A 56468-nucleotide genomic window follows, 5' to 3' on the forward strand; every position below is an offset into this window, starting at 1 on the left:
CGCGCGCGAGGGACTGACTGGTGTGTTCGCCCCTCCTGGCGCCTATGTCCCCGGCATCGATCTGACACTTCAGGTCGGCAAAATTCGCGGTGTGGAATCGCGCGGCATGATGCTGTCGGAGCGTGAGCTTGAGCTTTCCGATGAGCATGATGGCATTATCGATCTGAGCGCCGATGTCGCTGTCGGAACGCCCTATGCAACGTTTGCTGAGCTCGACGATCCGGTGATCGAAATCGGCCTGACGCCAAATCGCCCCGATTGCACCGGCGTTTATGGGATCGCCCGCGACCTGGCCGCCGCCGGTGTCGGCAAGCTGAAGGATGGCATGGTGCCCGTCATCGCCGGCGACGGTCCTTGCCCGGTGTCTGTGACACTGGATTTCAAGGGCGAGAGCCTCTGCCCCACCTTCGCTTTGCGTCTGGTGCGCGGGATCAAGAACGGCCCCTCGCCGCTTTGGATGCAGAAGCGTCTGAAAGCCATTGGCCTGCGTCCCATCAACACACTGGTGGACATCACCAATTACATCACCTTCGATCGCGGCCGCCCGCTGCACGTTTTCGATGCCGCGAAGGTGAAGGGTAACCTCACCGTGCGCGAAGCCAAGGATGGCGAAAGCTTCCTGGCGCTCGACGGCAAGGACTACACGCTCGATAGCAGCATGTGCGTGATCGCTGACGAGAATGGCGTGGAGTCGCTGTCCGGGATCATGGGCGGCGAGGATTCGGGTTGCGATGAAAACACCACCGACGTCCTTATCGAGTCGGCGCTTTGGGTGCCCGACAACATCGCCTCGACGGGTCGCAAGCTCGGAATCCTCACCGATGCGCGGTATCGCTTTGAGCGCGGCGTCGATCCAGCCTTCAACGAGCAGGGCTTGGATCTGGCCACGCAAATGGTTGTCGATCTGTGTGGTGGCACACCGACCGAAAAGACCGTCGCCGGCGCGATCCCCGAGGTCGACAAGATCATCGATTTTCCCGTTGCTGAGGTGAAACGCCTCTCCGGTCTGGATGTGCCAAGCCACGAGGTGAAGGCCATCATGAAGCTACTTGGCTTCTGGGCCGCCGGCACCGGCGATGAGCTGAAAGTGGCCGTGCCGAGCTGGCGCCCTGACATCGAAGGCAAGGCCGATCTGGTGGAAGAAGTCATGCGCATCGAAGGCGTTGATCGTGTGCCGGTGACACCCTCGATCGGTCGCCAGACGGTGATCCAGCCTGTGCTCACCGACATTCAGAAAAAGACCCGCCGCGCGAAGCGTCTGCTGGCCGCGCGTGGGCTGATGGAGGCGGTGACCTGGTCGTTCGTGCGCCAGGACGATGCGGAGCATTTCGGCGGCGGCCAGCCCGCTGTTCAGCTGGCCAATCCGATCTCCACCGACATGAGCACCATGCGTCCGAGCCTCTTGCCCGGCCTATTGCGCAATGTTCAGGCCAATGTCGACCGTGGCACGCGCGATGTCGCGCTGTTCGAGGTCGGCCAGGTTTTTGCCGGCGACGCGCCGGAAGACCAGACCATCGCAGCCTGCGGCGTGCGGCGCGGCACGGCGGTGATGGCCGGTCAGGGTCGGCATTGGGTGGGCGATTTTCCCGCTGTCTCGGCGTTCAACGCCAAAGCCGACGCCTTGTCGCTACTCGACGATTTGGGTTTGGATGCATCCACGCTGCAGATCGATGCCGGCGCCCCGGATTGGTACCATCCAGGCCAATCGGGCACGATCCGGCGCGGCAAGCAAGTGTTCGGCCATTTCGGCACCTTGCATCCACGTCTCTTGAAAGCGATGGACATCGAAGGCCCCGCGGTCGGATTTGAGATCACGCTGGATGCGATCCCAGCGCCAAAGCGCAAGACAACCCGCACCAAGCCGCCGCTGACATTGCATGATCTCATGCCCGTGCGACGTGATTTCGCCTTCGTGGTGGATGTCGAGACCACAGCCGACAAGGTGCTGCGCGCGGCCAAGGGTGCCGACAAAGGCCTGATCAGCGACGTTTCGCTGTTTGATGTTTATGCCGGCGATCGGATCGAGGCTGGCAAGAAGTCGCTGGCCATTGAGGTCACGCTGCAGCCGCGCGAGCGCACCATGACCGACGAAGAAATTGATGCGGTCTCAGCCAAGATCGTCGGCGCCGTTGAGAAGGCCGCGGGTGCGGTCTTGCGGGCCTGATCGAACAGTTTTTTGCGGCATGCGTGGCGATGGTCTTGCATGCCGCAAACAGCCGCGCTAACCACGCGCATTCTGGGCGTAGCGCGCCCGGGCAAAGGTTTTTGCTCCCCTAGTTGGAAGCAAACGGACAGATGGCCGAGTGGTCGAAGGCGCACGCCTGGAAAGTGTGTAGGCGGGTAACCGTCTCGAGGGTTCGAATCCCTCTCTGTCCGCCATTTTTTGTTAGCTCGTCAAATAGCTTTTTTGCTTTTTCGAGCTACCTGCCTTTGCATATGGGACTCCGCGTTCTCACCCGAACCTAGCTCGAGATCCTCAAATAGAAGGCGTAGAGCTGCGGTAGAACGGAAGCTGGGTCTTCCAGACCAAGCTCACGCGCGGCGCGGTAGGGCCAGTTGGGGTCGCGCAGGAATTCGCGCGCCATGGCGACAAGGTCGGCCCGCCCTTCGGCCACGATCGCATTGGCGTGCGTCGGCTCCGTGATCGCCCCGACAGCCATGGTCGGCAGCCCGGTCTCGTGCCGGATCCGGTCAGCATAGGGCACCTGGAAGCCAGGTTTAGGCTTTTGCGCCGCTAGCCGCTGGCCGCTGGGAAGGCCGCCGCCCGAACAGTCCATCAGATCGACGCCCACCGTTTTCAGTTCCGCCGCCAACACGACCGTGTCATCCAGCGTGAGCGCGCCGCCTTCGCCATCAACACAAGACGCGCGGTAGAGAACAGGTGTTCCGTCCGGCACCGCGGCGCGCACAGCGCGTGCCACCTCGATGGGCAGCCGCATGCGGCCCGCAAGGTCGCCGCCATAAGCATCGTTTCTGCGGTTGGACCAGGGTGACATGAAGCTGTGCAAAAGGTAGCCGTGCGCACCGTGGATCTCGATACCGTCGAACCCGGCCGCAAGGGCGCGCCGCGCTGCTGCGGCAAACGCCTCAACAAGGGCTGGGATTTCATCAACCTCAAGCGCCCGAGGAACGTGCCAGCCTTCGCGCGCTGGGATAGCTGAGGGGGCGACGGTCTGCCAGGGTGTTTCGTCCGAGCCTTCATCCAGAGGACCGGCGCCATCCCAGGGGCGCTTGGTCGATGCTTTGGCACCAGCATGCCCAAGTTGAAGAAAGACCGGGATGCTCTGGCGGCGGTAGAGCGCGGTCACGCGCGCCCAAGCTGCCACCTGATCATCGCGATAGATACCTGTGCAGCCCGGGCTGATCCGTCCCTCGGGCGTGACGCCGGTCGACTCGGCGATTGCTCCGCCAAGACCAGAAGCCGCGTAGCGACCATGATGAGCAACGTGCCAGTCGTTCGGTGCGCCCTCATCGGCCTGATACTGGCACATCGGCGCCAGCACGATGCGGTTCGCGAAGGTCACACCGCGAAGGCTGAACGGGGTGAAAAGTGGCGGCAGGACGCTCATGCGAACACCCCACAGCAGTGGTGATGGCCAATCTCGGTCGCCAAGGCCAGCCTGTTTCGCCGGGGCATCACCGCACTGGGACTGGACGCCGGGCTCAGAATTGCGTCAAAATGACGCATATCACATCGCCACAGATCGACACCCGGGTCATCGCTCAAGGTGTTCGTATTTCGAACAAAAGTTGGTATAACGAACAAACTGCGTCCTTTCCTGAACTGGCCGTCAACTGATGCCTGCCCTCAGGGATCGCGAGAAACCCATAGACAAGACCTGCTTGGCGTGACTAAAATTTTTTTAACTTGGGTAAAATTTTTTCACAACAACCCAAGTTCGTGCCCCGGTGGTGACGCTGTGTCGACCTGTGGCAACAAGGAGGATAGTCATGAAACATTGGAGGTCGCGGCTCGCTGCCGCCGTCCTGATCGCCGCTTCGCCCACTATGGCGCTGGCGGAAGACGTGCTGACCATTGGTGTGCGGTCCGAAGCCGCCAGCATGGACCCGCACTGGACCCAACTCTCGGGCGACACCCAGGTTCAGGAACACATTTTTGAGCGACTGGTCGGCCTGTCCTCGACCTCGCAGCCAATCCCCGGTCTGGCGGTTTCCTGGGAGCCGATCGATGAGACCACCTGGGAGTTCAGGCTGCGCGAAGGTGTCAAATGGCACGACGGCGAGGACTTCACCGCCGAGGATGTGGTGTTCTCCTTTGATCGTCTGCGTGCTGGGGTGTCTGGCGCTCCGGCCTCTCCCGCCTTCCAGCTTGAGAAGGGCGGAAAACAGTGGGAAATGATCGACGATTACACGATCCGCTTCACGACTGACGGCCCCTATCCGACGATGGCCGAAGATCTGGCAATGCTGCCAATCATCGCCGAGCACGCCGCGTCCGGGGCTGAACCCTCGGTTGATTTCAATAGCGGCGAAGCTGCCATTGGCACCGGACCTTACATGTTTAGCGAATACTCGCCCGGCAGCCAGATCGTCGTGACCAGGTTCGACGACTATTGGGGCGGGGAACCACACTGGGATCGCGTCGTCTTCCGCCCGGTGGGGCAGGATTCGGCCCGTCTGGCAGCGCTGCTGAACGGCGATGTCGACATGATCAACTATCCGCCGACTGTCGATTTACCGCAACTGGAAGCCGACCCGGACTTCACTGTTTCGAGCATCGCGTCTGACCGGCTTATCTACATCTTGCCCGGCAACAAGCATGTTGAGCCCTTCATCACCGATGCCAATGGCGAGGTGATGGTGCCCAACCCGCTGCGCGATTGGCGGGTACGCCGCGCGCTCAGCCTTGCGATCAACCGCGAAGCGATCCGTGATCGGATCATGGGCGGTGCCTCGCTGCCGACCAGGAACATCGTGCCACCGGGCTTCTTCGGCTATGTCGACGAACTGGAAGCAGACCCCTACGACCCTGAACAGGCGCAGGCCCTGCTGGCGGAAGCTGGCTATGGCGACGGTTTCAACGTCACGCTGCACGGCCCCAACGATCGCTACATCAACGATGCGCGCATCCTGGAAGCTGTGGCGCAGATGTGGTCGCGGGTGGGGATCACCACCGAAGTCGATGCGATGCCGCGGAACGTCTTCTTTTCCCGCCTGATCCGCGGCGATGAGCTGTCAATGCCGGGCTTCGACGTGCCTGAATTCTCGCTGGCTTTGACCGGTTGGGGCACCGTGGCGGGCGAGGCTACCTACACGGTCAGCGGCACGCTGGAGACCTACAACGCCGCAACCGGCGGAGGAAATGGCAATTTCGGACGCTACTCGAACGCCGAGGTCGATGCGCGGTCGGTGTTGGCCAAGCGTACCATCGACAATGACGAACGTCGTGCAATCCTGGAAGAGGCGATCACTGTGGGCATGGACGACTACGCCTACATTCCGATCCACTTCCAGGTGAACCAGTGGGCGATGCGATCGGACTTGGTGCATGATCCACGGACCAACGAGCGCACCCGCGCCATGGATGTGAGACGGGCCGAGTAGGGCCTGACATCTCGACAAAAACCCCCGTCCGGCTAGTGCCGGGCGGGGCACACCACGTGCACGCGCAAACACAACAAACGATGCAGACCCAAAGGCTTGTGACGTCGTTTGGTTCTGCAGATGGCATTTGTCTCAGATTCTTAGCCTGTTCCAAGACAAACGGATCCTCGCGACATGACTGACTTCATCGTCCGGCGCCTTTTGCAAGCTCTGCTGGTTCTGGCCGTGATGACGGTGTTGGTGTTCTTCGGCGTGAACGTGATCGGCAACCCGGTCTACATCTTTGCCTCATCGGAATGTGATCAGGCCTGTCTGGATGCGATCATCGAGGATCTCGGCCTCGATCTTCCGATTTGGGAACAATACCTGGTGTTCATCGGCAACTTGCTGGAGGGCGATCTGGGCAACTCCTTCACCTTTGGCGTACCGGCCATGTCACTGATCCTGGAGCGTTTGCCAGCCACTCTGGAGCTCGCCTTCTGCGCGCTTGTGATCGCCCTTCTTATCGGATTGCCGCTTGGCGTGATTGCGGGTTTGCGACCAAACGCCCTGTCATCGAAGATCATCATGGGGTTTTCGATGCTGGCCTTTTCGGTGCCAGTCTTTTGGATCGGGCTCATTATGATCATCGTCTTTTCCGTGACGCTGGGCTGGATGCCGGCGGTTGGGCGCGGCGACACGGTCAATGTATTGGGCGTTGATCTCAGCCTTTTCACGATTGACGGACTGCACCATCTGGTGATGCCGGCCGTTACCTTGTCGCTGATCATGATGGCCATGGTCATACGCCTGACACGCGCTGGCATGCGCGAGGTTCTGTTTGCCGACTACATCAAGTTCGCCCGCGCCAACGGAATTCGCGAAAGCCGCATCCTCAATTTGCACGTGATGCGCAACATCCTGATCCCCATCGTGACCGTCTTGGGAATGGAGTTTGGCGGCGTAATCGCCTTTGCGGTGGTCGTTGAATCGATCTTCTCCTGGCCGGGTGTGGGCAAGATGCTGATTGACGCGATCGCCGTGCTCGATCGGCCGCTGATCGTGGCCTACCTCCTCTTCGTCGTGGTCATGTTCGTGATGCTGAATCTGATCATCGACATTCTCTATTCCTTGCTGGACCCGCGCGTTCGGTTGGGAGGGAATGCGACATGAGCGGGGCGGCACTAACGGGTCCGACCCCGGGCATTTGGCGAGTCTTCTTGCGCTCGCCGACGGCCGTAGCGGCGCTGATCGTCTTTTCTGGGTTCTGCGCAATCGCGCTTCTTGCGCCTTGGATCACCTGGCAGAACCCCTATGACCTGGCGCAGGTCGACATCATGGATTCGCTCCTGCCTCCGGGGTCGGAAAGCTGGACCGGCGCGCCCTACTACCTTGGGACCGACGGGCAGGGCCGCGACATGCTCTCGGCAATGATTTACGGCATCCGCATCTCTTTGCTGGTGGGTGTCACGTCCGGCCTCATCGCGCTGTTTATCGGAACGATTGTCGGACTGGTGGCAGCCTATCGCGGCGGTTGGGTCGATACCGTGCTGATGCGGATCGTTGATCTGCAACTGAGCTTTCCAACCATACTCGTGGCTTTGATCCTGGTGGTGATCCTGGGGCGCGGCGTCGACAAGATCATCATCGCGCTGGTGGTGGTGCAATGGGCCTATTTCGCTCGCACTGTGCGCGGCGTGGCGTTGGTGGAAAGCGCGCGTGAATATGTCGATGCCGCCCGAGGACTGAAACTTGGGCACCTGCGCATCCTTTTCCTGCACATCCTGCCCAATTGCCTGCCGACGATGCTGGTGGTTGCGACGATGCAGATGGCTGCGGCGATCTCGCTGGAGGCGACGCTGAGCTTTCTCGGTCTCGGCCTGCCGCCGACGCGGCCATCACTGGGACTGCTGATCGCCAATGGTTTCGACTACCTGCAATCAGGGCGCTACTGGATCAGCGTGCTGCCCGGTCTTGTGCTTCTGTCCATCATTGTCAGCGCCAATGTCCTGGGTGACAGGCTGCGCGATACGCTGAACCCGCATCTGTCATGACCGCGTCCCCCGTGCCCTCCCCCTCGGTTCTCGATATTGAGAACCTGAACACTTCCTTCATGCTCCCGACCGGTGAGTTGAAGGTTTTGCGCGATCTGAGTTTTTCCGTTGCGCGTGGCGAAATCCTTGGCCTGGTCGGCGAGTCTGGATCAGGCAAGTCGATCACCGGCTTTTCAATCAACGGTTTGCTCAGCCCGCCGGGACGCGTCGTGTCGGGTTCGATCCGCCTGAATGGGACAGAGATCACCGGCTTGCCGCAGGCCGAAATGCGCAAGCTGCGCGGGGCGAAGATCGCCATGGTGTTCCAGGATCCCATGATGACGCTGAACCCAGTGTTGAAGATCCGCGTGCAGATGAGCGACGCGCTTCGTGCCCATGCGCGGCTGGGGCGCGGCGAGATTCGCGCCAGAAGCCTTGCGGCATTGGAAGAGGTCGGCATCCCCTCCCCTGAAGAGCGGCTCGATGCCTATCCGCATCAGCTCTCCGGCGGCATGCGTCAGCGTGTGGCTATCGCAATCGCGATGCTCCACGAACCTGACCTGATCATCATGGATGAGCCGACCACGGCGCTCGACGTCACCATTCAGGGGCAAATCCTGGCGTTGGTGCAGCGCCTCTGCCGGGATCGAGGCACGGCACTGATCTGGATCACCCACGACTTGGCCGTGGTGGCGGGGATCGCCGACCGCCTCATGGTGATGTACGCCGGGCGCATCGTCGAAGAAGGCCCCGTCGATGCTGTCCTGGATACGCCAGCGCATCCCTATACGCGTGGGCTCATCGACAGCGTGCCGACAAGGGGCATGCGCGGCAAGCGTCTGGCACAAATCCCCGGGCGCATGCCAGCGCTTACTGACTTACCGGAAGGTTGCGCCTTTCAACCCCGCTGCCCGCGCGCGTCTGACGCCTGCATTACACCGCCTGCCATTCAGGCCTTGTCGCCAGATCGCAACGTGCGCTGCGTCCACCCCTTATCCGAAGCGTCCACGGCGAGGGCTTCGGCATGAGCGCTCCCATCTTGAAAGTCAGCAATGTCTCTCGGCGCTTCGGTGGGAAAGGCGACATCGTGGCGCGGCTGCTGGCGCGCCTTGGTTTGATCCGGCCGAAGCCGGTCGTAACAGCCGTCGATGATGTGTCCTTCACGCTTGAACGCGGTCGCGTGCTTGGCGTGGTTGGTGAATCCGGTTGCGGAAAATCGACGCTCGGGCGCATGATCGCTGGCCTGTTGCCGCCGTCCGAAGGCGAGATCACACTGGATCTTGGGGATGGCGAGCATCGCGCAATGCCGATGCAGATGATCTTTCAAGATCCGTTTTCGTCCCTCAATCCCCGTAAGCGCGTGCGCGAATTGGTCGGCGAGGCCCCGCGTGTGCATCGAATCGTCGCGCCGGGCGAGCTGCAAAGCTACGTCGAGCAGCTGATGGAGCGCTGCGGCATTGATCCGTCGGTCCGCGATCGTTATGCGCACCAGTTCTCCGGCGGTCAGCGCCAGCGCATCGGCATCGCGCGCGCCTTGGCGGTCGAGCCTGAAATCCTGGTCGCCGACGAAGCGGTCAGCGCGCTCGACGTGTCGGTTCAGGCGCAGATCATCAATCTGTTCCTGGACCTGCGCGACGAATTTGGGCTGACCTACGTTTTCATCTCACACGATCTGGGCGTGATCGAGCATATCGCCGATACGATCCTCGTGATGTATCTCGGCCGCGTGGTGGAGCATGGGCCTGCCGAAGAGGTGTTTGCCCGGCCACTGCATCCCTATACGCGCGCTTTAATGGACGGCGTCCCACGCCTTGACCGGCGCCGGGTCACCTATGAGCCCATCAAGGGCGACATCCCCTCGCCCATCAAACCGCCGTCGGGTTGCCACTTCCATCCCCGCTGCCCCTTTGCTCAGCCGCAATGCCGGGAAGAGCGCCCCGAAACCCGTCAGGTGGAGGGCCGCCAGGTCGCGTGCCACTTGGCTGAAGACATCAATGACAAAAAGGAGCCATCTGCATGGCAAGCTACGCCGAGCGCCTGACCCGATTCCAAAACGGCCTGACCGATCAGGCCGATCTTGTGTTCTTCCCGATCGGAACCGATCTGGATTATCTGACAGGCCTCCACCGGGATATCCCCAACTACGGTCGCAATCTGCATCCTGGCATGTGGCTTGAAGGCGCCTGGATTGCTCCAGGCAAGGATCCTATCCTGACGCTGCCACGGATGACGGTTGAGTTCGGCGCACCCGACGGGCTCGATGCGCTGGACGTCCGTGTTCTGGGCGACTGGGATGATCCGGCGCAATTGGTGGCCGGAATACTCAGCGAGTTGGGCGTAGGCGAGACGCCACGCATCGCCGTCAGCGATGATGCCGAGGCCGAAACCCTGATCGAGCTGCAACACCTGCGCCCAGGCGTGCGCTTCCTGTCCGGAACCGACCTTCTCCGGCCGCAGCGGGTGATCAAGGATGCCGACGAGATCGAGAAGTTGCGGCGCGCCGGCGCCATCACCGAGGCGGCGTTTGCCGCCACAGTGAAGCAGATGAAGATCGGCATGACCGAATTGGACGTGCTGTCGGAAATCGATCACCAGATGAAGGCTCATGGCTCATTGGGTCCGTCCTTCACCACGTCGATGTATAACACCGGCCCCAACATCTCGCTGGAGTTCGGCAACAAACTCAAATCCTGGCCGCGCAAGCTGGAAGCGCCAACGAGCGTGCTGTTTGACTTCGGCGCTGTGCTCGATGGCATGTGCTACGACTTTGGCCGGACCGCCTGCATGGGCGAACCATCAGCAGAACAGATCAAGGTGCACAGGCTGATCATGGAGAGCCAGGCGGCCGGTATCGCAGCCCTCAAAGCCGGTGCGATCACCTGTGAGGAAGTGGACAAGGCGGCGCGCGATGTGTTGGAGGATGCAGGCTATGGCGAGGCGTTCCGCCACCGCCTCGGCCACGCGATCGGCTGGGATGTCCATGAACCGCCTTTCCTCACCAATGGCGACACAACGCTGGTCGAGGAAGGAATGATCTTCACCATTGAGCCGTCGATCTTCCGCGATGGCGGCATGAGTGCTCGCGTCGAGGATTGTGTCGTAGCACGTCCCGATGGCGGGGAGGCACTGACTCGCGGCTTTCAAGAGTTGATCGTGATCGCCTAATGACGCGGACCAGTGATCGGCGGTGAGAGCTTCTGGGCCAGGGGTGAGCTATGGCAACGCCTGGCCCGGCCGTACGATCCGTCCGCAATTGGAGTGACGATGCAAGACACAAGTTCCCTGCAGGACACGACGTCTGAGCCGTTCCGGATCGGTCCGCCTATGCGAGCTTCGCGTCAAAAGGCAGGCATGACATTGCAGGATGTCGCGCGTTTGGCCGGCGTTTCCATCGGCTATCTAAGCCTGATCGAACGAGACCAGGCCACGCCCACCCTAACGACCTTGGATCGCATCGCACAGGCTTTGGGGGTCGGGCTGGACAGGTTCGTGGTTCGCCCGGAACCGGTGGAATGCGTGACCCGCGCCGCTGAAAGGCAGCGGTTTCACGTCGGTTCCGATTTGCTCGGCTACGAACGGGTGAGCGCACAGTTCCCTGGGTCAGAACTGTCTTGCTATGTGTTGACGTTCGCACCGGGCTATCACGCCGAAGCGGTCGAGCACGCGGGCGAAGAGCATGTCTATGTTCTTTCAGGCGCTTTGGAGCTTCGACTGGATCGCAAGCTGCTGCACCTGACGGCGGGCGACAGCGTGCATTACCCGTCGACCCGGCCTCACGCCTGGGCCAACCCGCACCAGACAACCGCGCAGGTTCTTTGGACGGGCACCCACGACATTTTCGCAACGCGAAACGCCAAAAAAGCCGATCGATGAGCTGTCGATCGACGACAGGAGCCCCAACACCGTGATTACCTTCTTCTACAGCATGGCGCCGAACCCAATGAAGGTCGCGCTGTTTCTTGAAGAGGCTGGGCTCGACTACGAGGCCGTCCCCATCGACACCAAAAAAGCCGAACAGCACACCGATGCGTTCAAGGCCATGAACCCGAATGCGAAGCTGCCGGTAATCAAGGATGGCGAGACAACTGTCTTCGATAGCAACGCGATCCTGCTCTATCTGGCCGACAAGACCGGCAAGTTCTTGCCCCCGGCCGATCAGCGCGGGGCTTTGCTGTCTTGGCTGATGTTTGTGGCGTCGGGGTTGGGACCGTTCTCCGGCCAGGCGGTGCATTTTCGCAATTTTGCGCCGGAGGCAAATCCCTATGGCATCAAGCGATACGACTATGAGGCGCGGCGGCACTGGCAAATCGTGGACGATCAGTTGGCGCGCGGGCCTTACATGCTGGGGGATGTTTACACGATTGTGGATATGGCGGTCTGGGGCTGGGGTGACCGGCTGACCTACATGCTGGGCGATGATGACATCATGCAAAGCTACCCCAACCTCGACCGTCTGATGAAAGAGATCGACGCACGACCGGCCGGTCAACGGGCACGCGGGCTGAAAGACTTCCATACCTTCCAGCAGACCATGGATGACGTCGCGCGCCGCTCACTTTACCCGCAGCTCTACGCGCCGGGTCCGGTCTGAACCGAAGCCGGCAACGTCAGCTCATCGTTGTCGACCATGCTGTCTGACCTGCCCCTTCGAGCGATCAAGCGCGTTGTGATCGTCTATGCCGGCTGGAGCTCCTGTTGCTTGGCAGCTGCGATCGCCTTGCGTTCCGATCGCGAGAAGAAGAGATCGTAGAACACCGGGGCGGCGAACAGCGTCAGCACCGAGGCAAAGGCAAGACCGGCCATAATCGCCACCGCCATCGACACAAAAAAGGCGTCAGTGAGCAGTGGCGCCATGCCGAGGATGGTGGTGCCAGCGGCCAGGATGACGGGACGCAGCCTCGACTTGCAGGCTTCGACGATGGCATCACGCAAAGCCTTGCCTTCGGCCCGCACCAAATCGATCTCTTCCACCAGCACGATGCCGTTCTTGATCAACATGCCCGATAGGCTGAGCAGGCCAAGCAAGGCGGTAAACGTGAATGGCAGGCCGGTCGCCAACAGGCCGATCGTGACGCCATTGACCGACATTGGCACCAACAGCCAGATGATCAGCGGCTGGCGCAGCGCGTTGAAGAGCAGCACCGAGATCAACACCATGATCAGGATCGTGACCGGCAGCTGGCTGCCGAGGCTTTCATTGGCGTTGGCGGAATTTTCAAACTCGCCACCCCACTCCATCCGGTAGCCGATGGGCAGCGGCATTGCTTCGATGGTCGCACGGATTTCCGCATGAACCTGCGCGGCGGTCATATCGGTGGGAATGTTCGCGCCGACCGTGATGGTGGGCACGCGATTGCGGCGATGCATCAACGTGTTCTGCACCTCGAATTCATAGCCCTCGACCACCTGCTCGATGGGCAAAAGCGTGCCCGACCCAGAGGTCACCACCTGATCGAGCGGACTCAACCCATCTTCGTCAGCGACCCGCACAATGATCGGCAGAAGGCGATCATCCTCGCGATAGGCTCCGGCCGCGATGCCATCGGTTGCAAAGGAGAAAAGCTGCGCCACCGCCTCGCGGGTGATGCCGGCTGTTTGCGCGCGGTCAACGGCATAGCTGGGTCTGAGGACCAATTCTTGTTCACGCCAATCCGTGCGCGGCGCCAAAATGTTGGGCGAGGCTTCTTCCAGCCGAGCAATCGCCTGATCGGCCAGATCGCGCAGGACAGTCGGATCGCTGCCGGAGAACCGCACCTGGATGGGATCACCACCGCCAGGGCCAAAGACCAGGCGTTCAGTGCGAAACTCACCGGCGGGCAGAACAGAGGCGGCATAGGCATCCAGATCGCTTTGCAGCGCCGGGATCTGATCGAGGCTTTCCGTGCGGATGATCAGATGGCCGTAGCTTGGATTGGGACTTTCAGCCGAGTAGGTCAGCATGAAACGCGAGGCACCCTGGCCAACGAAGGTTGCGACCGAAACCACGTCAGGGCGCTCGGCCAACCATTCTTCCAGGAGCACCAAATCACCCGAAGTTTCGCCGATTGGCGTGCCCTGCTGGAGCTTGTAATGGGCAAAGAAGATCGGCGTGTTGGAGTTGGGGAAGAACTGCTGCTTGACCTGCCCGAAACCCCAAAAGCAAGCCGCTGTAATCAAGACAAGTGTGACGACGACCAACCAGCGCCACTGCAAGGCCTGCCGCAGCGCACTGCCATACAGGCGGAACAGCAAACCGGAATACGCATCGTCATCGCCGGCCGCGCCGACCTTGAAAAAGTGGTGGCCAAGCAGCGGCGTCACTGTGATGGCCAGCACCCACGATAGCAGCAACGAAATGCCGATGACCGCGAACAGCGAGAACATGAACTCGCCGGTGGAATCGGGGCTGAGGCCAATCCCGGCAAACGCCATGATGCCGATCACCGTGGCGCCGAGCAGCGGTATCTGCGTCTTGCTCGCCGCTTCTTCGGCCGCATCCCGCGAGTTTTTGCCGCGCCGCATCGCGATCTGCATGCCTTCGGCAACCACGATACCATTGTCCACCAGCATGCCCATGGCGATGATCAACGCGCCGAGCGAAATGCGCTCCATCTCGATAGAGAACAGGGACATGAACAGGAGCGTGCCGACCACGGTCAGGAGCAGCGTGATACCGACGACGCCGGCTGCGCGCAGGCCCATGAAGAGGGCAAGCACGACGACAACAATGCTGACCGACATTGCCAGATTGACGAGGAAGTCGTTGGACGCCTCATCCACCACGACATGCTGCTGGTAAATCGGTTGAAGCTCAACGCCATAGGGGATCTCAACTTGCAAATCGGCAAGTCGGGCATCGACGCGTTGGCCGACTTCGACGATGTTTTCCGTTGCCAGCCCGGCAATGCCGAGGGTGAACGCCTCGACGCCGTCGAAGCGGATCATAATCGAGGGATTATCCTGGCGACCGCGCGAAACCTCGGCAATGTCGATCAGATTGACCACATCGCCACCAACGCCGACGGTTAGCCCAGCGATGTCGCTGACGCTATCCGAACCCTCCGGTGTTTGGATGCGGGTGCGTAATTCATCGCCTTCCAGCGAACCCGCCGGATCGATCGAATTGGCGGTCGCGATGGCGTTGATGATTGCATCAGGCGCAATGCTCTGATTGGCGATGAGCGTCAGATCCGGCTGAACGAAGATGGCCTCGTCGGGCAGGCCCTGGACGTCCACATCGGCAACGCCGTCCACGGCCAAGATCTCACGGCGCAGGAACTGCGCAAGCTCGTGTTTCTCGGCGTCGGTGAAGCCTTCGGAGGTCACCGCATAGAAGATACCAAAAACGTCGCCGAATCCGTCATTGACGAAAGGTTGGCTGACGCCGTCGGGCAACGATCGCGCCGCATCGGAGACGTTATTGCGCAAATCGGTCCAGATGGCCGGCAGGTCCGTTCCATCGAACGTGTCGCGGATTTCCACCTCGATGCGCGACAGGTCAGGCTGCGAGATCGAGGTGATCCGGTCCACCTCACCCATCCCCTGGATAGCCGCCTCCAATGGTTCAGTGACCTCGCGCATGACCTGTTCGGCGGACGCACCGGGATATTGCGTGAGGACGACAGCCGTCTTGATGGTGAAGGCCGGGTCTTCAAGGCGACCAAGGGTGTAAAAGCCCCAAATGCCGCCGAACAGATTGATGAGGATGATGATCCAGGTGAGGACTGGCTTATCGATGGAGGCGCGCGCGATGTTCATCTGTCCGGCCTTCAGTTCGCAAAGCCGTTGAAACGGCGCACCGTCTGGCCGTCCTCAACGTCGGTGACGCCGGTGAGCACGACCTGGTCGCCGGCCTCCAGACCGGACAGCACCTGGAATCGGCCCTCGCGAGTCGGCTCGATGTCGATAGGCCGCATTTCAAGCGTTCCCTCATCGTCCGCGGCGGCGTGAAAGACCATCGCGAAGGCCTCACCATCATTGCTGAGACGGATCGCTGACGTCGGCAGGATCAGGGCATCGACGCCACTATCCAAGCGCGCGGTGACTTCCACCGAGGAGCCGGGAAGAATGGCAAGGTTTTCCGGACGCGGCAGGCCGAGGGTGAGGCGAAAGGTTTGACCGACGGACGAGGCCTGCGCATCAAACTCTCTGATCTGGAGGGGAAAGACCTCCTCGCTCGCCGGGAACTTTGCCGTCAGGGTGACGTCGGGGTCGGTGCCGGCTTGCTGAAACAGGATTTCCGGTACGTCGATTTCGATACGTAGCTCCGACATATCGTGGAATCGGACGACTGGCGTGCCGACGCCGACACTGGTGAAGTTGGCCACATTGCGCACGGCGACCAGGCCATCGAATGGGGCCAGGATTGTGGCCTGCTCTAGCGCATATTCAGCATCGCGTAGCGCGATCCGGGCAAGCTCGGCCTGCGTGCGGGCGTCGTCGATCGTTGATTGGGAAACGGCAAGATCGGACAATTGATCGAACCGCGCCAGGGTGCGTTCGGCCTGTTCCAATTGGACGCGCGACTGGTCGCGACGCAATAAGAAGGGTTCCAGGTCGAGTTCGGCAATCAAGTCGCCCTGTTCGATTTCGACGCCCTCAATGGCTGGGAACTCGGCAATCTGACCGCCCACTTGAAAGGCCAGATCCACCGTCTGCCGGGCGACGACATGGCCAAAAAAGTGCCGCTCGACGCCGTCAGAATTGGCTTCGATTTCAACCAGTTTGACCGGCCGGATGACCTCTTCTGGCGTGGTTTCTTGGGCAGCAGCGCTGCTGACAAGGCCACTTGCAAGAACCACCATGGCAGTGAGGGCGGTTGATCGGTTCATCGTTTCTCTCCGGCGCGGATCTTGCCCGGCATGGGCGGGGTAGAGGTTCGGCGGCACAACCAAGCCTTAGGCATGATGGGCCTGACAAAGTTTGCGGTGAAGCCCTGTGGCCTGGCCCAGCGACAGGTTGTGTGAGCCATATTGAACAACCAAAAGCAGCCCGCCGACGATGGCAAGGTTTTTTAGCAGCACCACCATCTGGCCCGGGTCCGATACGTCGCCATCAAGACTGTTGCGCACGCTGACCACCGGCGATGGGTCGAGAAACTGCCCCACCCGCTTCAAAAAACGCGACTTGCCACTGTCATCGGTCGCTTCGGTGACAACACCTACCTTGCGCGCCATTGCTTTTTGCCTTTATCTAATCAATGATTAGTTTTGATCTAATCACCGATTAAATCTGAGTCAAGCCGGTTTCTTGAAGGACGCCCCATGGCAGACGACCCCTATCATCACGGTGATCTGCGAACGGCGATCTTGGACGCTGCAGAAGAGCTTTTGGCCGATCGTCCCATCGAGATGGTTTCGATGCGGGAGTTGGCACGACAAGCTGGCGTATCGCCTGGCGCCCCCTACCATCATTTCAAAGATCGAAACGGTCTGGTCATCGCGCTATGTCAACGCGGGTTCTCGCGCCTCGGCGAGTTGCTCACGGCCAAACAGGAGGAGAACGGCCTTGATGGTCAGATTGAGGGTTACCTACAATTCTCGCAGGCCAGTCCAGCGCTCTACCAATTGATGTTTTCTCCGGAGGTGACGGCGGGAGAGAACCAAGAGCAGCTCCGCCCGTTTACCCAACCCGTCGCCGATATTTTGGCGCGTGAGATCACCGGCGGCAGTGAAGAGGAAGCAACGCGTGAGCAAGGGCACATGCTCATTGCGATCTGGTGCTTCATGCATGGCCTTTGCACGCTTGGCAGGACTGATCCCTTGAAACATCGACTGAAAGACATGCCGCTGTTCGACTTTGCCAAGCAATCCATCGACAAATTGAAGGATGGTCATTGAGGATATCAGCCAGGCCCAGTCCAGTGCCGATCGCAGCTATCGTTCGGCGCGTTCAACTTCCAGGAATTCAATCAAAGACCGACTGGCGCCCAGAATGTGGTCGCGGGTGCGTGCCGCCGCTTCGGCGCTGTCTCGGTTGATCGCGGCGTCCAATATACCGGCATGTTCGCGGCGCGCGCGTTCGATACCCGATGTCAGAACCAGTTGCGCGCGCAGATAGCGGCTAACGCTGTCCAAAGCGTTGGCGATGATCTGCAGATGGTACGGCTTCTTGCAGTCCTTGTAGAGCGTGTAGTGGAACTGACGATTGAGCGCGCCCCAGCGGCTGCTATCGGTCTCGCGCGCGAACTCCTCAGCGAAGTTCTTTGCCTCGTCCAACGTTTGGTCGGTGATCTGATCGACCGCCTGGCGGATCACTTCGCCCTCCAACAGCGCGCGGAACTCAAACAGCTCTGAAATCTCATCGAGCGACAGGGAGCTGACCACCGCGCCCTTGTAGCGTTGATTGGTGATGAGACCCTGTTCTTCCAACCGCGCCAAAGCTTCGCGCACCGGGATACGGCTGACATTGAACATGGTGGCGATCTGATCCTGGCGCAGTAGGTCGCCATCCTTCAGCGTTCCTTCGACAATGGCCTCGCGCAAGGCATCAAAGATCACATCGGCAGAAGAGGATGCAGCGCCAAGATCGACGGTTTTCAGGTTCAACGACATGGTTCTTGTTGTCTCGATTGGTGTCCAAGGCCGGGTGCTTGACCGCTAAGGCAAGCTGGCTTTCACGCCGGTGTGTAGCGTGCCGAATTTCTTCATTATAGCATATTGTAGATTGTATCCAATATGCTATCGTCAAGCAGCGCCGACCGCACAAAGCGGCAGCGCCAAAGACAAAGGAGTTGAGGGAATGAGAAATTTGGTATTGGCCGCCGCAGGGGTTGCTGTCGCACTCGCCGCCGCGCCGGCATCTGCAGATACGCTTGACGATGTCATCGATCGCGGCGTGCTGCGCTGCGGTGTTGTGCTGGACTTTCCGCCGATCGGCTTTCGCGATTCAAACAACGAACCTGCTGGATTCGACGTCGACTACTGCGCAGATCTCGCCGCTGCGCTTGATGTCGAGCACGAAATTATGCCGCTGACCTGGGCGGAGCGTCTGCCGGTCATCGTCACAGGACGCGCCGATGTTGTTTTTGGCGCAACGTCCGACACGCTCGAGCGTGCGCGCACGGTCGGTTTCACGATCCCGTATGCAATTTATTATGCCCAGGGCGTTGTCGGGGTCGACAGTGGTATCGAGACCTTTGAAGACATTCGCGGCAAGCGCGTTGCAGCAGCCGTTGGCACGGTGCCTGAACAAGAGTGGCTGGAGATTGCTGCGGAGTGGGGCGAAGAAGACCTTTACCAGGGCTATCAGTCGGAGAACGAAGTGTTCCTGGCTGTCGCGCAAGGGCGCGCTGATATCGGTATCACGACCAACACAGCCGTTCTGCCGATTACGCAGCAGTACGACACCGTGATCCCCGGCCCGCGCATGCCTTGGACGACCGACTACACATCTGTTGTGGCCGAACGCACGGACGTTAGCTGGCTGAACTATCTCAACCTGTTTGTGACCCACCAGGTCCGGTCGGGTCGCTACCAGGAACTCTGGGGCCAGTATGTCGGTGGCGAAGCACCGGAGCTGCGCATTCCGGGCGTCATGTACTAAGCTTCTCGCACTCTTGATGAGGCCTCTCCCACGCCGCTCGCGCGGGAGAGGCCGAGATTGTCTGGCTCGTGTTTGATTACAATTTCCATTGGCGTCCGGTTTTCCGCGACCTGCCTGACCTGATTGCGGCAAGCCTGGTCACGCTTCAGGTGGCCGCGCTCGCTATGATCCTGGGCGTGATTATCGGACTGGGGCTCGCTCTCATCCGAATGCATGGACGTGGCCCATTGCGCTGGTTTGCCACCACTTGGGTGGAATTGGCGCGCAATACGCCGGCACTGATCCAGCTGTTCTTTTTCGGCTTCGGCCTTGGCGCCTTCGGTATCTTCCTGTCGCCTTTCATGATCGTGCTGATGGGCCTGACCTTTAACTGCGCAGGCTACCTTGCAGAGAATTTCCGCGGTGGCTTTCAGGCTATTCCCGATACACAGCTGCGCGCGGCAAGATCTTTGGGCATGACCGCCTGGCAGGCCTACACAAGGATCATCATCCCGCAGGTGCTGCGTATCGTGTACCACCCGATCACCAACCAGATGGTGTGGGCTGTTCTGATGTCGTCGCTCGGCATGCTGGTCGGTTTTCGCGAGCTATCGGGCGAGACCCAGTTCTTCGCATCGCGAACCTTCCGCATCTTTGAGTATTTTGCGATCACAGCCGTGCTTTATTACGTGATCGTCAAAATCATCCTATTGGCATCGCGCCTGCTCGCGACCCGGCTTTTCCGGTACTGAGACAGAGGGCGCGGATATGGAACCAACCGTTCAGTTCTTTAGTGGGTTTGCCCTCAGTGACATGTGGTTCATGGCGCAGGCCGCATGGCGCACGCTGGTGATCTCGGTTGTCTCAATCTCGCTGGGTACACTTCTTGGCGCATTGTTCGGCTGGGTGCTTTATGAGGGCAAGTTCTGGGCCACGGCGGGCTTGGCTGCCTTCCTTGACATCTTCCGGTCCGTACCCCTGCTCATCCAGCTTGTGCTGTTCTTCAACCTGGCGCCGATCGTCGGGCTCGACCTGGATGCTTTTGCATCCGGTGTCGTCGTTCTGACGATTTATACAGCTGCGCTGGTTGCCAATGTGGCGCGCGGTGGTCTGGAGGTCGTTGGTACGCCGATGCGACGGGCCGCACGCAGCCTTGGCATGAGCTATTGGCAGGCTCTGCGGTATGTCGTTTTTCCCATCGGGGGACGCGCCGTTTTTCCTTCATGGATCGGCGTCGCTCTGGGCGTGATGAAAGATAGCGCTCTGGTATCGGTTCTGGGTTACGTCGAGCTTCTTAGGGCCAGCCAGATCCTGATCACGCGCACGCAAGAACCCTTCCTGATTCTCGCCATTGCCGGCGCTTTCTATTTTGCCTTGTCCTTCCCCGTCGCCCGGTACGCAGAAAAGCTTGAGCAAAAGTGGGCCCTACGATGATTGAAGTTCGCAACCTGCATAAAAAGTTCGGACCCCTTCATGTGCTCAAGGGTATCGACCTTACAGTGGAAAACGGTGAAGTGGTTTCGGTTATCGGGGCGTCAGGGTCGGGCAAATCCACCCTTCTTTATTGCATCAACCGGCTTGAACCGATCAACGATGGCTCGGTTTTCGTCGACGGCGTTGATGTGCATGCCAAAGGTACCGACATCAACAAGCTGCGCCAGAAGCTCGGTATGGTGTTTCAGCAATGGAACAGCTTTCCGCACCTCACGGCCCTTGAGAATGTTGCGCTTGCTCCGAAGATCGTTCGCGGTCTGCCCAAGAAGGAGGCCAACGAGCTGGCTGCGGAGCAGCTCCATCATGTTGGTCTCGGCGACAAGCTGAAGGCATTCCCCAACGCCCTTTCCGGCGGGCAGCAGCAACGGTTGGCCATTGCACGCGCCCTGGCGATGGAGCCGCGCTACATGCTGTTTGACGAAGCGACATCGGCGCTTGATCCCGAGCTGGTCGGTGAAGTGCTCGATACGATGCGCCTTCTTGCCGAAGAGGGCATGACGATGATTTGCGTGACCCATGAAATGGGGTTTGCCCGCGATGTGTCGGATCGTGTTGCTTACTTTCACGATGGCCTGATGGAAGAGATCGGCCCCCCTTCCCAGATCTTCGGCGACGCCGTTTCTGAAAACACACGCAAGTTCCTGGCAAAGGTTCGCTGAGGCGGTTTTCGATCCGCCTCTGGCTCGTGGTCCAACAAGAAAAACTGGCAGAAAGCCCGCCGCTTTCCGCCGACCAAGAAGGAGACTCCCATGCATCCCTCGCTGTTTTACGGCTGTGTTCCAGCGCTGATGACGCCGTGTCATGCCGATCGAACGCCAAACTATGATGCGCTGGTCCGCAAGGGCAAAGACCTTATCACCAAGGGCATGTCGGGTGTGGTCTATTGCGGATCCATGGGCGACTGGCCCTTGCTCAGCGATGCGCAGCGCAAGGAAGGCGTGGCGCGCCTCGTCGATGCCGGTGTGCCAACGATGGTTGGTACCGGAGCGATCAACACCGCTGCGGCTGTCGGAATCGCCGCGCATGCCGCCGAAGTGGGTGCAACCGGCCTGATGGTGATCCCGCGGGTTCTCTCGCGCGGCACATCGGCGGCGGCACAGCGGGCGCATTTTTCCGCGATTCTGGACGCTGCAAATGGGCTTCCCTGTGTGATCTACAACAGCCCCTATTATGGCTTTGCGACCCGGGCGGACCTGTTCTTCGACCTGCGTCGGGATTTCCCGAATCTGATCGGGTTCAAGGAGTTCGGCGGCGCCGATGACCTACGTTATGCGGGCGAGAACATCACATCACAGGCCGATGATATTCTGCTCATGGTCGGCGTCGATACCGAGGTCTACAATGGCTACATCAACTGCGGGGCGCAGGGTACCGTCACAGGAATCGGCAATGCATTGCCCGATGAAGTGCTTCACCTGATTGCCTTGTGCAAGAAAGCCGCTGCCGGCGATGCCGTTGCGCGGGTCAAGGCACGAGAGCTGAGCGATGCCCTGCACGTCCTCTCCACCTTTGATGAGGGGCCGGACCTCGTCCTGTTCTACAAGCATCTGATGGTGCTGAACGGCGAGCAGGAGTATGCGCTCCATTTGAACGAAGCAGACCGGCTTTCCGACAGTCAACGCAACTATGTCGAGGCGCAGTACAGGCTTTTCCGTGCCTGGTATGCGCAGTGGAACGATGAAGTCCCAGCGCTTGCCAAGTCCGCCTGAGGCTGCGGTTCAGGGCTTGGGCAAGTGGGCGACCAGGTGACCCAGGCGACCTTCGATCAGTGCGTCATAGGCGCAGGGATTATCGGGCTGGCGATTGCCTTAAAGCTGACGCAGGCCGGTCAATCGGTGCTGATCCTCGACAAGGTCGGCATGGGCGAAGGCGCCAGCCGCGGCAATGCCGGGGCGTTTGCTTTTGCCGATGTCGAACCCATGGCCTCGCCTGCGATGTTGCTCAAATCGCCACGCTGGTTGTTGGACCCGATGGGTCCGCTTTCTGTGCCGCTTTCCTATGCGCCGAAAATGGCGCCATGGATGGCGCAGTTTGCCCGCGCCTGTCTGCCAACCGCTCATGCCGCCAGCACGATGGCACAGGCCGCTTTGATGGACCTTGCTAAGCGCGAAACCGAACCAATGTTTGAGGACGCAGGACTTTCCAATCATCTGCGCCGTGAGGGTGCGCTCTACCTCTATGCGGGACAGCGGGCTTTTGAAGCCTCAACAGATGTCTGGCGTGTTCGGGCCAAGCATGGCGTCGCGTTTGAGCCGGTGAGCGGTGCGCGTCTCGCCGAGCTTCAACCGGGTCTTGGGCCGCGTTACACCCACGCGATGTTCGTGCCCGACTGGATGATGGTGTCCGACCCGTTTGAGATCACCAAGGCGCTGGGCGATCAAACAGTGACCAAAGGGGTGCAGTTCCGACAGGCCAAAGTGGCGCATCTTCAAGCTGGGGAAGAGACAACCACCATCACGCTGGACGATGGCGAAACCATCGCCGCCGGCCAAACCGTGATTGCAAGCGGAGCCTGGTCCGGTGAGTTGGTGGCCCAGCTTGGCGACACCATCCCACTGGAGGCCGAACGTGGCTATAACACCACTTTGCCTGCTGATGCGTTCGATCTCAAACGTCAGCTTGTCGTGCCCGCCGATGGCTATGTCATCACACCGCTCTCCAGTGGCATCCGCGTGGGCGGAGCGGCCGAATTTGCCGGGATGCAGCGTCCGCCGGATTTTCGCCGCTCGGCCATGATGTTGAAGAAATCCGAAGCTGTGATGCAGGGCCTGAAAACCACTGGCGGCAAGCAATGGATGGGCTTCCGGCCATCCCTGCCCGACACGCTGCCGGTGATCGGTCGCTCTCCGGTGAACCAACGGGTGATCTACGCCTTCGGCCACGGTCATTTGGGTCTTACCCAGTGCGCTGCGACCGCGACACTTGTGCGTGATCTGGTGCTCAGCAAACCGCCCTCCATCGACATGCACCCCTACCGCGCGGAAAGGTTTTGCTGATGGCATCCCATACTTTCTTCTGCGTTGATGGTCACACTTGCGGCAATCCGGTCCGTCTGGTTGCCGGTGGCGCGCCGCAGCTTCACGGCGCGACAATGCTGGAAAAGCGCGCGCACTTCTTGTCTGAATACGACTGGATACGCCGCGGCCTGATGTTTGAACCGCGCGGGCATGACATCATGTCCGGCTCCATTCTCTATCCACCAACGCGCGAGGATTGCGACACCGCGATCCTGTTCATCGAGACCTCCGGCTGCCTGCCCATGTGCGGCCATGGCACCATCGGCACGGTAACGATGATGATCGAGCACGGGCTGGTCACACCTAAGGTGCCGGGCATCGTCCGTCTTGATACACCGGCGGGTCTGGTGGTTGCCGAGTACCGCCAAGAGGGTGACTATGTCGAAGAGGTGAAGCTCACCAACGTGCCCGCCTTCCTGCATTCCGAGGGACTAAGTGCGCACGTTGAGGGACTTGGCGAAGTGGTCGTGGATGTTGCCTATGGCGGTAATTTCTACGCCATCGTCGATCCGCAACCGGGCTTCACCGATATCGCCGAAGTCAGCGCTGGCGACCTTCTGCGCTGGAGCCCCTTGTTGCGCGCCGTGCTCAACGACAAATACCGCTTCGTGCATCCTGAACAGCCTGACATCAAAGGGCTGAGCCACATCCTATGGACCGGCAAACCCACAGGCGATGCGACAGCGCGCAACGCCGTGTTCTATGGCGACAAAGCGCTCGATCGCTCGCCCTGCGGCACCGGAACATCGGCGCGCATGGCGCAATGGGCCGCCAAGGGTCGGCTGAAACCCGGCGAGCCTTTCATCCATGAAAGCATCATCGGCTCGACCTTCACCGGGCGGATCGAGGGCCAGGCGCGTGTCGGTGACCGCGACGCCATCATCCCCTCCATTTCCGGTTGGGCCCGCATGACCGGCCTCAACACCCTTTTTATCAATGATCGCGACCCATACGCCCATGGGTTCGAAGTGAAGTAAGGCCAAGGCCTTCAGGAGTAACGTCATGAAAATCACCACCATCCGCGCCTACCAGGTGGATCTGCCCCTGAAGGAAGGGCGCTACAGCTGGTCTAACGGCAACTATGTCGAGGTCTTTGACAGCACGGTTGTGGCAGTTGAGACCGACGCCGGCATCACCGGTTTTGGCGAGTGCTGCCCTTTGGGCTCAGCCTATCTGCCGGCTTATGCGCTGGGCGTGCGGTCCGGCCTCGCAGAGCTCGCACCGCAAGTGATCGGGCTCGATCCGCGCGATCTTGGCGTGCTCAACCGGCACATGGATGCCGTGCTGCGCGGCCACCCCTATATCAAGGCTGCCATTGACGTGGCCTGCTGGGATATTCTGGGCAAATCGGTGGGCCTGCCAGTCTATCAGCTGCTGGGCGGCAAGGCGCAGGAGGAGGTGAAGCTCTACCGCGCGATTTCGCAGATCGAACCAACCGCCATGGCCGCCAATGTCGCCGGCTATCGTGACGAGGGCTACACCAAGTTTCAGCTGAAAGTGGGTGCGGACGCGGACAGCGATATCGAACGCATCCGGCTCTGCGCCAAAGAAATGCGGAAGGGCGATATTCTGGTCGCCGATGCCAACACAGGCTGGACCATGCATGAGGCCGCCCGCGTGGTGAACGCGGTGAGCGATATCGATGTCTACATCGAGCAACCCTGCCCGACCTATGAAGAGTGTCTGGTGACGCGTCGGCGCACCACGTTGCCCTTCGTGCTGGATGAGGTGATCACCGGGGTCGATAGCCTCACACGCGCGCTCGGCGATGGCGCGATGGATGTCATCAACCTCAAAATTTCCAAAGTTGGCGGCCTGACCAAGGCCCGCTTGATCCGCGATTTCTGCATCAATGCGGGTGTGCCGATGACCATCGAGGACACCTGGGGCGGCGACATCGTGACGGCGAGCATCGCGCATTTGGCGCAGTCGACGCCGGAAGAGTTTGCGTTCTCCGCCACCGACTTCAATTCCTATGGCACGGTGGACATCGCCGCCGGTGCGCCCAAACGCGTCAATGGCACCATGAAAGCATCGGACAAGCCGGGGCTTGGCATTGAACCGCTGATGAACGTGCTCGGCGATGCGGTATTGGAAGCCTAATTATGCGCAGCAGCAAGAGCATTCACATCATTGGCTGCCACGCCGAGGGCGAAGTCGGCGACGTGATCGTTGGCGGCGTCGCGCCCCCACCGGGCGAGACGATCTGGGAGCAAGCGCGCTGGATTGCAAAGGATGATCGGCTGCGCAATTTCGTCCTCAACGAGCCACGCGGAGGCGTGTTTCGTCATGTGAACCTGCTGGTCCCGCCCAAAGACCCCCGCGCGGTGACGGGCTGGATTATCATGGAGCCGGTGCACACGCCGCCCATGTCCGGGTCGAACTCGCTGTGCGTGGCAACCGTTCTTCTCGATAGTGGCATCGTTCCGATGCAGGAGCCGGAGACGCGCTTCGCCATGGAGGCGCCCGGCGGTTTTGTTGATGTCATGGCGACCTGCAAAGACGGCAAAGTCCAATCGATACGCGTCACCAACCATCCGAGCTTCGCCCAGCATTTGGATCGCCAGATCGAGGTCGAGGGCCTCGGCACATTGACGGTCGACACGGCTTATGGCGGTGACAGTTTCGCGCTGGTTGATGCCACTGCGCTCGGCTTCGCTCTGACCGCCGATGAGGCACGGGACCTGTCTGAAACCGGCATGAAGATCACCAAGGCCGCCAATGAGCAGATCGGCTTTGCCCATCCGACCAACCCGGACTGGTCACACATCTCTTTCTGTCAGTTCACGATGCCGGTCACCGAAGTGGACGGCGTGAAGACCGGGCGCAATGCTGTAGCCATTGAGCCGGGCAAGATCGACCGCTCTCCGACGGGCACCGGCTGTTCCGCTCGCATGGCGGTTTTGCACGCGCGCGGCGACTTGGCCGTTGGCGAAACCTTTGTTGGCGTCTCGATCATCGACAGCCAGTTCAACTGTCGGATCGAAGAAACCACCGACCTTGCCGGAACCCCTGCGGTCATTCCGTCGATCAGTGGCCGCGCCTGGATCACCGAAACCAAGCAATTGATGCTCGACCCATCCGATCCGTGGCCGGAAGGCTATCGCGTCGGCGACACGTGGCCGGGCCTTTGATCGCAGGCTAGGTCTTAGGCGCCGCTGCGGCACCGCCGATCGCTAGCGACAGATCACTTGCGGCTTGCATGACCGCATTGCTCAGAAGCTCGATCTGGTCCTCGCCCACACGACTTGTCGGTCCCGACACTGAAATGCCGGCGACAGCCTCTTGCGTCATATCGAAGACGGGCGCCGCAATGCAGCGCATGCCGAGGTTCTTTTCCTCGCCATCGATGGCGTAACCCCGACGGCGGGTTTCGGCGAGATCGTCCCGTAGCTTGCCGGCATCGGTGATCGTGTGTTCGGTGAACGGCTCCAACACCGGTGCGCTTCTGCCCGGTCCGTCGAGCAGTCGCGACAGTCGATCCTCGTCCATGTGGGCGAGCAGTGCCTTGCCAATGCCCGAAGCATGCAAAGGAGAAAGGGTGCCGGGCGGAAAGAACGCTCGAATGCTTGCGTGGGTTTCTACCTGACCGAGGAACAACACGAAGCCGTTGCGCTCGGTGCCGAGATTGGCCGTCTCGCCGGTTTGTTCCATCAGCTTGCGCAAGATGGGTCTGGCTCGGTCGACCAGACTTGAGCGACGCAAGAACCGCGCACCAATCACGAACGCCTGGGCTCCAATGTGCCAGACCTGCTCATCGGCATCGAACTCCACCAAACCGCGCCCTTCAAGCGTGACGAGGATGCGATAGACGGTCGCCGGCGACTGCCCCATCTGCGAGGCAAGCGTTGAGAGCGTCTTGCCCTGCGCTTCGCTTAGGAACTCAAAAACCTCCATTGCCCGGTCGAGTGATTTGATGGTGTTCTGGGCGGTTTTATCGTCCCAACCACGCGGCCGGCCACGGGCGCGATGACGCTCCTGTTTGCCTATTTTCTCTTGGTTCATGACAGCTTTTCCATAACAATGAAAATTCAATTCACGATATGAAAAATATAAACCACTGACAAGTCACAATTATTTTTCAAAACTAGTTTTTGAAAAAAGATTTCAAAAAAATTTTCATCCTCCGCACTTGCGCCTATGGTCAGTGCAACTTCACGGAGGAAACGGCCATGAGCCTGCAAAATCCAGTTTTTATTCCAGGCCCCACCAACATTCCTGAGAACCTGCGTAAGGCATGTGACATGCCGACGGTCGATCACCGCTCGCCGTTTTTCGGCAGCATTTTGCATCCGGCCCTCGATCGCGTGCGCCAGATCCTGAAAAGCCAAAGCGCTGAAATCTTCCTTTTCCCCTCGACCGGAACGGGTGGCTGGGAAACAGCACTGACCAACACGCTGAGCGCGGGCGACAAGGTTCTCTCGGCGCGCAACGGCATGTTCTCCCATCGCTGGATCGATATGTGTCAGCGCCACGGACTTGAGGTCGAGGTCGTTGAGACGCCATGGGGACATGGCCTGCCCGCCGATCGCTACGCCGAGATCCTGAAGGCCGACAAAGCCCACACGATCAAAGCGGTGCTGGCCACCCACAATGAGACAGCGACGGGTGTGCGCTCAAACATTGCCGCCGTGCGCAAGGCGCTTGACGACGCTGGCCACCCTGCCCTGTTGCTGGTGGATGGCGTGTCATCGATCGCCTCGATGGATTTCCGCTTCGATGCGTGGGGCGTCGACGTCGCTGTGACAGGCTCGCAAAAGGGCTTCATGTTGAGCGCTGGCTTGGCGATCGTTGGGTTCAGCGAAAAGGCCATGGCTGCGACCAAATCGGCCTCGCTGCCGCGCACCTTCTTTGACGTCCACGATATGCGCAAAGGCTATGAGAACAGCGCCTATCCCTACACGCCAACGATCGGCCTCATCAACGGTCTCAACACGGCGTGCCAGATGATCCTGGACGAAGGCTTGGAGAACGTATTTGCGCGCCATTACCGCATTGCCGAAGGCGTTCGCCAGGCGGTCGCCGCGTGGGGTTTGGACCTTTGCGCTTCTTCGCCCGACGTTTACTCTGACACGGTGAGTGCGATCAAAACACCGGACGGCTTCAACGCCACGAGCATCGTGCAGCATGCTGCCAGCACATATGGCGTTGCGTTCGGCGTTGGGCTCGGAGAAGTCGCCGGCAAGGTGTTCCGCATTGGGCATTTGGGCAGCCTGACCGATGTGATGGCACTCAGCGGCATCGCGACCGCCGAGATGTGCATGGCTGATCTTGGCCTCGACATTGAACTGGGGGGCGGCGTGGCCGCCGCTCAAAACTACTATCGCGGCCACCCTGCGGTCGCACCCAAGCTTGCCGCCTAGAAGGACTGTTTGCTGATGTACATACCCACTTATGATGATGTCCTGGCCGCGCATGAGCGCATTGAACCGCACATTCATCGCACGCCGATTTTGACGTCGTCTTACTTCAACGATCTCGTTGGCGCGCAGCTGTTCTTCAAATGCGAGAACTTCCAGAAGGCCGGCGCTTTCAAGGTGCGCGGCGCATCGAATGCCGTGTTTGGCCTTTCTGAGGAAGACGCCAAACAGGGCGTGGCCACGCATTCGTCCGGCAACCACGCGCTGTCGCTGAGCTACGCTGCCGGGCGTCGCGGCATTCCCTGCAATGTTGTGATGCCGCGTACCGCGCCGCAGGCGAAGAAGGATGCGGTGCGAGGCTATGGCGGTATCATCACCGAATGCGAGCCATCGACGTCGAGCCGCGAGGAAGTGTTCGCCCAGGTGCAAGCCAAAACCGGTGGCGATTTCGTGCACCCCTACAATGACCCGCGCGTGATCGCCGGTCAGGGCACCTGCTCGCGTGAACTGATGGAACAGACCGACGGTGTCGATATGGTGATCGCGCCAATCGGCGGTGGCGGCATGATTTCCGGCACTTGCTTGACGCTGTCGAATATCGCGCCGGAGACCGAAATCATTGCGGCCGAACCGGAGCAGGCGGACGATGCCTATCGCAGTTTCAAAGCCGGCCATATCATCGCTGATGATGCGCCGGTGACCATCGCCGACGGCCTCAAAGTGCCGCTGAAAGAGTTGACCTGGCACTTTGTGTCCAACCACGTCACCGACATCCTGACCGCCTCAGAGCAAGAGATCATCGATGCGATGAAACTGACCTGGCAGCGCATGAAGATCGTGATGGAAGCCAGCTGCTCGGTGCCGCTTGCCACCATCTTGAAGAACAAGGACCGGTTCGCGGGCAAGCGGGTCGGCGTCATCATCACCGGCGGCAATGTCGATCTCGACACGCTGCCATGGATCAAATGATCGAAGATCGGAAAAGGGAGATAATGCGATGAACGCACCTGTGAACATCAACGCACTGGAAGTGGGATACGACGTTCCGGCCGTGCCTGGCATGGACGAAGCGACCATTCAAACGCCATGCCTGATCTTGGATCTTGATGCGCTTGAGCGGAACATCAAGAAGATGGGCGACTATGCCAAGTCCAAAGGCATGCGCCACCGCGTGCACGGCAAGATGCACAAATCGGTTGATGTGGCGAAGCTTCAAATGGAGATGGGCGGCGCCTGCGGCGTGTGCTGCCAGAAAGTCTCCGAGGCTGAAGTGTTCGCCCGTGGCGGCATCAAGGATGTGCTGGTTTCCAATCAGGTCCGCGACCCGGCCAAGATCGACCGTCTGGCACGCATCCCGAAGCTTGGCGCACGCGCCATTTGCTGCGTCGATGATGTGGCCAATGTCGCTGATCTTTCAGCTGCCGCGCAAAAGCACGGGACGCAGATTGAGTGCCTCGTTGAGATCGATTGCGGTGCCGGTCGTTGCGGTGTGACGACAACGCCGGCAGTGGTGGAGATCGCCAAAGCCATCGACGCTGCACCGGGTCTGAAGTTCTCCGGCCTGCAAGCCTATCAGGGGGCTATGCAGCACATGGATTCCTACGAAGATCGCAAAGCCAAAATCGATGTGGCGGTCGCGATGGTGAAAGACGCTGTCGACACGTTGAAGGCCGAAGGTCTTGAGTGCGACATCGTTGGCGGTGGTGGCACCGGCTCCTACTATTTTGAGAGCACGTCCGGTGTTTACAACGAACTGCAGTGCGGGTCTTACGCCTTCATGGACGCTGACTATGGCCGCATCCTTGATAAGGACGGCAACCGCATCGACCAGGGCGAATGGGAAAATGCGCTGTTCATCCTGACCAGCGTGATGAGCCACGCCAAGGCCGATAAAGCGATCGTCGATGCGGGCCTCAAAGCCCAGTCGGTTGACAGTGGACTGCCCTTCATCTTCGGCCGCGATGATGTGGAATACGTCAAATGCTCCGATGAGCACGGCGTTGTCGCCGATCCGAAGGGCGCCTTGAAAGTCAATGACAAGCTGCGCTTGGTGCCCGGTCACTGCGACCCGACCTGCAACGTCCATGACTGGTATGTCGGTGTGCGCGGCGGCAAGGTGGAAACCCTCTGGCCGGTGTCGGCGCGCGGCAAAGCTTACTAAGGCCTGCCCAGACAGGTTTTATGTTTCCCACGCCCGCGCGGCACGAAACGTCGCGCGGGCGCATTTGTCTTCAAAGGATTTTTGACATGTGGATTGTTCCAGAACGCGAGATCGCCGACCTGATGACCCGCGAGGCGGCTTTTGAGGCCGTGGAGAAAGTGTTTGCCGCGATGGCATCGGGTGATGCTTACAATTTCCCGGTGGTGCGTGAGGCGATCGGCCATGTCGATGCGCTCTATGGCTTCAAGGGCGGCTTCGACCGCGCTGGCCTGACGCTCGGCCTCAAAGCCGGTGGCTATTGGCCGAACAATCTTGAGACCCAAGGCATCATCAATCACCAATCCACCGTGTTCCTGTTCGACCCCGATACAGGCCGCGCGAAAGCGATGGTCGGCGGCAATTTGTTGACAGCCCTTCGGACCGCAGCGGCGTCGTCGGTGTCCATCAAACACTTGGCGCGCGATGACGCGAAAGTCATTGGCATGGTCGGTGCCGGTCACCAGGCAACGTTCCAGCTACGCGCAGCCCTTGAGCAACGCAGATTTGAGAAAGTGATCGGTTGGAACTTCCACCCGGAAATGTTGCCCAACATCGAAAAAGTTGCGCAGGAAGCAAACCTGCCATTCGAGGCGGTGGAACTGGACGGGATGCAAGGCGCCGATGTGATCATTTCGATCACATCCTCGCATGATGCGATCCTGATGGCCGATCAGGTCAGCCCGGGCACGCACATCGCCTGCATGGGCACCGACACCAAGGGCAAGCAGGAAGTGGACCCTGCGCTGCTGCAGCGCGCAGCAGTGTTTACCGACGAAGTGGCGCAGTCGATCAGCATCGGCGAGGCGCAGCATGCCGTCGGGCAAGGCCTGATCCAGGAAAGCGACGTCAACCAGATTGGCGCGGTCATCAATGGAACCCATGGCGGTCGGACGAGTGCGGATCAGATCACGCTGTTTGATGGCACCGGCGTCGGCCTGCAAGATCTTGCCGTGGCGGCCAGCGTGGTTGACCTGGCGATCGAAAAAGGCATCGCTATCGAGGTCGATTTCTAACCCCGGCCCTTTTTTCCGGGCCTCTTTTGCAAAGTCATTCGAAATCATGCGCGTTCTGATCAATGGGTTCGGCCGGATCGGTCGCACTCTCCTGCGCCAAATCCTCACCGATAGCCGCAACAGCGATATCGAGGTGGTTGGCATCAATGATATCGCCTCGCTTGAAACCTGCGCCTATCTGTTTTGCTATGACTCGGTTTTCGGTCCTTTTCCCGGAACGGTGGAGGAGGCACCTGATGCGCTGGTCGTCGATGGTCGTGCGATCCCCTTCACCATGCTTGCCGACCTCTCGCTTGCTGACCTTTCTGGCGTTGATCTGGTGCTGGAAAGCACCGGCAAAGCCAAGTCACGGGAGGTCGCCGAGCGCGGCCTGAAAGCGGGCGCCGCGGGCGTGCTGATATCCGGGCCGTCGGATGCTGCCGACATCACGGCAGTGTTCGGCGCCAATGCGGATTCCATCGGCGACGCGAAAATCGTTTCCAACGCCTCATGCACCACCAATGCCATCGCGCCTCTGCTTCGGCCTCTGCATGAGGCGCTCGGCATTGCACGCGCTCACATCACCACCGTGCATTGCTATACTGGCAGTCAGCCTACTGTGGATGCACCGGCAGCAAGCCTTGAGCGCAGCCGGGCGGCAGCGGTTTCCATGGTGCCAACGAGCACAAGCGCAGCCACACAGGTCGCCCGCGTTCTGCCCGCGATGGCCGACAAGCTGACGGTGTCAGCGGTGCGGGTGCCCTGCATCAGCGTCTCGGCCATCGATGCAGTCATACAGCTTGAGCGCGCTCCCGATCGCCCACTGGACCATCTGCTTCGTGAGACGTTTGCGGGATCGACGCTTGTTGGCCTTACAGACGATCCGTGCGTTTCAACGGATATGCGCGCCAGACCGGAATCGCTCGTTCTGGCGATGCCGGAAACACGTCAGGTTGGCGACCGCCAAGTGCGGCTTTTCGGCTGGTATGACAATGAATGGGGGTTTTCGGCGCGCATGATCGACATGGCACGGCGGATGGCGGCGCGGGCCTAGACAAAAATTTCGGACCGACGATTTTTTCTTCGATTGGCCCTTGCGCCGGCCCCAAGGTCATACCCTATTGGCATGCGTCGGAGAGAAATATGACCGACGAAACACTGCTGTCCGCCGCTGACTGCGCCCGCCGCCTTGGCCTCACGACAAAGGCCTTGCGGGTCTATGAAGCCCGTGGCCTGATTGAACCAAGACGCACCGAAAAGAACTGGCGCCTCTACGGCAGCCGCGAGATTGCACGCCTCAACGAGATCTTGATGTTGCAACAACTCGGGCTGACCTTGGCGCGCATCGGACAGGTTCTGTCAGGCCAACAGACCGATCTGGCCGACTTCCTCACCTTGCAGGAAGAGACTTTGCGCAGCCGACAGGCGCGTATCGATCGCAGTCTTGCATTGGTCCGCTCGCTCCAAAGCAACCATGCAGACGGTGAGGTTCTCTCACTGGATGACATGATCAAACTTGCCAAGGAGACTTTGATGACCCCCGAAAAAGACGACGCCATTGCCTGGAAGCGTTACGAACAATCGCGGCCGCGAAAAGCCGTTTCCATCTATGCAAAGATCCTGCCCGACTATGAAGGCAGCTACGCAATGGAAGAAGGCTCGATGGTGGCGATCCGCGTGCGCGAGAACGAGCTTTATCTTCAGCTGCTTGGACAGCCGGAAGTGCTTTTTAAGCCCGAAGCCAAGGATGCGTTTTTCACCACGGTTGTTGCCGCGCAGGTCACTTTTCAACGTGACGAGACCGGCAAGGTTTGCGCCCTAACACTGCATCAGCATGGCCATGAACTGGTCGCCGAGCGCGTCGGCGAGGAGGCCTTCGTATCCAGGCAAAAGACGTTGGAGCAACGCATCGCAGAAAAAATTCCGCTGCAGGGCAGCGAGGCTGTGATGCGCGAGATGATTGACCAGCATGTCAGCGGTTCGATCGACTATGACCGCATGACCGCACCTTTGGCTGACCTAGCGCGCACGCAAGCGGACATGATCGAAGCGGAAATGGAGCGGTTGGGTCAGCCGGGACCGATCACCTTCAAAGGTGTCGATAGCAATGGCTATGACATTTACGAAGTGCAGTTTGCCAATGGACGCACCGAGTGGGGGCTATCGATGACACCCGACGGTCTGATCAATGGCCTCTACACCCGCAACGCCGTGTAGAGGCCCAAAATCAATTGCGCGCTGCTGATTTAGTCAGCGATGGCGCGCAGTTCCAACTCGCTGACACCGAGCGCGAAGTTGAGACCGACCTGCGTTGAGACGCTCAGCGGCTGCAATGCAAAGGTTTCGTTCGAGCCGCCGAGCAAGGCGTTCGCTCCAAGGCCAACGCCGGCCGTCGCCTCGCCACCGATGCCGACATAGTTGCCCGCCAAAGCGCCAGGCGCCCACATATCCGTCGTCGGGGCAAGCACCGCCCAGGCGATGGTGCCCTGACTGGTCGATCCGATGTCAACGCCAAAGCGCGAGATTACCCCAAAATAGGGCTCCGGTGGACGCATGTCGTCGGCGGGGTCGAAGGTGCAGCGCAAATCCTTCGTGGAGCCGAAAATGAACCCGGTTCCGCCATCCACCGCGCATTCCAAAACGCCAAGCTCGACACGCTCAACGGCTTGACCGTTGGCTGGCACGACCAAAGCAGCCGCAAATGCAAGGGCAGCGGTGGTGGCGGTCAAGAGGCGGGTGCCACTGAACCGTTCGGATTGCTCGGTTGAGGACGTCGAAGAGAACATGGGCATAGTGATCACCTTTCAGACTACCGTTATAGCATGAACGCCGGCGGCAGGATTTGGTTCCGCAGCCGGTCGTTTGACAACCCTACGCAGCGCCGCCCTCAACCACCTGTCCAGGGTGAGCTTCAGCCCAATCGGCAAGGAAGGTAGCCACTTCCGGGTCTCCGGCAAGCGTAAGCGCCCGGCGCGGCAATGCGACGCCGAGACGAAGCGCAAGTTCCAAGCAGCCCAGATAGTCGCGCTCGGCCCGTTGCGGGCAGTTTTCCGATCCATGAATGATCGTCGAAAGCAGCGTGCCGCCATAGCCGTTAACATGCGACAGGTCGGGGCTGAGGGACAGGATATAGGCCATCATCTCCGGCAGCCCTTCCCAACCGGCCACCTGGACCGGCGTCAGACCTTCGCTGTCCGGGCGATCATACTCCACGCCCAGCGCAACCAATCGCTTCAGATGATCGAGCTTGCCAGGAAGGTGGAGGATCACCCGGACAATATCGCGATAGGTGTCCGGCAGTTTGGCCGTGTCCACGAACACACCAGTGGTGTCCTCCCCGTCAGCGGCCTTGGCAAGCAAGGCTTCTTCCGGCGTTAGATCGGGAACCGCGCCACGCACTTCAATCGCTTGCGCAAGATCGCGGTTGCCGAACACGCGGGCGTACCCGTAGGCGGTGCAGCCCTGGTAGGTTCGCGCGGGATCGGCACCGGCTTCAAGCAATAGCTCGATCATTTGCGGCGGTGACATGCGCCGCGCCGCCTGATGCAGCGCCGGCACAACCCAAGGCTTTTCACCACCCACCTCGCCATCATTGAACTCATCGGCGAGCGCACCGGCGTCCAGCAGCATGCGCACGGCTTCCACATCGTGGAAATCCATGGCGCGCAGCATCGCGTTGGTGCCGCGCGGATCGGCGCCATGCTCAAGCAGCATTTTCAGCCCCTCATGGTGGCCAAGCTCGGTGGCGTGATAAAGCGACTCATTGTCGTTGGGGTCGGCACCATGCGCCAATAGCCAGCGCCCCAGCGGCATGTTGTCGGCATGCCCGATGGCGAAATAGAGCGGCGAAAGCGTGTGGTCCGACCCCTCGCCAACCGGCAAGCCGCGATTGACGTCAGCGCCATGGGCAAGAAGCAAATCGGCAATCGCCAACATGTCGGCCTGACGCTCCGGATAGGCATGGACCATGCGCGAGCGGGCAAGATGCACAAAGGCGGGCGCAGGACCCAGATCACGGTTCAGGCAGGTCGGGTCGACTTGAAGCGCCACTTCAACCGCCTCCCGCCGGTAAAGGGCAATTTCCAAACCAAGGACGCCATCGGCCAGATCGGGCGTGTCCGCGAGCAACCGCTCCACCGTTTGCACCTGACCGTGATAGAGCGCGATCTTCATTCTTTGCAGTTTGGCGGCCTTGTCCATGCCGTGCAATTCCACGGCGAGCTTCAGCGCAGGCCAACTGGCAAAGTCGTTCTCCTGCGCGATGACGTGCAGATAGTCGGCATGTTTGAGAGGGGCGCCATCCGGGCGTGGGGGATGGACGCGCAGACGCTGGCGGGCATGGGCCTCGCCTGCTTCAAAATCGCGTTTCAACGCGCGCGCATCACGGCGCAATTGGTCCAGAGACTTGGTCATCGGATTCCTCATCATAGCGCCCGCCGATCCGCTTGGTTCGGGCATGAGAAATACCGGGAAAGGTATCAGAACTGATCAAGAGGGGCGCCGATGACGGCTTTCCGCGGACCTGGATGCTGCCCCTAGCAGCGGCGCCTCTTTAGGCCCGAAGCTGACGGGGCGCAAGTAGAAACCCGCGAAAAAGCCTGAAGGTCTTTCGGCGAACACGGTTCAAATCGAAGGTTCCATGTTTTGGCTGTGACGCGTTTTCGGACGCAAACCGGTGCCTACTTTCGCTGAAAACGCTTTAGACGATGCCAGCGCGCAGGCAGTCATGCATGTGCAGAACGCCTTGCAAAATGCCGTCTTCATCGACGACCGCCAGCACGGTGATCTCGCGTTCGTTCATCACACCGATCGCGGCGCTGGCGAGCGCAGAGGGCTGAATAGTGCGCGGCGATTTGGTCGCGATATCAAGCGCGATATGGTCCATCAACCCGACCAAGTTACGCCGTAAATCGCCATCGGTGATGATGCCTTTCAGGTGGTCGCTCTCATCAACGACCAGCGCGATCCCAAGCCCCTTGGCCGTCATTTCGACGAGCACATCACCCATCGGTGCATCGGGTGTAACGCGCGGCAGTCCCGGCCCGTCATGCATGAGCGCGGCGACCGGCGTCAGGTGGGCGCCGAGTTTGCCGCCCGGATGGTAATCGCCAAAGCTTGAGGCATCGAAGTCGCGCTCATTCATCGCCGCAACAGCCAGCGCATCACCGAGGGCCAAGGTGCAGGTGGTCGATGTGGTCGGCGCCATGCCGATCGTGCAGGCTTCCGGCACCTCGGGCAATTGCAGGATGAGGTCGGCCTGCTTGCCGAGCGAGCTCTCGCGCACCTTGGTGATGGCGATCATCGGGATCGCAAAGCGGCGGGTATAGGCGACGATGTCAGCAAGCTCGCGGCTTTCGCCGGAATTGGAAATCAGGATGCAAAGATCGTCCGGCGTGATCATGCCGAGATCGCCGTGGCTGGCCTCGGCAGGGTGAACAAAGTGCGCCGGCGTTCCCGTGGAGGCAAGCGTGGCGGCGATCTTGGTGCCAATGTGCCCCGACTTGCCCATGCCTGACACGATGACACGGCCTTTGACGCGCAATATCCATTCCACTGCGGTCACGAACTCGCCGTTCAACGCCGACTCCAGCGCATCCAAACCGGCGCGCTCGGTCGCAAGCACAGCCCGGGCAGCATCGAGAATGCTGTCCTCATGACTTGCATCAGTTGGAACGGCGGTGGGCATGGCGGAAGGGTTGGGCATCGAGAAAAGGACCATATCTCAGAAAGGCGGTTTTCTGCGCTTGTCTAACCGAAGGCGCGCGTAAGCTCAAACACCGTTTGGAGAGCGTCTAACAGCCGGTTCGCGCGACCTCACCGGGCATCACAGTTACGTGCAATGGCGCGCGAGCGTCTTGTTGGCCGCTGAAAAGCTCCATACATCTGCCCCGCACCCCAAACTGCAGGGGCGTTGTTCAATCAAGGAGACCCGCCATGGCGGTCATTCGCTTTCCCATTCGCCTGCTCGGCCTGGCGCTTATCGCGGTCGCGCTGGTGCTATTGGCAGATGACCTTGTCGCCGTCGACTGGGCGAGTTTTACCGGGTTTGCGCCTGAACCGTTGGGTGCATTGTTCTACGCCACGGTGCCTGACCTCTTGAACGGGACGCAGGCGTTCATCCAGCGTTACGTCTGGCCCTATCTCTGGGACCCGATCATCCAAACAGCGCTCACCTGGTGGGATTGGGCAGCCATAGGCGGCTTCGGGTTGGTCCTTGCCATCCTTGCACGCCGCCCCAAGGTGAAGGTGGACGCGGCAGCGGTTGAAACCGCCGGCTAATCACGCCTACTGAAAAATGCCCATCATGGCGCTCATGTCATTGCCGTTGAGCAAGACTTGACCGCTTTGGGTGAGTTCCAAATCGAACTCCTTGACCGCTTGCCCGTCGCCATCGGTCGCATCGCGGCCCATTGCGGAAAGCACCGAAACGAAGGCCGCGCCTTCAGCTGCCTCTCCGCCCATTTGCTGGGCGAAAGCGATCATCTCTGGCAGGCCTGCAATCTGCAGGTTGAGATCAGCCGTGGCCTGTAGCGCTGCCTGCGGGTCGGGCTGAACCGTACCCTCGGCAGCGACATAGCCGATCGGCGCCTCGACCAGGAAATCACGCAGCAACACCTCCACGTCCGAGCTCATGAGGATGCCCAAGAACTCCATGGGGTCGATGTTTTGCAAATTGGCCACCGGATTGCCGACGCCAGCGCGGCGGCCTTTGGGGCCGAACAGTTCGGCATCACTGGGAGCCTCACCCAGATAGCCATAGATGCGATCGCTGAACGCCTCGATCGGCGCATCGACGGCAACCAAATCAAGCTGCGCGCGCGACGGGATGAGCTGCGCGAACTGCGGTGGGACATCGCTGGTGCCGATGTCGCTCGCCTCCATGGCGATCTCAAGCCGCGCGGCCGGCTCATCCAAGTCGGTGGCGGCCAGGGTGACGCCCAGTTCGCCCAAAGACCCGCTGACGTCTTCGATGGTGAAGGACAGCCCGTCGAGTCCCATTTCATAATCGGCATCACCGATCCATTTTGCGCCGGCATTGGCACGCAGCACATCGACGAACCCGATCAGAAATTCCTCGCTTTCAGGATCGAGGCCCTGAACGCGTTCTTGGAGTGCGGCGAATAGGTCCAGGCGTTGGCGCGCCGAGGAACCGCCCATTTCCAGCGAGTCCACCGCGATGAGCACCTCCTCCGACGGGATGTTGATCTGAAAACCAGCCAGTTGGGCGAAGGTCTCTGAGTCAAAGCTATGCTCACCAGCACCTGAGGGCTCGGTATCGACGGCCAGCTCGATATCATCGACCGTGATGGTGCCTTCCTCATCCTGGACCGTGATCCTGAAATCGGTGAGGCCCATGTCAGCCTGCATCGCCATGCTGTATTCCGGCGCAATGACAATCACATTGTCGTCGCTGGTGAAGGCGATGTCCGCGCGGTCGGAACTGTTGCGCGGGTTAGTCGCAACGATGGGCCCCGGGAAACGCCACTCGGCACGTTGCCAGCCATCATCCTGCGGTGTCACCTCCACGGCAAAGGCCGGGATGACAATGTCGGCGTCGCCATTGGCATCGATGGTGACCTGCGGGATCGTCAGATCGTAGGCATCGCCATTCGGCACAGCTTGGATATCGCTACCAAATTCGTAGCGAACATCCGGCGCGTTTTGGAACAAATAATCAAGGATCGCTGGAACGCGCGCTTCCAGCGCATCGGCGCCAGCCTGGTCAACGGACTGAGCGTTGGCGCCGGAGGCCAACAGCAGGCCAGTGGTGGAAAGAAGGGCGAAGGTGAGCGCGCGCATGGCAGATCCTATGGCAAGTCTTGTGGCAAATCCCGAAGGAGCGGATGTGAGCGTTGGAGCAATCAAACCGCCAAGTGCGGCGGCTGGCCAGCCTTTTTCGCATTTCACGTCACTTTGATGGCAGCCTTGGTTATCGCAGCGTTCATCACGCGGGTGTGACCGGGGTCACAGCTTGACGCAAGGCGGCTCAAGGCCCACCTCTTGCACCGAAACCAAGCCTTGGACCAACCTGTCCGGGGCATTTTGAGAAGGGCCCAACCATGCTCAACCTTTTTGCATCGCTAACGAAGAAGACCGAGATGCCATCGCCAGGTGAAGCCTTGGAAGGGCGCGAGGCGCCGATCCCAACGGCTGAGACCCATTTCATCAACGGCAATCCGCTGTCTGGCCCCTACCCTGACGGTCACAAGGTTTTGGATGTCGGCCTCGGCTGTTTCTGGGGCGCTGAAAAAGCCTTCTGGTCGCTGCCAGGCGTTTATGTGACGGCTGTCGGCTATGCGGCCGGGTCCACGCCGAACCCGACCTATGAAGAGGTCTGCTCGGGCCGAACCGGCCATAATGAGGTGGTGCGCATCGTCTATGATCCGCAGGTCACAAGCCTGGAGACGCTCCTGAAGACCTTTTGGGAAGCGCACGATCCGACGCAGGGCATGCGCCAAGGCAATGATGTCGGCACGCAATATCGCTCGGGCATCTATCTCCCAGACGATGCCGATATCGCAACCGCGAAAGCATCCAAGGCGATGTATCAGGAGGCTTTGACCCAGGCTGGACGTGGCCAGATTACCACCGAAATCCGTGAGGCCGGACCGTTCTATTTTGCCGAGGACTACCACCAGCAATATTTGGCCAAGAACCCGAATGGCTATTGTGGCCTCGGCGGCACGGGCGTTTCCTGCCCGATCGGGGCCGGTGTTTCGGCCTAAAGCGCTCTAGTTCGCAACAAGTACCTGGCTACACGCGGCCGGCAAATCGGAAAGCATCGTTTCCGGGCGCGGCCGGGCCGGCGTGTCGCTTGGCTGCCAAGGCTCAGGCCCAAGCCACCAGGCCAGCTCTTCACCACACCCGTCGCCAGCAGGCGGCGGGTTTTGGTTTTGGCACCCCACCATGCCATCCGGACAGGCGAGCCGAATATGAAAATGATAGTGATGGCCGTACCAGGGGCGCACCCGTCGCAGCCATGACCGGTCGGCGGTTGGGCTCTCCCAGGTGCAAAGCTGCTCTTTGATCGCCGGATGGACAAAGATGCGGGCGACGCGGTCATCGCTGGCCGCGCGGCGTATGATGCGCGCATGGTTCTCGCTCCACCGCTCGTTGCTGATGGTGCGCGTGCCATCCTGCAGCATGGAAATGGCCGAGATCTCTTCCCTCTCCTGCCGTGACAGGGTCCGGTCCGGCATTGGTGTGAGCCAGATGTCGGCATCCAAACCGATCTGATGGGACCGGTGACCGGTCAGCATGGGGCCGCCGCGCGGCTGGCTCATATCGCCGACCAAAAGCCCGTTCCAACCCTCGTCACGGCCAGCAACGGCAAGCTCCTGCAAATATTCCACCAAAGCAGGATGGCCCCAATTGCGGTTGCGCGACAGGCGCATCGCCTGCCAGGCTGGACCATCGACCGCAAGCGGAACCGCGCCGGCCAGACAACCGCGCGCGTAGCCACCGATGGAACGCGCGGCCAACGGCGCTGGTGTCGGTTCACGACCAAACAGTTGGCGGGCGGGAGTGGTGTCGGTGACGGGCACCGGAAGAACCGCTTCAGGCGCCCGGTCCGGACGCGCTGTCGGGTTGGGAACAGTTTGCGCAAACGCAAGGCCGGTGCTTAGCACGGCTGCCAAAGTGGCCACCAAAGAGGCTCTGAATGCGCGCCGTGAAGGTCGGATCGACACGGAATCACTTCCCTTTTCTTGGCCCCGCGCCGAAGCATGGACCATATTTGCGGGATCCGTCGAGAGGGCAGCAGGCTGAACCGCTGCTTGCACGACGGAAGAAGCCGAACGCGCGAAAGGCCGATGCCATGATCAATGCCCTTTGCGATCGGAAATGGCTGCTGGCTCTGGCTTGTCTGGGTCTTTTGTTTGCGCTCGTCGGCTGCGCCACGCTGAGCCGTGAAGAATGTCTGCGCGGGGACTGGTACCAGATCGGGTTGCAGGACGGGCAGCAGGGGCACCTGCTCTCAAGGTTGGACGATCACCGCCGCGCCTGCCGCGATACGCCGGCCATCATTGATGAAGATGCCTATCAAGCCGGCCGCAACATCGGCCTTCAATCCTACTGCACGCCGGTCTCCGGCTATCGGGTGGCGGCCAACGGTGATGCTTATGGCAATGTATGCCCTGTCGCCAGCGAGGTCAGCTTCTTGCAAGGCTATGTGTTGGGCGAGCAGGTGCATCGTGCGGAGCAGGATATCGACGAGGCTGAACGGCGTGTGCGAGATCTTCAATCCCGCTTGGACGAGAAGCAGAAAGAAATCGAAGAGGCACAGGCGCGCGCGAACGCCGCTGAAGGGCGTGACGCCATCCGCCATGCCGAGCAAGTGTTATGGATCTTGCGCAATGAGGCCGATGATCTGCGCGCGGACCTTTACGATGTGCGGCTCGATGTGAGCCGCGCCCGAAGCGCCTTCCGCGATGTACAAGAGCGCACCAGCTGGCAATTGCAATCCTTGGTCGGCGAGTGATGAAACTTGCCGGGTCACCATACGTCAACAATCCGTAAGGGCCGGTGTTGGTTCGTTCATGTTCGGTACAGGTTTGGGTCGCTATCCGATCGGTGCCAACAACAACTCCCATTGGACGAACTAATATGCGTAACCCTATTCTCCTCCTTCTCTCCAGTTTCGCTGGGCTTCTGTTTCTCGCCGGATGCGCCACTCTAACTGAAGAGCAGTGCGTCGCCGGCGATTGGCACCAGCTCGGCGTGGGTGATGGCCAATACGGACATCACGCTTCGCGGCTCGATGACCATCGCTATGCCTGCCGCAACACATCCGCTGTAGTCGATGAAGCGGCATATTTCGCCGGTCGTGATGTTGGGTTGCGGACCTATTGCACGGCGCAGAATGGATTTAGCCTTGGGTCATCGGGACGCGGTGACGCGAGCGTATGTCCCGCTGAGTTGGCGGCCGATTTTCAGCAGGCCAATGCGCTTGGCCGGGATGTCCATGTCGCCGAGCAAGAGGTTGCCGAGGCCGAACAAGAAGTGCGCAATCTGGAAAGCCGATTGAGGAACAAAGAGACCGAACTCACGTCAAATCTCCAAGTCATCGAGGCGGCAACGCGTCGGCGGCCTGAGGCGGATGTCAGCGTCCCGCGCGGAGAAAATCGGATTTTGCGCCGCGATATCCGACTCATTCGTGAAGATTTTCTGCTTGCGCGTCTCGCCGTCGAGAACGCACGCGACCGGCTGGCAGACGTTCGCAATCGAACCAGCCTCCAAATGCAACTGCTCACCAGCGACAGCTAACCACGCTTGCCCCGCAGATGCAGCAGCCCGTCACACGGCGGGCTGTTCGCGCGTTGCGCAGTGGATGCCGCCACCCACTTCACCAAGCGCATCGACATTGAGCATGACGATCTCTCGCCCTGGGTAGGCGCGGGCAAGCGCGTTTTCAGCTTCCATATCGGTGTCGCGGTCGCCGAACTGCGCGGCGATTATCGCGCCGTTGCACACATAATAGTTCACGTAGGAGGCGACGAAATCATCCGAGCGGACGCGCACACGCTGCGGTTCGACAATGACGGTAAGGTTGAGCGGTCGGCCGGCGGCGTCATTGGCCCCTGCAAGCACGTCGAAGGTCTCGTGCGCGGCTTCGTTCCATAGGTCGTCAGGATCGTATTCGGCGGGCAATTGGATGATGACTTCGCCTGGCGCGGTGAAACGCGCGAGGCTGTCAATGTGATAGTCGGTGATGTCTTCACCGGCGATACCCGGCGCCCAGATCAATTCCACCGCGCCATAGGCCTCTTTGAGCAAGGCGGCGACTTCAGCTTTCGATTGGCGATTGCGGTTTGGGTTCACCCAAGAACTTTCATGGGCGATGAGCGTCGCCTCGCCATCGGTTTCAACGCCGCCCGGCTCGCCGATCAATCCGTTATCGAGCAACGGCAGGCCCATGCGGTCTGCGACGCGCGCAGCGATCTGACCGTCTTCCGTGTGTATCTGCTTGCCGCCCCAGCCGTTGAAGTTCAATTGGCGGATCGCCAGGCCGCCCTGCCCATCGACCACAAAAAGCGGGCCGGAATCGCGTGCCCAAAGGTCTTCTGTCGGGATTGGCCAAATCTCCACCTGGTCGGACAACAGACGACGAGTGGCGCGTTCATGCTCGTGGGCCATCAGCACGACAACCGGCTCAAAATCGACGATCGCATTGGCGATGCGCGCAATGGTGTCCTGTAAATGGTCGAGAAAATCGCGCTCCGGATGGACCTGCCGGCTCACCGGCCATTGCATGAACGTGCGCTCGTGGCGCAGCGCTTCATCGGGCACATAGAACCCAGGCGGACGCGTCACGCCAGGCCCCATGGCCTGGGACGGCTTGGCACGGCTAGCAATCAATGTGGCGCCCACTCCAGCGAGCACGGCACGGCGACTGACCCTATTGCGCATAGGACGCGAAACATTCACGCACCTGCGCGGCGGCGGCTTCAACCGGGGGCGAGGCGTCTTCCCGCACCATCAAGCCAAGCGCGCAATCGGGCAAGGAGGGCAGCCCGCAGGCCGCTTTTGCTTCAACGATCCGACCTGTGATGTGCGAGCGAGAGAGAGGCGCAATCGCCAGATCGGCCAGGACGGCAGCGCGCTGCCCGGAAATGTTGGAGCTCTGAAAGGCGATCCGATAATCCCAGCCACTGCGGTCCAGCGCCTCCAGCGAACCTTTGCGCCAAAGGCATCCTTCCTCCCACATCGAGACAGGAAGCGGGCGCTGTTCGACAGCGACACCGCCGGCCAGACACGCCCACACCAACGGTTCTCGATGGACAACTTCAGCGATGCCATCGGTCTTAAATCCAGATTCGCAGGTGACAACAGCCAGATCCAGTTCGCCACGTTCCACGCCGTCAATCAGACGAGAGGTACCGTCGACCGTCACGCTGAGAAGAATACCCGGGAAGGTCTCGGCGAATCGACAGAGCATGCTTGGAAGAAACCGTTCCACCACATCGTCGGGTGCCCCCAGATGGACCTCGCCGACCAAGTTGGGTTCAACAAAGCGCGCCATCATTTCCCGGTTCAGCGCCAGCAGCCGGCGGCCATGCTGAAGCAGCGCTTCGCCATCACGGGTCAAGCTGACCGAGCGGCTGTCACGCACAAAGAGTGTGGCGCCAACGATCTCTTCCATCTTCTTGACCTGCATGGAAACCGCGGACGGCGTTCGCCCCAAGCGATCGGCCGCAGCGGAAAAATTGCCGGTTTCGGCGATCGCGACCAAGGTCCGAAGTAGGTCCAGCTCCAAAAGCGGGCCGGGCTGCACGGTGGTGGAGATGTTCATGAGCGGAGATCCCTGACCAAAATGCTCTTCAATATTTTCTGACAGTTACGTTCAAAACTATTCGTTTGATTGAAACATGATCGAAGCGCATTGTCCATCTTGAGACTTTCGCGAAGCCTCCTCACTGACACCGGGCCGATCCCCTCACCGGCCCAAAGTCTGTTCAATGGAGACAACAATGACCGTTCGACACACCACCAATGCCCCCTTGAGCTTGGGCGCTTTCGTGCACAACGCTCTCAGTGCCGCAGCCCATGCTGTCACATCAGTGTGGTTCGCGGCGGAAGACCTCTATGCACGTGTCCAGTATCGGCGCGGCATCCGTGAGATGCTGGAACTTGATGACCATATGCTCTGCGATATGGGCGTGACGCGCGGCGATGTTCTGCGCGCCTCCAATCTGCCGTTGCACGAAAGCGCCGGCGAAGAGCTTAGACGGATCAGCCGCTCGCACATGCTGCGCTAGCCGCAAGCGCTCATCCTCCCGGAATGACTGGATGTTGGTCCTTCCCTGTACCTGCCTTCAGTCTGGCCTGGGCGCTTCAGCGAGCGTCCAGGCCGTTTGTTTAGGATTGGGGACTAGGCAAGGACTTCCTGCAGCACGTTCTCGGCCACCATTTCGGCCGTGCCGGCCGACATGGTCCAGCCAAGATGGCCGTGGCCGCAATGGTAGTGCACGCCTGGCGCTTTGCCCTTTTTCAGGCGCGGCATCATGTCCGGCATCATTGGGCGCAAGCCGGCCCAAGGCACAACGTGCTCGGTGGGCATGTTCGGGAACAGCGCGTGACACCACTCCACCAGCGGACGAATGCGGTCGGCGCGAATGTCGCGGTTGAAGCCATTGAACTCGGCAGTGCCGGCAACACGGAACCGGTCCTTGCCAAGGCGGGAGGTGACGATCTTTGCGTCGTCATCGACAAAGTTCATCCAAGGCGCAGCCGCCTGGGCCGCCTCATCTTTCAGCTCCACAGTGATCGAATAGCCCTTGACCGGATAGACATTCACGCGGTCGCCAAGCTGCGCGCCGAAGGCCCGAGAGCCAACGCCGGCGGCCACGACAATCTGGTCGAACCGTTCGGTTGAAGTCTCACCATCCTTGGCGTAGCGCACGGCGATGCCGTTGCCGGCTGACACCCGCTCAACATCGACATCCTGTTCAAAGCGCACGCCCATCCGCTTGGCCGCTTCAGCCAGGCCGACGGTGAACTTGTGAATGTCGCCGGTGGTGTCAGACGGCGTGAAAAACGCGCCTTTGAAGTCACCGGATAGGTTAGGCTCTATCTGCTTGGCCTCATCCACCGAGATCTCACGGCGATCCAGCCCAGCCCGATCAAGCAGCGCGTTCACGCCACGCGCATGCTTGGTGGCCTTGTCGGTCTTGTAGATGTGCAGAATGCCACGCTTCTCATGATTGAAGTCGATGCCCTCGGCCGCAGCCCAGTCAAACAGGTTCTTGCGCGCCAGGATGCCGATCTCGGCGGAGCGCACCGTGTTGGCCTCATAGTTGCGCATAGCCGCCATGAACTCGGCGACCCACGAGTATTTGTGCCAGCTCGGCGTCATGTTGAAGAGCAGCGGCGCATCGGCCGCGAACATCCATTTGATGCCCTTGATGATGTTCGAGGGATGATTCCAAACTTCGGCGTTGGAGGCCGAAAGCTGACCACCATTGGCGAAGCTGGTTTCCATGGCCGGATAGCGGTGGCGATCAAACACCGTCACCTGCAGGCCGCGTTTGGCCAGCGCATAGGCTACAGTGACGCCGGTGATTCCAGCGCCGATGACGGCAACGCTGCGCGCGCCGGATTTGGACAGCACGCAGGGGACGTTACCGGCGAGCGTCGTGGCATTTTTTAGCTGGTCTGAGGTGGTGGGTGCGTTCATCAAGCAAGGCCTCCTAAGGTTCAGGACGTGAGTGACCGCCTGGCGCTAGTCCGTTGCGCCGAACGGTCCCCATCTGTCCTCGAACCTGAGAGTTTCGTCGCTTCATCCCCTGTTGTGGGCCCGCATCGTGCGATCCGATGCGATGATGAGCGGCGTTGCTCCTTCGGTGGATCACCCGCAGATGATCACTCTCCAGATTGCCTTGTCGCGATACGGTCCTTTCGCCTGAAAGATTCCGGGGAGGTTGCTTCTTCGGCCCCATCGACATGTGCGTCGATGACGTCTCCCGTACCGCAAGGTAGTGGGTGATCTTGTGCCACGAATCGCGCCCTGCGACAAGATGGCTCAAACGTGCGCCATGCTCAAAGTGTGTGCACAAACGCGTGATGGGCCATGAGTCTGCCGCCTAGATCAAACCCACTGATTTTCTGATGGCGTCATCGCGCAGCGACACATCACCGCCCAAATGCGGATCGGCATCGGCCGTGCAAAGCCAAGCAATCGCTTTGGCCGGCCATTCGGGCGGAATGTGCACATCAAAGTCCAGCTGACTGACGGGATTGATGCCCGAGGCTTTGATCTGCACCTGCATTTCGGTAGCGACCGTGCCCGGCGAAAGGCCAACCGCGCGCACGCCCTTGTCGGCATATTCCTTGTGCAGACAGCGCGTCAGCATCAGCACGGCCGCCTTGGACGAGCAGTAATGGCTCCACCCTTCCAGCGCGTTGGTCGCCGCGCCGGACGAGATATTGACGATGGTGCCACCGCCGGCGCCCTGCATGGCCGGTAGCACGGCCCGCGCGCAATGGTAGACACCCTTGACGTTGATATCGATGACCTTGCCCCAATCGGCTGGATCGAGATCGTCCATGCGGCCGATGGGATCGATGATGCCGGCATTGTTGACCAAGATCGTCACCGGCCCGAAAGCATCGTTTGCAGCGCTCATTGCGGCCTCTACCTGGCCATAGTCGGCAACGTCGCAGGCGACCGCCAAGGCCTTGCCGCCCGCCGCGTTTATCTCGGCAGCGTGCTTTTCGATGTCGCCGGTGGAGCGTGCCGCAAGCACCACATTGGCGCCCAAACGGGCAAGCTCATGGGCGGTGGCAGCGCCGATACCACGGCTGGCGCCGGTGATAAGGGCTGTTTGGTTGCTAAGATCCGGCATGATCTAGTCCTTTTGATCTTGTTTAGATGTCCATATGGACTATATTGGATGCAAGGAGATGCACAGTGGCCCTTGCAGATGTTCACGTTTCGCCAACCGACAGGCAATCGGTTGGGCTGAAGGCCTACAGCCGCCTTGCGGCGCAATGGCGGCTGACTCTGCGCGAAGCCGCGCAGCTTCTTGATGTGTCGGAATCGACGTGGAAGCGGATCAAATCCGGCCAGTTTTCCGGCGACCTGACCCGCGATCAGACGCTGCGGCTCAGCGCCCTTATCGGCCTTTATAAGGCACTGGCGCTCTATTTCGACCCTCCGCTTTCAGAGCGCTGGGTCAAGCTTGAGAACACCGGGCCGTTGTTTGACGGACAGCGCCCGTTGGACCGAATGATTGAGGGCGGGCTGCCGACGATTATCGCAATACGGACCTATGTCGATGCGCTGCGGGGCGGCGCTTGAAGCTCGTCACGATCAACGACCGCGCACTGGTTCGGCTGATCCCTGCGACCTACCACAAGCCACCGGTGTTGCGCGGCCTTGTCGATAGCGATGAGGAGGCGGCCATTCTGGCCGAGCTGGAAGGGCTGACCAATCAGCGGTTGAAGGTGGAACGCGAAGGCTCGCCGGCTCTTGACCGGCGCGAGCTGGCCTTTGCACGGCGCGACGGGGATCTGCGGCTCTACGGCCAGACCCACATCAACGCCGCTTTCACCTACACGCGCGCCGGTGGCAACCGTTTCAACGATGACAGTCGCGGTGCCTGGTATTGCGCCTATGACCTTCAGACATCCGCCGCCGAAGTTGGCTACCACCGGACACGCGAGCTGAGCTTCATCGGCGTCTATGAGGATAAAGCGCGCTATGTGGAACTGCTTGCTGATTTCGTCGGCACGTTCCCGCGTATCACCAAAGCGTCCCACGCCGATGCACTGCACGAGGACCCAACAGCTGGGTATCCAGCCGGGCAAGCGCTGGCGCGCGACCTGCGCGCCGAGGGTTATCGCGGGTTGCTCTATCCCTCGGTGCGAAAACCCGGCGGACGCTGTTTTGTCGCCTTCGATCCGCACATCGTTCAGAACGTTAGGCCCGGCGCCAGTTGGACGTTCACCTGGTCCGGTTCACCGGACTATGCGCTGAAGGCCGTCGCATGAGGTTTCGCTCGCCGACTAGACGGGATGCGCTGAAGCTTGGGCTGGCGGCGACGCTGGTACCCAACGCTGCCCGGTCCGCGTCCGAGCCCGACGTGTTGGTCGTCGGCGCAGGGACAGCCGGGCTGGCCGCTGCGCGTACGCTCGCTGATGCCGGCAGATCGGTCGCGATTTTGGAGGCTTCTGACCGCATTGGCGGGCGCATCCATACCGACCGCTCGCTTGGGCTGCCCGTCGAGCTCGGTGCCGGTTGGATTCACGGACCGCGCGGCAATCCTATCTCAGCTCTCGCGCGCAACGCCGGGTTGGAGACCTTCGTCACTGACGATGACAGTTTGATCGTTCATCGCGCGGATGGCGCCTTGGTTCCCGACGCAAATGTGGTGGCCGGCGAAGCGCGCTTGGCCCGCCTGGCCGCAACCATCGACGATGTCGTGGAGACCGACATGGCGATGTCCGAAGCGATTGCGCGCTTGGGTGCGGGCGAGCTCGACGATCCGCTGATGCGGTGGATGCTCTCCGCCTATCTTGAGTTTCTGACCGGCGGCCCCATCGACGCTATCTCTGCCGCAATGTGGGACGAGGATGAAAGTTTCAGCGGCGCCGATGTTATCCTGCCTGCCGGCTATGATCGCATCCTCACGCAACTGGGGCGCGGGTTAGACATCCGGTTTGGCGAGAGAGTGCTGAGCATTGCCTACGATTCCAACGGCGTCTCCATCACCACATCGAGCGGTTCGTTTCAGGCCAAGCACGTCGTCTGCACCCTGCCCATCGGCGTGTTGAAAGCTGGACGCGTGACGTTTGATCCGCCGCTGCCGACTCCCTACCAGCAATCCATCGAAAGGCTCGGCATGGGCCAAGTGACCAAACTGGCGCTGCGGTTCGAGCGACCCTTCTGGCCGCTGGACGTCCAGTACTTTGGCGTGACCACCGAGCCGATGGGCCGCTGGAACTGTTTTCTGAACGCCATGACCTATTCCGATGTGCCGCTGATGATGGGTGTCAGCCTGGGCTCCTACGCGACGGTTGCCGATGCGATGAGTGACGACGAGGCAAGCGCTGACATGATGCAGGTATTGCGCGGCGTGTTCGGCACCAACATCCCTGAGCCAATGGGCATTCTCAAAACCGCATGGTCCCGCGATCCGTTCGCCCTAGGCGCCTACTCGTTCGCTAAGGTCGGCGCGACACCCGATGATTTCAACCGCTTCGCCGAACCCGTAAGTCCGCTGCATTTCGCAGGTGAACACACCGACTTTGATTATCACGGCAATGTCCATGGCGCTTATCTGAGCGGGTTGCGCGCGGCCGACGCGATCTTGAGCTAACGGCTAGATCGCGAGCTGAGACACGGCCAGATGTCCAGCGCCACCAAGCCCGGCGCCAAGTATCAACGCCCAAGACACAGGGTTGTTGAACTCGTTCTTGGGGTGATTGCGAAACAACCAATGCAGGCCAACATGGATGATGGCAAAGGCTGACAGACCTGTCGCGACGCTGCTCGTCGGATCGCCAGCGCCGAAGTAGAAGAGCACGGCGAACAACGGCACATGCATCCAAACAAAGGTTTGGCGACCGGTCTCTTCAGGCAGGAAAGAGGTCAGTGGCAATATACGCCATTCATGACGCTGCATGGCATCAAGCTCGTGCGTGAGGAAAAAGCCGAGCATGATCACGTAGAACAGCTCGGCCACGGGCTTAGCTGTCCATTTTCAGGGCCTTGATGAAGGCTTCCTGCGGGATATCGACCTTACCGAACTGGCGCATCTTTTTCTTACCCGCCTTCTGCTTTTCCAGAAGCTTACGCTTACGCGTGACGTCGCCACCATAGCATTTGGCCGTCACATCCTTGCGCAGGGCGCGGATGGTCTCGCGGGCGATAATCTTGCCGCCAATCGCTGCCTGGATTGGTATCACGAACATGTGCTGCGGGATCAGATCCTTCAGTTTCTCGCACATCGCCCGACCACGATATTCAGCTTGGCTACGGTGTACGAGGATCGACAGCGCATCCACCGGCTCGGAATTCACCAGGATCTGCATCTTCACCAGGTCACCCGCCTCATAGCCGGTGATCTGATAGTCGAAACTCGCATAGCCTTTGGAGATCGACTTCAGCCGGTCGTAGAAATCAAACACCACCTCATTGAGCGGCAGATTGTAGACCAGCATGGCTCGCGCACCGACATAGGACAGCTCTTTCTGAACGCCGCGGCGCTCCTGACAGAGTTTTAGGATCGCGCCCAGATAGTCATCCGGGGTCAGAATGGTCGCGGTGATCCAGGGCTCGCGGATTTCCTCGATCTTCATCACGTCGGGCATGTCGGCGGGGTTATGCAGCTCCATAACCTCCGGCTCGCCCTCATCATTGGCGCCCTGCCGCATTTGCAGCTCGTAGACCACCGAGGGTGCCGTTGCGATCAGATCGAGATTGAACTCGCGCTCCAGCCGCTCCTGGATGATTTCCAGGTGCAAAAGACCGAGGAACCCACAGCGGAAACCAAAGCCAAGCGCTGCCGAGCTTTCCATCTCAAAGGAGAAGCTTGCATCGTTGAGCCGCAATTTGCCCATCGCCGCGCGCAGATCTTCAAAGTCCGCCGCATCGATGGGGAAGAGGCCGCAGAACACCACCGGCTGCGCCGGTTTAAAGCCCGGAAGCATGTTGGCCGTTGGCTTTTTCTCGTCGGTGATCGTGTCGCCGACGCGGGTATCGGCAACCTCCTTGATCGAGGCGGTCATGAACCCGATCTCGCCCGGGCCCAGTTCATTGAGCGTTGCCAGCTTCGGCGTGATGACCCCAACCCGGTCAACGTCGTAGGTCGCGCCGGTGCCCATCATGCGCACCTTCTGGCCTTTTTTCAACTTGCCGTCGATGACGCGCACGAGCACGACGACGCCGAGATAGGCGTCGTACCAGCTGTCGACCAGCATGGCTTTGAGCGTTGCATTGGGATTGCCTTTGGGCGCTGGCAGGCGGGTGACGATGGCTTCGAGCACATCATCAACGCCAAGGCCGGTTTTGGCCGAAATCATCACCGCATCGGTGGCATCCAGGCCGATGACGTCTTCAATCTGCTGTTGCACCCGTTCCGGCTCGGCGGCGGGCAGATCAACCTTGTTGAGGACCGGCACGATCTCATGATCGTTCTCGATCGCCTGGTAGACATTGGCCAGCGTTTGCGCTTCCACGCCCTGGGAGGCATCGACCACGAGCAGCGAGCCTTCGCACGCGGCCAGCGAGCGGTTCACCTCATAGGCAAAGTCCACATGGCCCGGCGTGTCGATCAGGTTCAGCGTGTAGGTCTCGCCGTCCTTGGCCTTATAAAGAAGCCGGACCGTCTGGGCTTTGATGGTGATGCCGCGCTCGCGCTCGATATCCATCGAATCGAGGATTTGCTCCTTCATTTCGCGCTCGGTCAGACCGCCGGTCATCTGGATCAGACGGTCAGCAAGCGTCGACTTGCCATGGTCGATATGGGCGACGATGGAGAAGTTGCGGATATGGCTGATTTCCACCGTGTCATCGGCGGTATCAGTGTGGGGGGCTAGGGCGGTTTGGTTCATCGCCCGCCTATAGCACCACCCCTGCATCCGGCAAAGGGATGATGGTGCCGCATCATTCTTAGTTTGCCGCCGTCCATGGCGGGGTTTACACTCATTCTTGTTCAGGTGCCTGAACGGCGATGCGAGCGCATGGTCGGTCGGGTGAAAAGGGAATGCGGGACAAGCCGACCCAAACAGGGGGCTTTGGCCGCAGCTGCCCACGCAACTGTAAGCGTGAGCCTCATCCTCAGCGCCACTGGGCCAAACGGTCTGGGAAGGTGGGATGGGACGATGATCGCGAGCCAGGAGACCTGCCTGAGCATCGACTGTGACCCGCGCACGATGGGTGCGCTATCTGGGAGACTTCTCATGCATATCGAACCGGGCGTCGTGGACGGCGCCAAGATCGTTCTTTCCTTCGCTACCGCCGCCGGCGCCACTGGCCTTGCTGCCAAAATGGCGTGGGACACAATTCGCAAGGATGGGCTGATGTCGTTTGGCCTGCGTGCGGCGCTTTCGACCGTCGCCGTTTTCATCTTTTTTGAAATGTTCTTCAAACATCCCGTCGGCGTGTCAGAAGTGCACCTGATCCTCGGGGCGACGCTCTATCTGGTGTTTGGAGCTGGGCCTGCTGCGATTGGCCTGGCGCTTGGCCTGCTGGCGCAGGGGGTGCTGTTCGCGCCAGCCGATTTGCCACAATATGCCATGAACGTGACCACGCTCATCGTGCCGCTCTGGGCCGTGGCCATGCTCGCCAAGCGGATCATTCCCGCCGGTACAGCCTATGTTGATCTGCGCTATCGCGACGTGCTGGCGCTGTCGGCCATGTATCAAGGGGGTGTCGTGGCCTGGGTGGCGTTCTGGGCCTTCTATGGTCAGGGTTTTGGCGCGGAAAACCTTTCAGCCGTCGGCACCTTTGGTGTCGCGTATATGACCGTCATCATCCTGGAACCGCTGGTCGATCTGGCAGTGCTGGCCGGAGCCAAAGCGTTGGGCGATGTCGGCCGTGGCAATCCCTGGCTTTATGACAGGCTGCATCACGCCGCAGCCTAGCCCCAGTCAAACAATCGTCCTCGGGCTTGACCCGAGGGTGAGCTAGGCTGAGCTCCGGATATCCAATTTCCTTGCGCTACGCTCCGGTCCTGCGGCCTGATCGTTTCGGATATCCATTTTCCTTGTCGCGCCCGCTCCGTCGCAAGCGACGACCACTTGGCGCGAGGGTCAATCTTCCTGCCGGTGCGCGTACGTCTCCGTGATGCGCTGCTCGACATAAGCGCCGGCCTGGATTGGCTCATAGCGCGGTGGGTTGCTGGCTGACTGACAGCTATCGAGCACTGCGATCTCAACATCGGGGTTGGTGCCAAGAAACAGCGGGATGGAATAACGCTGTTTACCCGACCGGTTGATCGCCCGGTGGATCGTCGATTTGAAATAATCGTTGGTCCAACGTTCCATCATGTCGCCGACATTGACGATGAACGCGCCTTCCACAGGTGGCGCCTCGATCCATTGCCCGGCTGCGTTGAGCACCTGCAAAGCCGCCTTCTCGTCTGTGCAAAGGATCGTGAAGCACTCATAGTCTGAGTGCGCGCCGATGCCGATCTGCTTTTCGTCGATCTTTCCCTCTTGCGGCGGGTAATGCAGGACGCGCATCACGGCCAAAGGCTTGGTGATCTTCGGGGCGAAATAGTCCTCCGGCAGTTCCAGCGCCAAAGCGAAGGCCTGGAAAATGCGCGCGCCAAACGCCAGTGCCGCACCATGATAGGTGAGCAGCGCATTGCGAAAATCCTCGATGCCCTCCAGGCTGGCATCGGGCCACTGGTTGGGCGCATAACCGAACAGACCTTTTTCCAGATCAGGATCGCCAGGCTCCATTTCCAGCCCAAAATCAAAGGCCTCGTGTACGTCGCCCTTGGCGGTCGGGTCGGTGTTTTCGCCAAGCAGCGGCGTGTAGCCGCGATTGTTGTCGGAGTTCTCCACGCTGATCGCGCGCTTGGTCTCGTCCGGCAGCGCGAAGAACCGATGGGCCGCCTGGAACGTGGCGTCGATCACAGGCTGCGGCACACCATGATTGAGGGCGTAGAAAAACCCAACCTCGGTGCAGGCTTTGCGGACGGCTGCGCCGACTTTTGCGCGCTCGGCAGGGTCGTCGGAGAGCATCGGGCCGAAGTCGATCAACGGGATCGCCTCGAAAGGCGTCGGTTTAGCCTCCAGGCCGGATTCAAAAAATGCCCGTGGGCCATTGCCCGTATCGACCTTTGCGATGCTCATCATTCACTCCTGTGCCCTTGAACCGGCTCAAGATGCCGCGCCGAACAGGCCGCGTCAAAGCGCAATTGCAGGCGCCGGCGCCTGCTTTGTGGGCAGTGGCTCCGAGCCGTGGCCCCTACCCGGCCAAACGGCGCATCAGCATTTCCATCGGGCCGCGCTTCCAACGCCTGGACCACATCCAAGCAAACATCGCGGCGCCTAGGCAAAAAAGCACGGCAGCGGCGAACGCTGCCTCGGCGCTTTGGCCGCCGAGCATTCCCAGCGCCTCCAAGGTGCCCATGCCGAGCAGGATATGGGCGATATAGAGCGTGAGGGTCTGGCGGCCGGCGGGCGTGACCGCATCAAGAACACCGATTGCTTTGAGCGGTGCGGCTAAAACCAAGCAAAGCCCGATCACAGCCGATGCGAACCCACCGCCGGCCAGCATGTAGAGAGGAGCCGGCGGCACTGGGCTCGTGCCGACCAGGTCGAAAAGCTCAAACCATTCGCCAGTCAGACGTGATTGCAACGTCCAAGACAACGCCTCGGCAGCCAACCAGACCGCCAAGCCGCCAGCTATCAGAAGGCGTTGGGTTCGTGGCTTCGACAGGTCGCTCTTTGCGAGCAGAATGCCGAAAAGCAGAAAGGCAAGCCAAGGGATAACCGGATGCCAACCGTTGAAAAGGAGGTTTCGAACAAACCCGTCTGGCGTCCAAAACCCAGAATAAGTCAGCGTCTGCCAGTTCCAACCCGCATCATAGTCGAGCACGAAGACCAGCACCAAAAATCCGATGATCAAGACGGCGATAAGAGCCGCGAGCCATCGGCGCGGCAAGGGCAGGCAGAAAACACCAAGCGCGAAATAGACCGCGTAATAATGCAGGATGTCGGCATCGAAGATCAGGCTGTTGAGAAGGCCGATCACCATCAGAAAGGCCGACCGTCGCAAGGTAATGGCGACCAGCGGCTGTCCGGCTGCGCGTTGGTAGGCCAGGCCCAATCCAATGCCGGCCAGGACAACGAAGGTGGCCGCGGCCCGTCCT

53 protein-coding genes, 1 tRNA gene and 2 riboswitches (2 of these 56 running past the window's edge) are annotated in these 56468 nt (G+C 60.4%); of the genes, 35 read left to right on the top strand and 19 right to left on the bottom strand.

What is annotated here, in order from left to right; translation table 11 throughout:
- Together JJ917_17345 and JJ917_17350 are read left to right on the top strand one after the other, a co-directional pair.
- A protein-coding gene (locus JJ917_17345; protein MBO6700596.1) for a phenylalanine--tRNA ligase subunit beta crosses the window boundary here: on the top strand, nt 1-2164 show its 3' portion. Its footprint begins 245 nt before the window's first position; the window shows 2164 of its 2409 coding nt (coding positions 246-2409); its start codon lies off the left edge, out of view; its stop codon occupies nt 2162-2164.
- Between the two features lie 125 nt (nt 2165-2289).
- A tRNA-Ser gene (locus JJ917_17350) sits at nt 2290-2379 on the top strand.
- An 83-nt stretch (nt 2380-2462) separates the two neighbouring features.
- Here JJ917_17350 and JJ917_17355 read toward each other — a convergent pair.
- Complete coding sequence (locus JJ917_17355; protein MBO6700597.1) at nt 2463-3569, bottom strand: NADH:flavin oxidoreductase/NADH oxidase; 1107 nt, start codon at nt 3567-3569, stop codon at nt 2463-2465.
- A 382-nt stretch (nt 3570-3951) separates the two neighbouring features.
- On the opposite strand from JJ917_17355, the gene JJ917_17360 reads away from it, so the two are divergent.
- From JJ917_17360 to JJ917_17395, 8 genes are all read left to right on the top strand, one after another.
- Nucleotides 3952-5565, top strand: coding sequence for an ABC transporter substrate-binding protein (locus tag JJ917_17360; GenBank protein MBO6700598.1), 1614 nt, complete (start codon nt 3952-3954; stop codon nt 5563-5565).
- A gap of 174 nt (nt 5566-5739) precedes the next feature.
- Entirely contained in the window at nt 5740-6717 is a 978-nt protein-coding gene (locus JJ917_17365; protein MBO6700599.1) for an ABC transporter permease, read from the top strand.
- The gene (locus tag JJ917_17370) at nt 6714-7598 is read left to right on the top strand and encodes an ABC transporter permease (protein MBO6700600.1); all 885 of its coding nucleotides are present in this window, start codon (nt 6714-6716) and stop codon (nt 7596-7598) included. The genes JJ917_17365 and JJ917_17370 overlap by 4 nt, the downstream gene beginning before the upstream one ends.
- The gene (locus tag JJ917_17375) at nt 7595-8605 is read left to right on the top strand and encodes an ABC transporter ATP-binding protein (protein ID MBO6700601.1); all 1011 of its coding nucleotides are present in this window, start codon (nt 7595-7597) and stop codon (nt 8603-8605) included. The genes JJ917_17370 and JJ917_17375 overlap by 4 nt, the downstream gene beginning before the upstream one ends.
- Nucleotides 8602-9618 carry an ATP-binding cassette domain-containing protein gene (locus JJ917_17380; protein ID MBO6700602.1) on the top strand — a complete coding sequence of 339 codons (1017 nt, stop codon included), beginning with the start codon at nt 8602-8604 and terminating at the stop codon, nt 9616-9618. The genes JJ917_17375 and JJ917_17380 overlap by 4 nt, the downstream gene beginning before the upstream one ends.
- The gene (locus JJ917_17385; protein MBO6700603.1) at nt 9594-10742 is read left to right on the top strand and encodes an aminopeptidase P family protein; all 1149 of its coding nucleotides are present in this window, start codon (nt 9594-9596) and stop codon (nt 10740-10742) included. Before JJ917_17380 ends, JJ917_17385 begins: the two co-directional genes overlap by 25 nt.
- Before the next feature lie 99 nt (nt 10743-10841).
- Nucleotides 10842-11450 carry a cupin domain-containing protein gene (locus tag JJ917_17390; protein ID MBO6700604.1) on the top strand — a complete coding sequence of 203 codons (609 nt, stop codon included), beginning with the start codon at nt 10842-10844 and terminating at the stop codon, nt 11448-11450.
- A gap of 31 nt (nt 11451-11481) precedes the next feature.
- Nucleotides 11482-12168, top strand: coding sequence for a glutathione S-transferase N-terminal domain-containing protein (locus JJ917_17395; GenBank protein ID MBO6700605.1), 687 nt, complete (start codon nt 11482-11484; stop codon nt 12166-12168).
- Nucleotides 12169-12251: 83 nt separating this feature from the next.
- On the opposite strand, the gene JJ917_17400 is transcribed toward JJ917_17395, so the two are convergent.
- The 3 genes from JJ917_17400 to JJ917_17410 all read right to left on the bottom strand — a co-directional run bounded on the left by JJ917_17400 (nt 12252) and on the right by JJ917_17410 (nt 16732).
- Nucleotides 12252-15314: an efflux RND transporter permease subunit gene (locus JJ917_17400; protein ID MBO6700606.1), complete on the bottom strand. Its 3063-nt coding sequence runs from the start codon at nt 15312-15314 to the stop codon at nt 12252-12254.
- An 11-nt stretch (nt 15315-15325) separates the two neighbouring features.
- A complete protein-coding gene (locus JJ917_17405) occupies nt 15326-16387 on the bottom strand; it encodes an efflux RND transporter periplasmic adaptor subunit (GenBank protein MBO6700607.1) in 1062 nt (353 codons plus the stop codon).
- A gap of 66 nt (nt 16388-16453) precedes the next feature.
- A complete protein-coding gene (locus JJ917_17410; protein MBO6700608.1) occupies nt 16454-16732 on the bottom strand; it encodes a hypothetical protein in 279 nt (92 codons plus the stop codon).
- An 87-nt stretch (nt 16733-16819) separates the two neighbouring features.
- Here JJ917_17410 and JJ917_17415 point away from each other — a divergent pair, with 87 nt between their 5' ends.
- Nucleotides 16820-17395 carry a TetR/AcrR family transcriptional regulator gene (locus tag JJ917_17415; GenBank protein ID MBO6700609.1) on the top strand — a complete coding sequence of 192 codons (576 nt, stop codon included), beginning with the start codon at nt 16820-16822 and terminating at the stop codon, nt 17393-17395.
- 36 nt (nt 17396-17431) lie between these two features.
- Here the strand turns inward: JJ917_17415 and JJ917_17420 are convergent, their stop codons facing one another.
- A complete protein-coding gene (locus JJ917_17420) occupies nt 17432-18103 on the bottom strand; it encodes a GntR family transcriptional regulator (GenBank protein MBO6700610.1) in 672 nt (223 codons plus the stop codon).
- A 193-nt stretch (nt 18104-18296) separates the two neighbouring features.
- Here JJ917_17420 and JJ917_17425 point away from each other — a divergent pair, with 193 nt between their 5' ends.
- The 9 genes from JJ917_17425 (at nt 18297) to JJ917_17465 (ending at nt 26724) form a co-directional block, all read left to right on the top strand.
- A complete protein-coding gene (locus JJ917_17425) occupies nt 18297-19100 on the top strand; it encodes a transporter substrate-binding domain-containing protein (GenBank protein ID MBO6700611.1) in 804 nt (267 codons plus the stop codon).
- 68 nt (nt 19101-19168) lie between these two features.
- A complete protein-coding gene (locus JJ917_17430; GenBank protein ID MBO6700612.1) occupies nt 19169-19831 on the top strand; it encodes an amino acid ABC transporter permease in 663 nt (220 codons plus the stop codon).
- 16 nt (nt 19832-19847) lie between these two features.
- Complete coding sequence (locus JJ917_17435; GenBank protein ID MBO6700613.1) at nt 19848-20513, top strand: amino acid ABC transporter permease; 666 nt, start codon at nt 19848-19850, stop codon at nt 20511-20513.
- The gene (locus JJ917_17440; protein MBO6700614.1) at nt 20510-21232 is read left to right on the top strand and encodes an amino acid ABC transporter ATP-binding protein; all 723 of its coding nucleotides are present in this window, start codon (nt 20510-20512) and stop codon (nt 21230-21232) included. The genes JJ917_17435 and JJ917_17440 overlap by 4 nt, the downstream gene beginning before the upstream one ends.
- Before the next feature lie 90 nt (nt 21233-21322).
- Nucleotides 21323-22282 (top strand): dihydrodipicolinate synthase family protein, encoded by a 960-nt coding sequence (locus tag JJ917_17445; protein ID MBO6700615.1) that lies wholly within the window; start codon nt 21323-21325, stop codon nt 22280-22282.
- Between the two features lie 36 nt (nt 22283-22318).
- A complete protein-coding gene (locus JJ917_17450; GenBank protein MBO6700616.1) occupies nt 22319-23569 on the top strand; it encodes an FAD-binding oxidoreductase in 1251 nt (416 codons plus the stop codon).
- Nucleotides 23569-24567, top strand: coding sequence for a 4-hydroxyproline epimerase (locus JJ917_17455; protein MBO6700617.1), 999 nt, complete (start codon nt 23569-23571; stop codon nt 24565-24567). Before JJ917_17450 ends, JJ917_17455 begins: the two co-directional genes overlap by 1 nt.
- Nucleotides 24568-24592: 25 nt before the next feature.
- Nucleotides 24593-25693, top strand: coding sequence for a mandelate racemase/muconate lactonizing enzyme family protein (locus tag JJ917_17460; GenBank protein ID MBO6700618.1), 1101 nt, complete (start codon nt 24593-24595; stop codon nt 25691-25693).
- Nucleotides 25694-25695: 2 nt separating this feature from the next.
- The gene (locus JJ917_17465) at nt 25696-26724 is read left to right on the top strand and encodes a proline racemase family protein (GenBank protein ID MBO6700619.1); all 1029 of its coding nucleotides are present in this window, start codon (nt 25696-25698) and stop codon (nt 26722-26724) included.
- Nucleotides 26725-26731: 7 nt separating this feature from the next.
- On the opposite strand, the gene JJ917_17470 is transcribed toward JJ917_17465, so the two are convergent.
- Entirely contained in the window at nt 26732-27595 is an 864-nt protein-coding gene (locus JJ917_17470; GenBank protein MBO6700620.1) for an IclR family transcriptional regulator, read from the bottom strand.
- Between the two features lie 167 nt (nt 27596-27762).
- On the opposite strand from JJ917_17470, the gene JJ917_17475 reads away from it, so the two are divergent.
- The 6 genes from JJ917_17475 to JJ917_17500 all read left to right on the top strand — a co-directional run bounded on the left by JJ917_17475 (nt 27763) and on the right by JJ917_17500 (nt 34359).
- On the top strand, nt 27763-28953 hold the full coding sequence (locus tag JJ917_17475) for an aminotransferase class V-fold PLP-dependent enzyme (protein ID MBO6700621.1): 1191 nt from the start codon (nt 27763-27765) through the stop codon (nt 28951-28953).
- 15 nt (nt 28954-28968) lie between these two features.
- A complete protein-coding gene (locus JJ917_17480; GenBank protein MBO6700622.1) occupies nt 28969-29919 on the top strand; it encodes a pyridoxal-phosphate dependent enzyme in 951 nt (316 codons plus the stop codon).
- Nucleotides 29920-29947: 28 nt separating this feature from the next.
- Complete coding sequence (locus tag JJ917_17485; protein MBO6700623.1) at nt 29948-31111, top strand: DSD1 family PLP-dependent enzyme; 1164 nt, start codon at nt 29948-29950, stop codon at nt 31109-31111.
- An 86-nt stretch (nt 31112-31197) separates the two neighbouring features.
- Nucleotides 31198-32163 carry an ornithine cyclodeaminase family protein gene (locus JJ917_17490; protein MBO6700624.1) on the top strand — a complete coding sequence of 322 codons (966 nt, stop codon included), beginning with the start codon at nt 31198-31200 and terminating at the stop codon, nt 32161-32163.
- A 46-nt stretch (nt 32164-32209) separates the two neighbouring features.
- Entirely contained in the window at nt 32210-33196 is a 987-nt protein-coding gene (locus tag JJ917_17495) for an aldehyde dehydrogenase (protein MBO6700625.1), read from the top strand.
- An 89-nt stretch (nt 33197-33285) separates the two neighbouring features.
- Nucleotides 33286-34359, top strand: coding sequence for a MerR family transcriptional regulator (locus JJ917_17500; GenBank protein ID MBO6700626.1), 1074 nt, complete (start codon nt 33286-33288; stop codon nt 34357-34359).
- Between the two features lie 29 nt (nt 34360-34388).
- On the opposite strand, the gene JJ917_17505 is transcribed toward JJ917_17500, so the two are convergent.
- The 3 genes from JJ917_17505 to JJ917_17515 form a co-directional block, all read right to left on the bottom strand.
- Entirely contained in the window at nt 34389-34928 is a 540-nt protein-coding gene (locus JJ917_17505; protein ID MBO6700627.1) for a DUF992 domain-containing protein, read from the bottom strand.
- A gap of 85 nt (nt 34929-35013) precedes the next feature.
- Entirely contained in the window at nt 35014-36555 is a 1542-nt protein-coding gene (locus JJ917_17510; protein MBO6700628.1) for an ankyrin repeat domain-containing protein, read from the bottom strand.
- A gap of 286 nt (nt 36556-36841) precedes the next feature.
- Nucleotides 36842-37846 carry a KpsF/GutQ family sugar-phosphate isomerase gene (locus JJ917_17515; GenBank protein MBO6700629.1) on the bottom strand — a complete coding sequence of 335 codons (1005 nt, stop codon included), beginning with the start codon at nt 37844-37846 and terminating at the stop codon, nt 36842-36844.
- Between the two features lie 230 nt (nt 37847-38076).
- Here JJ917_17515 and JJ917_17520 point away from each other — a divergent pair, with 230 nt between their 5' ends.
- Nucleotides 38077-38421, top strand: coding sequence for a hypothetical protein (locus JJ917_17520; protein MBO6700630.1), 345 nt, complete (start codon nt 38077-38079; stop codon nt 38419-38421).
- Between the two features lie 6 nt (nt 38422-38427).
- On the opposite strand, the gene JJ917_17525 is transcribed toward JJ917_17520, so the two are convergent.
- Nucleotides 38428-39942: a hypothetical protein gene (locus JJ917_17525; GenBank protein MBO6700631.1), complete on the bottom strand. Its 1515-nt coding sequence runs from the start codon at nt 39940-39942 to the stop codon at nt 38428-38430.
- A gap of 260 nt (nt 39943-40202) precedes the next feature.
- On the opposite strand from JJ917_17525, the gene msrA reads away from it, so the two are divergent.
- On the top strand, nt 40203-40868 hold the full coding sequence (msrA, locus tag JJ917_17530) for a peptide-methionine (S)-S-oxide reductase MsrA (GenBank protein ID MBO6700632.1): 666 nt from the start codon (nt 40203-40205) through the stop codon (nt 40866-40868).
- Between the two features lie 6 nt (nt 40869-40874).
- Here the strand turns inward: msrA and mepA are convergent, their stop codons facing one another.
- Complete coding sequence (mepA, locus tag JJ917_17535) at nt 40875-41876, bottom strand: penicillin-insensitive murein endopeptidase (protein ID MBO6700633.1); 1002 nt, start codon at nt 41874-41876, stop codon at nt 40875-40877.
- An 83-nt stretch (nt 41877-41959) separates the two neighbouring features.
- Here mepA and JJ917_17540 point away from each other — a divergent pair, with 83 nt between their 5' ends.
- Nucleotides 41960-42622, top strand: coding sequence for a DUF2799 domain-containing protein (locus JJ917_17540; protein ID MBO6700634.1), 663 nt, complete (start codon nt 41960-41962; stop codon nt 42620-42622).
- Nucleotides 42623-42747: 125 nt separating this feature from the next.
- Complete coding sequence (locus JJ917_17545; GenBank protein ID MBO6700635.1) at nt 42748-43407, top strand: DUF2799 domain-containing protein; 660 nt, start codon at nt 42748-42750, stop codon at nt 43405-43407.
- 30 nt (nt 43408-43437) lie between these two features.
- On the opposite strand, the gene JJ917_17550 is transcribed toward JJ917_17545, so the two are convergent.
- Both JJ917_17550 and JJ917_17555 read right to left on the bottom strand, forming a co-directional pair.
- A complete protein-coding gene (locus tag JJ917_17550) occupies nt 43438-44466 on the bottom strand; it encodes an agmatine deiminase family protein (GenBank protein ID MBO6700636.1) in 1029 nt (342 codons plus the stop codon).
- Between the two features lie 73 nt (nt 44467-44539).
- Nucleotides 44540-45433, bottom strand: coding sequence for a LysR family transcriptional regulator (locus JJ917_17555; protein MBO6700637.1), 894 nt, complete (start codon nt 45431-45433; stop codon nt 44540-44542).
- A 178-nt stretch (nt 45434-45611) separates the two neighbouring features.
- Here JJ917_17555 and JJ917_17560 point away from each other — a divergent pair, with 178 nt between their 5' ends.
- Nucleotides 45612-45899: a DUF1127 domain-containing protein gene (locus JJ917_17560; GenBank protein MBO6700638.1), complete on the top strand. Its 288-nt coding sequence runs from the start codon at nt 45612-45614 to the stop codon at nt 45897-45899.
- A 113-nt stretch (nt 45900-46012) separates the two neighbouring features.
- Here JJ917_17560 and JJ917_17565 read toward each other — a convergent pair whose 3' ends face one another.
- Together JJ917_17565 and JJ917_17570 are read right to left on the bottom strand one after the other, a co-directional pair.
- Complete coding sequence (locus JJ917_17565; protein ID MBO6700639.1) at nt 46013-47317, bottom strand: D-amino acid dehydrogenase; 1305 nt, start codon at nt 47315-47317, stop codon at nt 46013-46015.
- A gap of 63 nt (nt 47318-47380) precedes the next feature.
- Nucleotides 47381-47523: riboswitch (glycine riboswitch) on the bottom strand.
- A gap of 200 nt (nt 47524-47723) precedes the next feature.
- The gene (locus JJ917_17570; GenBank protein MBO6700640.1) at nt 47724-48488 is read right to left on the bottom strand and encodes an SDR family oxidoreductase; all 765 of its coding nucleotides are present in this window, start codon (nt 48486-48488) and stop codon (nt 47724-47726) included.
- Between the two features lie 62 nt (nt 48489-48550).
- Here JJ917_17570 and JJ917_17575 point away from each other — a divergent pair, with 62 nt between their 5' ends.
- The 3 genes from JJ917_17575 to JJ917_17585 are packed head-to-tail and all read left to right on the top strand — an operon-like array spanning nt 48551 to nt 50960.
- On the top strand, nt 48551-48940 hold the full coding sequence (locus JJ917_17575) for a DUF2384 domain-containing protein (GenBank protein ID MBO6700641.1): 390 nt from the start codon (nt 48551-48553) through the stop codon (nt 48938-48940).
- Complete coding sequence (locus JJ917_17580; GenBank protein ID MBO6700642.1) at nt 48937-49632, top strand: RES family NAD+ phosphorylase; 696 nt, start codon at nt 48937-48939, stop codon at nt 49630-49632. The genes JJ917_17575 and JJ917_17580 overlap by 4 nt, the downstream gene beginning before the upstream one ends.
- Nucleotides 49629-50960 (top strand): FAD-dependent oxidoreductase, encoded by a 1332-nt coding sequence (locus tag JJ917_17585; GenBank protein ID MBO6700643.1) that lies wholly within the window; start codon nt 49629-49631, stop codon nt 50958-50960. The genes JJ917_17580 and JJ917_17585 overlap by 4 nt, the downstream gene beginning before the upstream one ends.
- 3 nt (nt 50961-50963) lie before the next feature.
- Here JJ917_17585 and JJ917_17590 read toward each other — a convergent pair whose 3' ends face one another.
- Entirely contained in the window at nt 50964-51326 is a 363-nt protein-coding gene (locus JJ917_17590; protein ID MBO6700644.1) for a hypothetical protein, read from the bottom strand.
- Between the two features lie 4 nt (nt 51327-51330).
- The gene (gene lepA / locus JJ917_17595; protein ID MBO6700645.1) at nt 51331-53196 is read right to left on the bottom strand and encodes an elongation factor 4; all 1866 of its coding nucleotides are present in this window, start codon (nt 53194-53196) and stop codon (nt 51331-51333) included.
- An 86-nt stretch (nt 53197-53282) separates the two neighbouring features.
- Nucleotides 53283-53509: riboswitch (cobalamin riboswitch) on the top strand.
- 35 nt (nt 53510-53544) lie between these two features.
- Here lepA and JJ917_17600 point away from each other — a divergent pair.
- The gene (locus JJ917_17600; protein MBO6700646.1) at nt 53545-54228 is read left to right on the top strand and encodes an energy-coupling factor ABC transporter permease; all 684 of its coding nucleotides are present in this window, start codon (nt 53545-53547) and stop codon (nt 54226-54228) included.
- 168 nt (nt 54229-54396) lie between these two features.
- On the opposite strand, the gene JJ917_17605 is transcribed toward JJ917_17600, so the two are convergent.
- Nucleotides 54397-55446 carry an isopenicillin N synthase family oxygenase gene (locus JJ917_17605; protein ID MBO6700647.1) on the bottom strand — a complete coding sequence of 350 codons (1050 nt, stop codon included), beginning with the start codon at nt 55444-55446 and terminating at the stop codon, nt 54397-54399.
- A 115-nt stretch (nt 55447-55561) separates the two neighbouring features.
- Nucleotides 55562-56468, bottom strand: partial view of a DUF418 domain-containing protein gene (locus tag JJ917_17610; protein ID MBO6700648.1) — the 3' portion only. 149 nt of this gene lie beyond the right edge of the window; 907 of the gene's 1056 nt are visible here — the last part of the coding sequence; its start codon lies off the right edge, out of view — the gene reads right to left on this strand; the stop codon is at nt 55562-55564.

This window comes from Hyphomicrobiales bacterium (assembly GCA_017642935.1).
GTDB lineage: Bacteria > Pseudomonadota > Alphaproteobacteria > Rhizobiales > MH13 > MH13.

What these genes read in the sequence shown, in the direction of transcription:
- JJ917_17525 (MBO6700631.1), bottom strand. Translation starts at nt 39,942, where the DNA reads ATGCGCGCGCTCACCTTCGCCCTTCTTTCCACCACTGGCCTGCTGTTG.
- JJ917_17515 (MBO6700629.1), bottom strand. Translation starts at nt 37,846, where the DNA reads ATGCCCAACCCTTCCGCCATGCCCACCGCCGTTCCAACTGATGCAAGT.
- JJ917_17465 (MBO6700619.1), top strand. Translation starts at nt 25,696, where the DNA reads ATGCGCAGCAGCAAGAGCATTCACATCATTGGCTGCCACGCCGAGGGC.
- JJ917_17435 (MBO6700613.1), top strand. Translation starts at nt 19,848, where the DNA reads ATGGAACCAACCGTTCAGTTCTTTAGTGGGTTTGCCCTCAGTGACATG.
- JJ917_17565 (MBO6700639.1), bottom strand. Translation starts at nt 47,317, where the DNA reads ATGAACGCACCCACCACCTCAGACCAGCTAAAAAATGCCACGACGCTC.
- JJ917_17380 (MBO6700602.1), top strand. Translation starts at nt 8,602, where the DNA reads ATGAGCGCTCCCATCTTGAAAGTCAGCAATGTCTCTCGGCGCTTCGGT.
- JJ917_17605 (MBO6700647.1), bottom strand. Translation starts at nt 55,446, where the DNA reads ATGAGCATCGCAAAGGTCGATACGGGCAATGGCCCACGGGCATTTTTT.
- JJ917_17550 (MBO6700636.1), bottom strand. Translation starts at nt 44,466, where the DNA reads ATGGGGCCTGGCGTGACGCGTCCGCCTGGGTTCTATGTGCCCGATGAA.
- JJ917_17545 (MBO6700635.1), top strand. Translation starts at nt 42,748, where the DNA reads ATGCGTAACCCTATTCTCCTCCTTCTCTCCAGTTTCGCTGGGCTTCTG.
- JJ917_17560 (MBO6700638.1), top strand. Translation starts at nt 45,612, where the DNA reads ATGACCGTTCGACACACCACCAATGCCCCCTTGAGCTTGGGCGCTTTC.
- JJ917_17480 (MBO6700622.1), top strand. Translation starts at nt 28,969, where the DNA reads ATGTACATACCCACTTATGATGATGTCCTGGCCGCGCATGAGCGCATT.
- JJ917_17440 (MBO6700614.1), top strand. Translation starts at nt 20,510, where the DNA reads ATGATTGAAGTTCGCAACCTGCATAAAAAGTTCGGACCCCTTCATGTG.
- JJ917_17415 (MBO6700609.1), top strand. Translation starts at nt 16,820, where the DNA reads ATGGCAGACGACCCCTATCATCACGGTGATCTGCGAACGGCGATCTTG.
- JJ917_17495 (MBO6700625.1), top strand. Translation starts at nt 32,210, where the DNA reads ATGCGCGTTCTGATCAATGGGTTCGGCCGGATCGGTCGCACTCTCCTG.
- JJ917_17520 (MBO6700630.1), top strand. Translation starts at nt 38,077, where the DNA reads ATGGCGGTCATTCGCTTTCCCATTCGCCTGCTCGGCCTGGCGCTTATC.
- JJ917_17490 (MBO6700624.1), top strand. Translation starts at nt 31,198, where the DNA reads ATGTGGATTGTTCCAGAACGCGAGATCGCCGACCTGATGACCCGCGAG.
- JJ917_17375 (MBO6700601.1), top strand. Translation starts at nt 7,595, where the DNA reads ATGACCGCGTCCCCCGTGCCCTCCCCCTCGGTTCTCGATATTGAGAAC.
- mepA (MBO6700633.1), bottom strand. Translation starts at nt 41,876, where the DNA reads ATGGTCCATGCTTCGGCGCGGGGCCAAGAAAAGGGAAGTGATTCCGTG.
- lepA (MBO6700645.1), bottom strand. Translation starts at nt 53,196, where the DNA reads ATGAACCAAACCGCCCTAGCCCCCCACACTGATACCGCCGATGACACG.
- JJ917_17360 (MBO6700598.1), top strand. Translation starts at nt 3,952, where the DNA reads ATGAAACATTGGAGGTCGCGGCTCGCTGCCGCCGTCCTGATCGCCGCT.
- JJ917_17400 (MBO6700606.1), bottom strand. Translation starts at nt 15,314, where the DNA reads ATGAACATCGCGCGCGCCTCCATCGATAAGCCAGTCCTCACCTGGATC.
- JJ917_17500 (MBO6700626.1), top strand. Translation starts at nt 33,286, where the DNA reads ATGACCGACGAAACACTGCTGTCCGCCGCTGACTGCGCCCGCCGCCTT.
- JJ917_17505 (MBO6700627.1), bottom strand. Translation starts at nt 34,928, where the DNA reads ATGTTCTCTTCGACGTCCTCAACCGAGCAATCCGAACGGTTCAGTGGC.
- JJ917_17410 (MBO6700608.1), bottom strand. Translation starts at nt 16,732, where the DNA reads ATGGCGCGCAAGGTAGGTGTTGTCACCGAAGCGACCGATGACAGTGGC.
- JJ917_17445 (MBO6700615.1), top strand. Translation starts at nt 21,323, where the DNA reads ATGCATCCCTCGCTGTTTTACGGCTGTGTTCCAGCGCTGATGACGCCG.
- JJ917_17475 (MBO6700621.1), top strand. Translation starts at nt 27,763, where the DNA reads ATGAGCCTGCAAAATCCAGTTTTTATTCCAGGCCCCACCAACATTCCT.
- JJ917_17455 (MBO6700617.1), top strand. Translation starts at nt 23,569, where the DNA reads ATGGCATCCCATACTTTCTTCTGCGTTGATGGTCACACTTGCGGCAAT.
- msrA (MBO6700632.1), top strand. Translation starts at nt 40,203, where the DNA reads ATGCTCAACCTTTTTGCATCGCTAACGAAGAAGACCGAGATGCCATCG.
- JJ917_17355 (MBO6700597.1), bottom strand. Translation starts at nt 3,569, where the DNA reads ATGAGCGTCCTGCCGCCACTTTTCACCCCGTTCAGCCTTCGCGGTGTG.
- JJ917_17555 (MBO6700637.1), bottom strand. Translation starts at nt 45,433, where the DNA reads ATGAACATCTCCACCACCGTGCAGCCCGGCCCGCTTTTGGAGCTGGAC.
- JJ917_17585 (MBO6700643.1), top strand. Translation starts at nt 49,629, where the DNA reads ATGAGGTTTCGCTCGCCGACTAGACGGGATGCGCTGAAGCTTGGGCTG.
- JJ917_17425 (MBO6700611.1), top strand. Translation starts at nt 18,297, where the DNA reads ATGAGAAATTTGGTATTGGCCGCCGCAGGGGTTGCTGTCGCACTCGCC.
- JJ917_17370 (MBO6700600.1), top strand. Translation starts at nt 6,714, where the DNA reads ATGAGCGGGGCGGCACTAACGGGTCCGACCCCGGGCATTTGGCGAGTC.
- JJ917_17385 (MBO6700603.1), top strand. Translation starts at nt 9,594, where the DNA reads ATGGCAAGCTACGCCGAGCGCCTGACCCGATTCCAAAACGGCCTGACC.
- JJ917_17485 (MBO6700623.1), top strand. Translation starts at nt 29,948, where the DNA reads ATGAACGCACCTGTGAACATCAACGCACTGGAAGTGGGATACGACGTT.
- JJ917_17540 (MBO6700634.1), top strand. Translation starts at nt 41,960, where the DNA reads ATGATCAATGCCCTTTGCGATCGGAAATGGCTGCTGGCTCTGGCTTGT.
- JJ917_17405 (MBO6700607.1), bottom strand. Translation starts at nt 16,387, where the DNA reads ATGAACCGATCAACCGCCCTCACTGCCATGGTGGTTCTTGCAAGTGGC.
- JJ917_17390 (MBO6700604.1), top strand. Translation starts at nt 10,842, where the DNA reads ATGCAAGACACAAGTTCCCTGCAGGACACGACGTCTGAGCCGTTCCGG.
- JJ917_17365 (MBO6700599.1), top strand. Translation starts at nt 5,740, where the DNA reads ATGACTGACTTCATCGTCCGGCGCCTTTTGCAAGCTCTGCTGGTTCTG.
- JJ917_17600 (MBO6700646.1), top strand. Translation starts at nt 53,545, where the DNA reads ATGCATATCGAACCGGGCGTCGTGGACGGCGCCAAGATCGTTCTTTCC.
- JJ917_17470 (MBO6700620.1), bottom strand. Translation starts at nt 27,595, where the DNA reads ATGAACCAAGAGAAAATAGGCAAACAGGAGCGTCATCGCGCCCGTGGC.
- JJ917_17510 (MBO6700628.1), bottom strand. Translation starts at nt 36,555, where the DNA reads ATGACCAAGTCTCTGGACCAATTGCGCCGTGATGCGCGCGCGTTGAAA.
- JJ917_17460 (MBO6700618.1), top strand. Translation starts at nt 24,593, where the DNA reads ATGAAAATCACCACCATCCGCGCCTACCAGGTGGATCTGCCCCTGAAG.